At 56.2% G+C, this 56880-nt stretch carries 52 protein-coding genes and 1 pseudogene; 17 read left to right on the forward strand and 36 right to left on the reverse strand.

What is annotated here, in order from left to right:
- The coding region (locus tag ACSIPU_RS16235; RefSeq protein WP_289191558.1) for a hypothetical protein at nucleotides 1-323 on the reverse strand (323 nt) is incomplete at its 3' end.
- Between the two features lie 299 nt (nucleotides 324-622).
- On the opposite strand from ACSIPU_RS16235, the gene ACSIPU_RS16240 reads away from it, so the two are divergent.
- Nucleotides 623-1033, forward strand: a complete 411-nt coding sequence (locus tag ACSIPU_RS16240; protein ID WP_024274753.1) for a Spy/CpxP family protein refolding chaperone — start codon at nucleotides 623-625, stop codon at nucleotides 1031-1033.
- Nucleotides 1034-1068: 35 nt separating this feature from the next.
- Here the strand turns inward: ACSIPU_RS16240 and ACSIPU_RS16245 are convergent, their stop codons facing one another.
- Both ACSIPU_RS16245 and ACSIPU_RS16250 read right to left on the reverse strand, forming a co-directional pair.
- The gene (locus ACSIPU_RS16245) at nucleotides 1069-1236 is read right to left on the reverse strand and encodes a hypothetical protein (RefSeq protein ID WP_016808040.1); all 168 of its coding nucleotides are present in this window, start codon (nucleotides 1234-1236) and stop codon (nucleotides 1069-1071) included.
- Nucleotides 1237-1254: 18 nt separating this feature from the next.
- A complete protein-coding gene (locus ACSIPU_RS16250) occupies nucleotides 1255-1956 on the reverse strand; it encodes a pirin family protein (protein ID WP_004115739.1) in 702 nt (233 codons plus the stop codon).
- A 104-nt stretch (nucleotides 1957-2060) separates the two neighbouring features.
- Here ACSIPU_RS16250 and ACSIPU_RS16255 point away from each other — a divergent pair, with 104 nt between their 5' ends.
- On the forward strand, nucleotides 2061-2957 hold the full coding sequence (locus tag ACSIPU_RS16255; protein WP_004105985.1) for a LysR family transcriptional regulator: 897 nt from the start codon (nucleotides 2061-2063) through the stop codon (nucleotides 2955-2957).
- Between the two features lie 37 nt (nucleotides 2958-2994).
- Here ACSIPU_RS16255 and ACSIPU_RS16260 read toward each other — a convergent pair whose 3' ends face one another.
- From ACSIPU_RS16260 to ACSIPU_RS16270, 3 genes are all read right to left on the reverse strand, one after another.
- Nucleotides 2995-3363, reverse strand: coding sequence for a DUF805 domain-containing protein (locus tag ACSIPU_RS16260; protein ID WP_004105984.1), 369 nt, complete (start codon nucleotides 3361-3363; stop codon nucleotides 2995-2997).
- A gap of 126 nt (nucleotides 3364-3489) precedes the next feature.
- Complete coding sequence (locus ACSIPU_RS16265; RefSeq protein WP_053064447.1) at nucleotides 3490-4476, reverse strand: glutathione S-transferase family protein; 987 nt, start codon at nucleotides 4474-4476, stop codon at nucleotides 3490-3492.
- A 191-nt stretch (nucleotides 4477-4667) separates the two neighbouring features.
- Entirely contained in the window at nucleotides 4668-5060 is a 393-nt protein-coding gene (locus tag ACSIPU_RS16270) for a DoxX family protein (protein ID WP_004105982.1), read from the reverse strand.
- 170 nt (nucleotides 5061-5230) lie between these two features.
- Here ACSIPU_RS16270 and ACSIPU_RS16275 point away from each other — a divergent pair, with 170 nt between their 5' ends.
- Nucleotides 5231-5389 carry a hypothetical protein gene (locus ACSIPU_RS16275; protein WP_187417753.1) on the forward strand — a complete coding sequence of 53 codons (159 nt, stop codon included), beginning with the start codon at nucleotides 5231-5233 and terminating at the stop codon, nucleotides 5387-5389.
- Between the two features lie 2 nt (nucleotides 5390-5391).
- On the opposite strand, the gene ACSIPU_RS16280 is transcribed toward ACSIPU_RS16275, so the two are convergent.
- The 8 genes from ACSIPU_RS16280 to ACSIPU_RS16315 all read right to left on the reverse strand — a co-directional run bounded on the left by ACSIPU_RS16280 (nucleotide 5392) and on the right by ACSIPU_RS16315 (nucleotide 10540).
- Nucleotides 5392-5691, reverse strand: coding sequence for a YqjK-like family protein (locus ACSIPU_RS16280; RefSeq protein ID WP_004105981.1), 300 nt, complete (start codon nucleotides 5689-5691; stop codon nucleotides 5392-5394).
- A complete protein-coding gene (locus ACSIPU_RS16285; protein ID WP_004105980.1) occupies nucleotides 5688-6086 on the reverse strand; it encodes a phage holin family protein in 399 nt (132 codons plus the stop codon). The genes ACSIPU_RS16280 and ACSIPU_RS16285 overlap by 4 nt, the downstream gene beginning before the upstream one ends.
- A gap of 2 nt (nucleotides 6087-6088) precedes the next feature.
- On the reverse strand, nucleotides 6089-6394 hold the full coding sequence (locus ACSIPU_RS16290; RefSeq protein WP_004105979.1) for a DUF883 family protein: 306 nt from the start codon (nucleotides 6392-6394) through the stop codon (nucleotides 6089-6091).
- 45 nt (nucleotides 6395-6439) lie between these two features.
- Entirely contained in the window at nucleotides 6440-6808 is a 369-nt protein-coding gene (locus ACSIPU_RS16295; protein ID WP_004105978.1) for a DUF1090 domain-containing protein, read from the reverse strand.
- 139 nt (nucleotides 6809-6947) lie between these two features.
- Nucleotides 6948-7325, reverse strand: a complete 378-nt coding sequence (gene mzrA / locus ACSIPU_RS16300; protein WP_160886235.1) for an EnvZ/OmpR regulon moderator MzrA — start codon at nucleotides 7323-7325, stop codon at nucleotides 6948-6950.
- 8 nt (nucleotides 7326-7333) lie between these two features.
- Nucleotides 7334-7996: a DedA family general envelope maintenance protein YqjA gene (gene yqjA / locus ACSIPU_RS16305; RefSeq protein WP_004105976.1), complete on the reverse strand. Its 663-nt coding sequence runs from the start codon at nucleotides 7994-7996 to the stop codon at nucleotides 7334-7336.
- Nucleotides 7997-8334: 338 nt separating this feature from the next.
- Nucleotides 8335-9111 (reverse strand): transcriptional regulator ExuR, encoded by a 777-nt coding sequence (gene exuR, locus ACSIPU_RS16310; RefSeq protein ID WP_004105974.1) that lies wholly within the window; start codon nucleotides 9109-9111, stop codon nucleotides 8335-8337.
- 127 nt (nucleotides 9112-9238) lie between these two features.
- Nucleotides 9239-10540 (reverse strand): MFS transporter, encoded by a 1302-nt coding sequence (locus tag ACSIPU_RS16315; RefSeq protein WP_004115725.1) that lies wholly within the window; start codon nucleotides 10538-10540, stop codon nucleotides 9239-9241.
- 480 nt (nucleotides 10541-11020) lie between these two features.
- Here ACSIPU_RS16315 and uxaC point away from each other — a divergent pair, with 480 nt between their 5' ends.
- The 3 genes from uxaC to ACSIPU_RS16330 all read left to right on the forward strand — a co-directional run bounded on the left by uxaC (nucleotide 11021) and on the right by ACSIPU_RS16330 (nucleotide 14738).
- Nucleotides 11021-12433, forward strand: a complete 1413-nt coding sequence (uxaC, locus tag ACSIPU_RS16320) for a glucuronate isomerase (protein ID WP_004105970.1) — start codon at nucleotides 11021-11023, stop codon at nucleotides 12431-12433.
- Nucleotides 12434-12451: 18 nt separating this feature from the next.
- The gene (locus tag ACSIPU_RS16325) at nucleotides 12452-13939 is read left to right on the forward strand and encodes a UxaA family hydrolase (RefSeq protein WP_004105968.1); all 1488 of its coding nucleotides are present in this window, start codon (nucleotides 12452-12454) and stop codon (nucleotides 13937-13939) included.
- Nucleotides 13940-14183: 244 nt separating this feature from the next.
- Nucleotides 14184-14738 (forward strand): YgjV family protein, encoded by a 555-nt coding sequence (locus ACSIPU_RS16330; protein WP_004105965.1) that lies wholly within the window; start codon nucleotides 14184-14186, stop codon nucleotides 14736-14738.
- A 16-nt stretch (nucleotides 14739-14754) separates the two neighbouring features.
- Here ACSIPU_RS16330 and sstT read toward each other — a convergent pair whose 3' ends face one another.
- The 6 genes from sstT to ACSIPU_RS16360 all read right to left on the reverse strand — a co-directional run bounded on the left by sstT (nucleotide 14755) and on the right by ACSIPU_RS16360 (nucleotide 21755).
- Complete coding sequence (gene sstT / locus ACSIPU_RS16335; protein ID WP_196558156.1) at nucleotides 14755-16002, reverse strand: serine/threonine transporter SstT; 1248 nt, start codon at nucleotides 16000-16002, stop codon at nucleotides 14755-14757.
- Between the two features lie 254 nt (nucleotides 16003-16256).
- Complete coding sequence (locus tag ACSIPU_RS16340; protein ID WP_004105962.1) at nucleotides 16257-17225, reverse strand: TerC family protein; 969 nt, start codon at nucleotides 17223-17225, stop codon at nucleotides 16257-16259.
- Between the two features lie 250 nt (nucleotides 17226-17475).
- Nucleotides 17476-18465, reverse strand: a complete 990-nt coding sequence (locus ACSIPU_RS16345; RefSeq protein ID WP_196558157.1) for a Gfo/Idh/MocA family protein — start codon at nucleotides 18463-18465, stop codon at nucleotides 17476-17478.
- A gap of 69 nt (nucleotides 18466-18534) precedes the next feature.
- Nucleotides 18535-19038, reverse strand: coding sequence for a M48 metallopeptidase family protein (locus tag ACSIPU_RS16350; RefSeq protein WP_014839612.1), 504 nt, complete (start codon nucleotides 19036-19038; stop codon nucleotides 18535-18537).
- Nucleotides 19039-19116: 78 nt separating this feature from the next.
- The gene (locus ACSIPU_RS16355) at nucleotides 19117-20760 is read right to left on the reverse strand and encodes a glycoside hydrolase family 43 protein (RefSeq protein ID WP_196558158.1); all 1644 of its coding nucleotides are present in this window, start codon (nucleotides 20758-20760) and stop codon (nucleotides 19117-19119) included.
- A gap of 128 nt (nucleotides 20761-20888) precedes the next feature.
- Nucleotides 20889-21755, reverse strand: coding sequence for a helix-turn-helix domain-containing protein (locus ACSIPU_RS16360; RefSeq protein WP_004105950.1), 867 nt, complete (start codon nucleotides 21753-21755; stop codon nucleotides 20889-20891).
- A 107-nt stretch (nucleotides 21756-21862) separates the two neighbouring features.
- Here ACSIPU_RS16360 and ACSIPU_RS16365 point away from each other — a divergent pair, with 107 nt between their 5' ends.
- The 3 genes from ACSIPU_RS16365 to ACSIPU_RS16375 all read left to right on the forward strand — a co-directional run bounded on the left by ACSIPU_RS16365 (nucleotide 21863) and on the right by ACSIPU_RS16375 (nucleotide 25346).
- Nucleotides 21863-23206 (forward strand): glycoside-pentoside-hexuronide (GPH):cation symporter, encoded by a 1344-nt coding sequence (locus ACSIPU_RS16365; protein ID WP_123830009.1) that lies wholly within the window; start codon nucleotides 21863-21865, stop codon nucleotides 23204-23206.
- Between the two features lie 104 nt (nucleotides 23207-23310).
- Nucleotides 23311-24441, forward strand: coding sequence for a 23S rRNA (guanine(1835)-N(2))-methyltransferase RlmG (gene rlmG, locus ACSIPU_RS16370; RefSeq protein WP_004115706.1), 1131 nt, complete (start codon nucleotides 23311-23313; stop codon nucleotides 24439-24441).
- Nucleotides 24442-24518: 77 nt separating this feature from the next.
- Nucleotides 24519-25346: a hypothetical protein gene (locus ACSIPU_RS16375; protein ID WP_227628706.1), complete on the forward strand. Its 828-nt coding sequence runs from the start codon at nucleotides 24519-24521 to the stop codon at nucleotides 25344-25346.
- Nucleotides 25347-25499: 153 nt separating this feature from the next.
- On the opposite strand, the gene ACSIPU_RS16380 is transcribed toward ACSIPU_RS16375, so the two are convergent.
- The 3 genes from ACSIPU_RS16380 to lsrR form a co-directional block, all read right to left on the reverse strand.
- A complete protein-coding gene (locus ACSIPU_RS16380; protein ID WP_196558159.1) occupies nucleotides 25500-27521 on the reverse strand; it encodes an NADPH-dependent 2,4-dienoyl-CoA reductase in 2022 nt (673 codons plus the stop codon).
- Nucleotides 27522-27734: 213 nt separating this feature from the next.
- Nucleotides 27735-29327, reverse strand: a complete 1593-nt coding sequence (gene lsrK / locus ACSIPU_RS16385) for an autoinducer-2 kinase (protein WP_023321660.1) — start codon at nucleotides 29325-29327, stop codon at nucleotides 27735-27737.
- Nucleotides 29328-29365: 38 nt separating this feature from the next.
- On the reverse strand, nucleotides 29366-30337 hold the full coding sequence (gene lsrR / locus ACSIPU_RS16390; protein WP_004105944.1) for a transcriptional regulator LsrR: 972 nt from the start codon (nucleotides 30335-30337) through the stop codon (nucleotides 29366-29368).
- Between the two features lie 219 nt (nucleotides 30338-30556).
- On the opposite strand from lsrR, the gene lsrA reads away from it, so the two are divergent.
- From lsrA to lsrG, 6 genes and pseudogenes are all read left to right on the forward strand, one after another.
- Nucleotides 30557-32044: an autoinducer 2 ABC transporter ATP-binding protein LsrA gene (gene lsrA / locus ACSIPU_RS16395; RefSeq protein ID WP_024274748.1), complete on the forward strand. Its 1488-nt coding sequence runs from the start codon at nucleotides 30557-30559 to the stop codon at nucleotides 32042-32044.
- Complete coding sequence (lsrC, locus tag ACSIPU_RS16400; RefSeq protein ID WP_017145390.1) at nucleotides 32041-33075, forward strand: autoinducer 2 ABC transporter permease LsrC; 1035 nt, start codon at nucleotides 32041-32043, stop codon at nucleotides 33073-33075. Before lsrA ends, lsrC begins: the two co-directional genes overlap by 4 nt.
- Nucleotides 33076-34069: pseudogene (gene lsrD, locus ACSIPU_RS16405) on the forward strand (autoinducer 2 ABC transporter permease LsrD). It abuts the gene before it with no gap.
- Nucleotides 34070-34076: 7 nt separating this feature from the next.
- Nucleotides 34077-35090 (forward strand): autoinducer 2 ABC transporter substrate-binding protein LsrB, encoded by a 1014-nt coding sequence (gene lsrB / locus ACSIPU_RS16410; RefSeq protein ID WP_004105940.1) that lies wholly within the window; start codon nucleotides 34077-34079, stop codon nucleotides 35088-35090.
- An 11-nt stretch (nucleotides 35091-35101) separates the two neighbouring features.
- On the forward strand, nucleotides 35102-35989 hold the full coding sequence (gene lsrF / locus ACSIPU_RS16415) for a 3-hydroxy-5-phosphonooxypentane-2,4-dione thiolase (protein ID WP_004105939.1): 888 nt from the start codon (nucleotides 35102-35104) through the stop codon (nucleotides 35987-35989).
- Entirely contained in the window at nucleotides 35986-36282 is a 297-nt protein-coding gene (gene lsrG, locus ACSIPU_RS16420; RefSeq protein ID WP_004105938.1) for a (4S)-4-hydroxy-5-phosphonooxypentane-2,3-dione isomerase, read from the forward strand. The genes lsrF and lsrG overlap by 4 nt, the downstream gene beginning before the upstream one ends.
- Before the next feature lie 108 nt (nucleotides 36283-36390).
- On the opposite strand, the gene ygjK is transcribed toward lsrG, so the two are convergent.
- The 7 genes from ygjK to ebgR all read right to left on the reverse strand — a co-directional run bounded on the left by ygjK (nucleotide 36391) and on the right by ebgR (nucleotide 47870).
- Entirely contained in the window at nucleotides 36391-38742 is a 2352-nt protein-coding gene (gene ygjK, locus ACSIPU_RS16425; RefSeq protein WP_196558161.1) for an alpha-glucosidase, read from the reverse strand.
- A gap of 16 nt (nucleotides 38743-38758) precedes the next feature.
- Nucleotides 38759-39817 carry a protein YgjJ gene (gene ygjJ, locus ACSIPU_RS16430; RefSeq protein ID WP_032704767.1) on the reverse strand — a complete coding sequence of 353 codons (1059 nt, stop codon included), beginning with the start codon at nucleotides 39815-39817 and terminating at the stop codon, nucleotides 38759-38761.
- A gap of 45 nt (nucleotides 39818-39862) precedes the next feature.
- Complete coding sequence (locus ACSIPU_RS16435) at nucleotides 39863-41296, reverse strand: amino acid permease (RefSeq protein ID WP_004105935.1); 1434 nt, start codon at nucleotides 41294-41296, stop codon at nucleotides 39863-39865.
- 228 nt (nucleotides 41297-41524) lie between these two features.
- Nucleotides 41525-42958, reverse strand: a complete 1434-nt coding sequence (locus ACSIPU_RS16440) for an amino acid permease (RefSeq protein ID WP_004105934.1) — start codon at nucleotides 42956-42958, stop codon at nucleotides 41525-41527.
- 93 nt (nucleotides 42959-43051) lie between these two features.
- The gene (locus tag ACSIPU_RS16445; RefSeq protein ID WP_004105933.1) at nucleotides 43052-43501 is read right to left on the reverse strand and encodes a beta-galactosidase subunit beta; all 450 of its coding nucleotides are present in this window, start codon (nucleotides 43499-43501) and stop codon (nucleotides 43052-43054) included.
- Nucleotides 43498-46590, reverse strand: coding sequence for a beta-galactosidase subunit alpha (gene ebgA, locus ACSIPU_RS16450; protein WP_023321658.1), 3093 nt, complete (start codon nucleotides 46588-46590; stop codon nucleotides 43498-43500). The genes ACSIPU_RS16445 and ebgA overlap by 4 nt, the downstream gene beginning before the upstream one ends.
- 296 nt (nucleotides 46591-46886) lie before the next feature.
- Complete coding sequence (gene ebgR / locus ACSIPU_RS16455) at nucleotides 46887-47870, reverse strand: transcriptional regulator EbgR (RefSeq protein WP_004105931.1); 984 nt, start codon at nucleotides 47868-47870, stop codon at nucleotides 46887-46889.
- Between the two features lie 219 nt (nucleotides 47871-48089).
- Between ebgR and ACSIPU_RS16460 the strand changes: the two genes are divergently transcribed.
- The gene (locus ACSIPU_RS16460) at nucleotides 48090-48422 is read left to right on the forward strand and encodes a tRNA-binding protein (protein ID WP_004105930.1); all 333 of its coding nucleotides are present in this window, start codon (nucleotides 48090-48092) and stop codon (nucleotides 48420-48422) included.
- Nucleotides 48423-48458: 36 nt separating this feature from the next.
- On the opposite strand, the gene ygjG is transcribed toward ACSIPU_RS16460, so the two are convergent.
- Together ygjG and ACSIPU_RS16470 are read right to left on the reverse strand one after the other, a co-directional pair.
- Nucleotides 48459-49838: a putrescine aminotransferase gene (ygjG, locus tag ACSIPU_RS16465; protein WP_004105929.1), complete on the reverse strand. Its 1380-nt coding sequence runs from the start codon at nucleotides 49836-49838 to the stop codon at nucleotides 48459-48461.
- A 224-nt stretch (nucleotides 49839-50062) separates the two neighbouring features.
- Nucleotides 50063-50608, reverse strand: coding sequence for a PadR family transcriptional regulator (locus ACSIPU_RS16470; protein WP_004105928.1), 546 nt, complete (start codon nucleotides 50606-50608; stop codon nucleotides 50063-50065).
- 239 nt (nucleotides 50609-50847) lie between these two features.
- Here ACSIPU_RS16470 and ACSIPU_RS16475 point away from each other — a divergent pair, with 239 nt between their 5' ends.
- Nucleotides 50848-51621: a siderophore-interacting protein gene (locus ACSIPU_RS16475; protein ID WP_017145394.1), complete on the forward strand. Its 774-nt coding sequence runs from the start codon at nucleotides 50848-50850 to the stop codon at nucleotides 51619-51621.
- 163 nt (nucleotides 51622-51784) lie between these two features.
- Here ACSIPU_RS16475 and ACSIPU_RS16480 read toward each other — a convergent pair whose 3' ends face one another.
- The 4 genes from ACSIPU_RS16480 to dhaK all read right to left on the reverse strand — a co-directional run bounded on the left by ACSIPU_RS16480 (nucleotide 51785) and on the right by dhaK (nucleotide 56647).
- On the reverse strand, nucleotides 51785-53434 hold the full coding sequence (locus ACSIPU_RS16480) for a glycerone kinase (protein ID WP_123830004.1): 1650 nt from the start codon (nucleotides 53432-53434) through the stop codon (nucleotides 51785-51787).
- Between the two features lie 67 nt (nucleotides 53435-53501).
- On the reverse strand, nucleotides 53502-54923 hold the full coding sequence (gene dhaM / locus ACSIPU_RS16485; RefSeq protein WP_142477706.1) for a dihydroxyacetone kinase phosphoryl donor subunit DhaM: 1422 nt from the start codon (nucleotides 54921-54923) through the stop codon (nucleotides 53502-53504).
- 10 nt (nucleotides 54924-54933) lie between these two features.
- Nucleotides 54934-55566: a dihydroxyacetone kinase subunit DhaL gene (gene dhaL / locus ACSIPU_RS16490; RefSeq protein ID WP_016808018.1), complete on the reverse strand. Its 633-nt coding sequence runs from the start codon at nucleotides 55564-55566 to the stop codon at nucleotides 54934-54936.
- 10 nt (nucleotides 55567-55576) lie between these two features.
- Nucleotides 55577-56647, reverse strand: a complete 1071-nt coding sequence (gene dhaK, locus ACSIPU_RS16495; protein ID WP_016808017.1) for a dihydroxyacetone kinase subunit DhaK — start codon at nucleotides 56645-56647, stop codon at nucleotides 55577-55579.
- Nucleotides 56648-56880 lie beyond the last annotated feature (233 nt).

Genomic DNA, 56880 nt, shown 5'->3' on the forward strand with positions numbered 1-56880 from the left:
GCAGATGAATGACTGTCCACGACGCTATACCCGAAAGAAAGCGGCTTAACGGTCAGCTTCAACTTTTCAGCAAAACCCCTGCCAGCAATGGCGGGGGTTTTTGCTTCTGGCTTCGGGTTGAAACACGGGGCAGATGAATGACTGTCCACGACGCTATACCCGAAAGAAAGCGGCTTAACGGTCAGCTTCAACTTTTCAGCAAAACCCCTGCCAGCAATGGCGGGGGTTTTTGCTTCTGGCTTCGGGTTGAAACATGGGGCAGATGAATGACTGTCCACGACGCTATACCCGAAAGAAAGCGGCTTAACGGTCAGCTTCCACATTCAAAGAAAACCCTCGTCAGAAATGGCGGGGGTTTTTGCTTCTGGCTTCGGGTTTGAACAAAGAACGCGGGCAGTATGTGGGAAACCGGGCTGCCATCAACCGCATCATGACTCATACGGCCATGCATTCTCCTCGCCTGGTTTTATATATTTTAAATAAATGAATTGAATTATAGCATTCGTATTTAGTATATATTACTGATTTAACTACATTTATACGTACTATTTCTTACATTTCGTCATTAGCTTCTGAAAAATAATAGACCGCCACATCGACGATAATTAATCAGGATACAACAATGAAATTAATGACCCGCATTGCATTAACAGCCGCTCTCGCCACTGGGTTCTCCATGGCGGCTCAGGCTGCGGATGTTAAGGTTGCACCCGCTCCGGCGCAGGACCCGATTGTCCAGCACTTAAAACTGACTAACGATCAGATAACGAAAATTAAAAGCCTGCATCAGCAGCTGGAAAAAAACGTTCAGCAGATTTCCCAGAAAGATATTAAAGACGGCGTGTTGTTTGAGGTTATTGATTCTGGAAAATGGAACGAAAAGGCGGTCAAAGAGCAGCTGGCGGCATTTAGCCAGGTAGAGCAGCAGGCTCGCTATTATCGCGTGAAGTACTATTTTGATGTGAACCAGGTGCTGACGCCAGAACAGCGTAAGCAGGTACAAAAAGACTTAGCTCAGGAGCTGAGTGAGTAAATCCATCGGCCCCGCGCCCGGGGCCGATATTTGCATCAGGCGACGCTCTCTTCTTCCTGGAGCCGAATCTCCGCTTCCGCGACGATCGCTTCCAGCTCGCTTAACATCTCTTCATAGCCAAAACTCATCGTAGTGACGGTTTCCGATTGCGGCTGTTGCGCCGATAGCGCCACTTTTTTTGTTTTCTTCTTGCCCACTGACATACTCCCTTACTGCCGTTGTTACACTGGTAAATCTATCAGCAAAGCGCGCAGCGGCGTATCAGCAACGAGGGTAATGTTAGCTTCGTCACGAATAAAAGCGCCATCGCCGCAGGTCAGAGCCTGCTTCTCTTCTTCCTGCACCCGCGCATGCACCGTACCGTGAATCGACTGCAGGTAGGCGCGGGGGCCGTGAAGCTGCACGTTAAGCTGCTCGCCTTTCGCCAGGTCGATATGGTGGATCCATACCTGCTGGCGCAGCTGGAGGCTATGCTGGCTGCCGTCCGGCGAAGCCAGCAGCTGCTGCGATCCAGCGGCGATAGCGATTTTTTGCACCAGCGGGTTTTCGTGCTGTGGACAGGCATCCAGCCACAGCTGCATTCGCGTCAGCGAGCGATCTTTACTCAGGTTATGCTCGCTGTAGCTTACGCCAGGCTGAGTTGATATCAGCAGCGCTTCGCCGGCTTTTGCCTGAATATGGTTGCCATCGCTGTCGCGGTATTCCGCTTCACCTTCCAGAATCAGGTTCAGAATGTCGACTTTCGGGTAGGTCCGCGGCTGAAACGACGCGCCGGGCGCCAGAACTTCCTGATTGAGCACGCGCAACGATGCGTAGCCCAGCAATTTGGGGTCGAAGTAGTGGCCAAAGGAAAAGGTGTAGCGGGCCTGCAGCCAGCCGAAGTCTGCTTGACCGCACTGTTTGGCTGTTCGGGTTGTAATCATCTTCTTGACCTCTCTTTACACTAAATCAATGGTAAAGGTATGGACGCTGTATTGTTAGCCAGATATTCTGCCCGGTATATTCAAATTTCCTGAATGAGACTGCGATGGCTAAAGAGAGAGCATTAACGCTGGAAGCATTGCGCGTTATGGATGCAATTGACCGACGCGGAAGCTTTGCGGCGGCGGCCGATGAGCTGGGTCGGGTGCCTTCAGCGCTGAGCTATACCATGCAAAAGCTGGAAGAGGAGCTGGACGTCGTGCTGTTTGACCGTTCAGGTCATCGAACAAAATTCACTAACGTGGGCCGAATGTTGCTGGAGCGCGGGCGCGTACTGCTGGAGGCGGCCGATAAGCTGACGACGGATGCCGAAGCGCTATCGCGCGGTTGGGAAACGCACCTCACTATCGTCACCGAGGCGCTGGTGCCCACCACCGACCTTTTTCCTTTAATTGAAAAGCTGGCGACCAAATCGAATACTCAACTGTCGATTATTACCGAAGTACTGGCCGGGGCATGGGAACGCCTTGAGCAGGGGCGGGCGGATATTGTCGTTGCGCCGGATATGCATTTTCGCTCCTCTTCGGAAATCAACTCCCGCAAGCTCTATTCGGTGATGAGCGTCTATGTAGCCGCGCCGGATCATCCTATTCACCAGGAGCCGGAGCCGCTTTCTGAAGTTACGCGCGTTAAGTACCGCGGCGTGGCGGTCGCGGATACCGCCCGCGAGCGCCCGGTGTTGACCGTGCAGCTGCTCGATAAACAACCGCGCTTAACCGTGAGCACCATCGAAGATAAGCGTCAGGCGCTGCTGGCAGGATTGGGCGTTGCGACGATGCCGTATCCGCTCGTAGAGCAGGATATTGCCGAAGGGCGTCTGCGGGTGGTCAGTCCGGAATACAGCAACGAGATCGACATTATTATGGCCTGGCGTCGCGACAGCATGGGTGAGGCGAAGTCATGGTGTCTGCGGGAAATCCCGAAGCTGTTTATGGGAAGATAAAACAAAATGCGCCCCTTTTTTGTCGAGGGGCGCATCGTTAGTAAGAAGTCGGTTTAGGATCCGGCCCGAAGCGATTATTGCCTGGGGTGCCGTTCTGGCAATTGAATACCAGGATCACCAGCCAGCCGATAACGGGAATCAGCAGCAATAACAGCCACCATGCCGAGCGGTCGGTATCGTGCAATCGACGGAACTGCACGGCCCACCACGGTAAGAATATCAGCACGCCATAGATAGTGGTCAGAATCCCTTCTCCTCCGGCGCGCTGCCATCCCAGCATCTTATCAATGATGCTGAGTACGCCGGTGAGGATGATGTTGACCAGAATAAACATCCAGTACTCTTTGCGCCGGGCGCGGCCGCCAAATCCAATGTAGTTTTTTAATACTTTAAGATACCAGTCCATTTCTACGCCTCTGTTAACCGTCAATCACTTGTTTTTAAAGCGATCGAAATAAGAATAGACGTGAATGAAATGATGGTAAATATTTGTTTTGTGAATTATTGGGCGCAGCAAATCGCGCCCAATTGCCTAGCGGAAACGAAGATCGCGGCCGTGAGGTTCGTTAAGATCCTGCTGCGGACCAACGGAGATAATCCCGGTCGGGTTGATGGTTTTATGGCTACGGTAGTAATGGTTGCGGATATGGGCGAAGTCCACCGTTTCCGCAATGCCCGGCATCTGGTAGATATCGCGCAGGAAGCCATACAGGTTGAGGTAATCGCTGATGCGGCGTTTGTCGCATTTAAAGTGGGTCACGTACACCGGATCGAAACGAACCAGGGTGGTCCACAGGCGAATATCAGCTTCCGTCAGTTGGTTACCCGTCAGGAAACGATGCTGGCCAAGGATTTGCTCCAGACGCTCCAGAGCGGTAAACACTGCATCGACCGCTTCATCATAGGCCTGCTGGCTGGTGGCGAACCCGGCTTTATAGACGCCGTTATTCACATTGTCGTAGATCCAGCCGTTCAGCTCATCAATCTGATCGCGCAGCTCAGGCGGGTAGTAATCTCCTGCGCGGGCGCCCAGCCCGTCGAAGGCGGTATTAAACATGCGGATGATTTCCGCCGACTCATTGCTGACGATGGTGTGCTGCTTTTTGTCCCACAGCACCGGCACCGTAACGCGCCCGCTGTAGTGGGAATCGGCATGCAGATAAAGCTGATAAAGATATTCGTGCTGGTAGAGCGTATCGCCGGTGGCTGCCGGGAAGCTATCGTCGAAAGTCCAGCCGTTCTCGAACATCAAGGGATTAACCACAGAGACGGAGATAAACGGCTCCAGTCCTTTCAGGCTACGCAGAATTAAGGTGCGATGCGCCCATGGGCAGGCAAGAGAAACGTACAGATGATAGCGATCTTTCTCCGCAGCGAATCCGGCTTCGCCGCTTGGGCCCGGCGCGCCGTCGGCGGTTAACCAGTTGCGAAAGGCGGAAACAGAACGCTTAAATCGCCCTCCGGTGGATTTGGTGTCATACCAGGTATCGTGCCAGACGCCGTCAACTAATTGTCCCATTATTTCCTCCTTTATACCCGTCATACTTCACGTTGCTTGTGCGTTGGCTTTCCTCGCTCACCCTTTCAGGGCCAGCGCAAGCGCTGTTCAAAACGGTTAACCGTTTTGTCCTGCAACTCGAATTATTTAGGGCATAGATAATAAAAGCGAGGAGATGTCTCCTCGCTTTATATTTATTCAGTATAGTGCGCTTACCACTTTTTATTCAGTACGCGGTCGATACTAAAGGCGCCTGGACCGGTGATAGCCAGCAGCAGGAAGCCGCCCGCGATGGTCAGGTTTTTCATGAACATCAGCGAGTTCACGCCTTCAGCAAAGTTGCTGTGGAACAGGAACGCGGTCAGCACGGTGAAGCCGGCGGTGAACAGCGCGGTAGTGCGGGTCAGGAAACCGAACAGGATTGCCAGACCGCCGCCGAATTCAAGCAGGATCACCAGCGGCAGCATAAACCCAGGGACGCCCATGGCTTCCATATATTGTTGTGTACCCGCATACCCGGTAATTTTTCCCCAACCTGCGGTAATGAACAGAATGGGCATCAGAATGCGCGCTACCAGTACACCAACATCTTCTAATTTTTTCATTTCCTACTCCAGAAAACCCAAAGGGCGGCGATTTTGTTTTTCAAAGTAATCCAGCGTGTTACGCGGGGTTGCTGTCGATGGAGTGAATATTAGCGGGGCCGTGACGGAATTGTTAGCAAGGAAAACTGTAGATCTTCTTCAAAGATTCTGAGTGATTATTGATAAACCAAATGAATAGAAGAACCGCTATAGCGGCGCTGGAGATGAGAAAAGAAGAAATGAGAAGCGATGCGGCTGTCATGAAATTCAAGGGGGAAGCAGATCTGCTCATGATGCCGGGAGGCGGCTGGCGCCTGACCCGGCTTATATCATTCCGCTATGAACATTAGCCTCAGCGTGATGACGACTGGCGCAGCAGATTGCGGGCCATCCGCCAGGTGCTCCAGATACCGAGGCTGCGTTTTGCCCAGCGCATCAAAAAGCGCGGATGACGAACTGACCATATTGCCACGAGGCCGCTGCCGACCATTGCCCATGAACGCAGATTCAGCAGGGTATTCCAGCCCCGATCAATGGGCGCAGTTGCCTCAAGCCAATGGCGGTGGCTGGCGCTAAGGTCCAGCCGCTGCTGTTGGATCAGGCGCAGCAAAAGCGCTTTTTGTCGTTCGCGTTCCTGCTGTTCGCGGCTCATGGCTTATCGTCCTCCAGCAATGCGCGGTCGTTTGCCAGCTCCTGACGCGTGAAGCGCAGGAACGTTGAACGTCGGGCTTTGCGTAAGGTCCAGATACCGCCAATGAGCGCTGCCAGCAGCAGAACCGCCGTGGTGCCGATCATCACGTTTAATCGATATTGCGCATCGACCGCCCAGATGATCAGAACCAGCATGCTCATCAAACCAAACGCGGCGAACAGCAGCGTCAATCCGAGCATCAGGAATAGCTGGATGAGGTTGGCTTTCTCCTCTTCCAGCTCCACGACGACCAGGCGCAGGCGCGTTTCCACCATCTCAACCAGCAAAGTGACGATGCGCTGACCGATGCCGAAAACGCTTTGTCCGGGGCCTTGCGTGCTTTTAGAATTCGCCATAATTAACGACGCGTCAGCAGGACACCCAGCACCAGCCCGACGGCAGCACCAATCCCCACGCCGGTCCACGGGTTTTCACGGACGTATTCATCTGCACGCGCAGCGGTTTCTCGCGTCTGCTTCATGAGAGCGTCGCTGGTTTCACCCAGGCGTACACGGCTTTCCTTCAGCGCGCTTTCAGCTTTACTACGTAGCTTACCGATCTCTTCTTTCGACTTATCCGTGGAGGAGTTCAGCACTTCTTCCAGGGTATCAGCCAGCGTCTTCAGTTCCGCACGCAGGTCTTCTGCAACGTTATCTTTAGCCATGTTTATCTCCTGTTAAAGTGGTCCATATTGGTCTTGCTTAAGCGATTAGTACTCGCGAGATTGCAGCTCTTTCAGTTCTTGCTGCGCTTCTTCAAGTTTACGCTGGCGCTTGCTGATTTTATCAGCATCGCCTTTCTGTTCGGCTTCGCGCAGGTCGTTGCGGCGTTCGGCAATTTCTTCCTGCTGTTTGGCGATTTTTTTCTGGTGATCGGCTTTGAGCTGGCTGTCGCTGCAGTGAGCCTTCACTTCGCTCAGCGCCTTTTTCAGACCGTCAATACGATGCTGGTTATTATGCTTTTCTGCATAGCTGATCTCCCGCTGGATATCCTGCTCTTTTTCCTGGCAAGGGGAGATGGCAAAGGCGCTGGCGCTAAGTGATGACAGAACCAGGAGCAAAGCGATGCGGTGTTTCATGGATACTACCTTCCATTGTGCGGGGGAATAACCCCGATCCAGTTGATAAACGTGAGTCTGGTGACTTCCGCAAACTTAATGATAGTAAGTAAACCGGGAAATCACCAAACCGGGTGAAAATATTCGGAATTTTCGTTGATTACCCGAATCTGTGTGGCGTATCGCGCAGGCGGGAAATCCAGGCCGTCGGCGAATCATCGTCTTCCACTAAAGCGATAATATAACCATGCGGCAGAGCGCGACCCAAAACTTCTTTGGCGGCGGCTCCCTGAGCGCTGGAGTCAAACTTGATGAGCAGACCGTCATTCTGTGGCGTAATGCTCTTAAAACGGATGCCGTTGGCATCGAGATGGTGCCAGACGGAAAAACCGTCCGGCATGCTAATACCCTGGCTAACGGGACGAATAGCCAGGGTTGATTCCTGCTGCTGCACGGTGAGCCAGAGCCAGAACAGGCCGCACAGGAGTAACGAACCGCCCAGCATCCAGCTTATCTGACGTAGAGAGGCGCGCTTTATCGCCATTGTCAGCCCCGGCTCCTGTATTTTTTCTTCCACAGGACGATCAGCGAGCCAATCAGGCCGAATACCAGCAGCGCGACGGGCAGCAGCATCAGGCAGGACATCAGCTGATCTTCATATTTCAGGAATACCGGCGTTTTCCCCAACAGATATCCCAGCGAAGTCAGAATCAGCACCCACAGCAGCCCGCTCATCCAGTTAAAAAACTGGAAACGCGCGCTGCTCAGGCCCGACAGGCCGGCAATGGTCGGCAGCAGCGTGCGCACGAAAGCGATAAAACGGCCAATCAGCAGGGCGGAAAGCCCGTGCTTATGGAACAGATGATGCGCGCGCTGGTGGTAGTGCGAAGGGAGATGCGACAGCCAGTTTTGTACGATACGCGTATTGCCCAGCCAGCGGCCCTGAATATAACTTAGCCAGCAGCCCAGGCTTGCCGCCGCGGTAAGTAGCAGCAGCGTTTGTGGAAAACCCATCGCGCCTTTGGCAATCAGTACGCCCACCAGAACAAGCAGGCTATCGCCTGGTAAGAAGGCGGCGGGCAGCAGACCGTTCTCAAGGAATAAAATCATAAATAAGACAAAGTACAGCATGCCAATCATGGAGGGATTAGCGAGAGTTTCGTAATCCTGAGCCCACAAGGCATTCAATAATTGGGTTAATAGTTCCATTCACGATTCCTGGTACATCGGTTAACGGCACGTCTGAACGCGGCATATGCATGGCGACATAGCTTCTTATTGGATTATGGTCGCTACTGCGCTCTGAACGGTTCCCTGTTTAAAAGTGAAGTAAGCAAAAGCTTACTCTCAGAACGACAAAATGCATCTAATTGTAACAAACCCGCTGACTTTACGTCAGAGAAATTGCAGTTTGTTGCATTCTGATTTTGCTGATTGCGGCGGAGGGTGGCGAGTGTATTTACACAGGCTGACACTATATATGCTTTGCTTACCCTGAGGGCTTTTCGGGCAGCGCAGGAGTTGCTGCCCGGCAGGGAGATAAAGGGCTATTTTGCGCCGTTGGCGGCCGTATCGAGATGAACTACCGGATTATCGGCAAACAGGTAGCGATCGGCATTGAATTCAAAGTCATCGCTGGTTTCATTGAATAACATCAGCTTGGTATTTTCCAGATGCTGCCACATGGCCAGCTTAGCCGCATGAGGATCTTTGCGAATCAGCGCTTTCAGAATTTGATCGTGATCGTCGCACCAGTTATCGACGGTACGCGAGTCGATATGGTCATGCAGCTTTTTCCAGTACGGGTTATGTACGCGCTGGGTCCACATCTTTTCCACGATAGCGGCGAGGGCGGTGTTTTGCGTTGCCAGCGCCACCTGCACATGAAACTGAAGATCCCATTCGGAATCGCGAAAACACTTCTCTTTACGCGCTTTTTCCTGGATTTCCATCAACTTCATGATGTCCTGCTTGGTCACCTGAGTGGCGGCGAATTCGGCAATGTTGCTTTCGATCAGCTGGCGGGCCTGCAACAGCTCAAAAGGACCATAATTGGCGAATTCCAGCGATTCATCGGCAATTTGCTGATGTTTCGGATGATTGGAGATAACGTGGATACCGGAACCTTTGCGGACTTCAACGTAGCCTTCCACTTCCAGCATAATGATGGCTTCGCGAACGACGGTACGACTTACGCTTTTTTCGTCAGCGATAAACCGCTCTGCGGGTAGCTTATCGCCTACAAGGTAGACACCTTGTTCAATACGCGTCTTAAGCTCAGCGGCAAGCTGCTGATACAAACGACGCGATTCAGTGATTTCCATATTCGCTCCCGGGAGATGGCGACAATATTGGATTTGTTATACCACTTTTACGCGCTTCTCACCACAAGAAGAAATGAAAAAGCCGCCTTCATCAAGGCGGCTTCGGGAGGGGGGAGCCCGCGTTTAACTAGCTTTGCGTGGCAGGCTTACTGGTTTCCAGCGGAGTGCTGTCGTCATCCGCAGATTTATTTTTCAGTACGGTCCAGATGACCACCGCGCCCAGCACATCGAAGATGGCCAGTACGGCGAACAGCGGGCTAAAGCCGATAGTATCCGCCAGTGCGCCAACCACCAGGGCAAACATGGTGCTGGCCAGCCATGCGGCCATGCCGGTCATACCGTTCGCGGTTGCCACTTCGTTACGACCAAATACGTCGGAAGAGAGCGTGATCAGCGCACCGGACAGCGCCTGGTGAGCAAAACCGCCGACGCACAGCAGGGCGATAGCGACGAACGGGCTGGTGAACAGACCGATCATCCCTGGGCCAATCATCAGCAGCGCGCCCATCGTCACGACCATTTTACGGGAAACAATCAGGTTCACGCCAAACCAGCGCTGGAACAGCGGCGGCAGGTATCCACCGATAATACAGCCGAGGTCGGCAAACAGCATCGGCATCCAGGCGAACATGGCGATTTCTTTCAGGTTAAAGCCGTAGACTTTAAACATGAACAGAGGGATCCAGGCGTTAAAGGTCCCCCATGCCGGTTCGGCAAGGAAACGCGGCAGGGCGATACCCCAGAACTGACGGTTACGCAGAATCTGCCACGGAGACATTTTCTTGCCGTTGTTAGTCTGGTGATGAGACTCCTGGCCACCGATGATGTAGTCGCGTTCTTCGTCAGTTAATTTTTTCTGATCGCGCGGGTGTTTATAGAACACCAGCCACGCCATTGCCCAGGCAAAGCTCAGTACGCCGGAGATGATAAAGGCCATCTGCCAACTGTGCATAACGATAGCCCAAACCACCAGCGGCGGAGCAATCATAGCGCCGATAGAGGAGCCGACGTTGAAGTAGCCGACGGCGATAGAACGCTCTTTCGCCGGGAACCATTCGGAACTGGCTTTCAGACCCGCCGGGATCATTGCCGCTTCGGCGGCACCCACCGCGCCGCGCGCCAGCGCCAGACCGCCCCAGCTTCCCGCCAGCGCGGTAGAGCCGCAGAACACGGCCCAGGCGATAGCAAAGAAGGCATAGCCGATTTTGGTACCTAAAATATCCAGCACGTAGCCGGCGACAGGCTGCATGACGGTATAGGCAGCGGAATAGGCCGCGATGATATAGGAATACTGTTGGGTGGAGATGTGTAACTCTTCCATCAGAGTCGGCGCAGCTGCCGCCACAGTGTTACGCGTCAGGTACCCCAGCACGGTGCCTAAGGTCACCAGTGCGATCATGTACCAACGTAACCCTTTAATTTTACGCATGTAAACCTCATCGTTTGTTATATATCCGCAGCGGGTGCGGCTATCTTCTTGCCTGTAACGGCGGCGAAGAAGGTGAAACGGAGGGTTCAGGAGAGGAAACCTCGTATGGCCCGAACCTTGCCATTAACTGTTGTGTCTAATTCGGTGTCCATACCGGTAAATCCGACGTGATAGTTCGTCGGTAATGCATTCCGTCGGTTTATATGTTTCGACGGCAGCAAGATAACTTGTCATACAACTTCAAAAGTTGAGTGACGTCACAAAAGTGGGAAAGTTTGTGTGGGCATTCGTTCATGCGAGAAAGGCCAGAGCTGGCGCGCTCTGGCGGGCCGTTTACTCCTTTCATGGTACTTTTTTTGTCATCGTTTATTGATCTAACTCACGAAAAATACTTCGGTCTGTAGAAATTGGTGTGATAACTTTGTCAGCATTATAGTCAATCATCTGATGGGCTCCCCCGGGGGCGAAGAGGACACGAAAATGACACCGTTTATGACCGAAGATTTCCTGCTTGATACCGAGTTTGCCCGCCGTCTGTACCACGATTACGCGAAAGACCAGCCGATTTTCGACTACCATTGCCACCTGCCGCCGCAGCAGATTGCGGAAAATTACCGCTTTAAAAATCTGTATGACATCTGGCTAAAAGGCGATCACTATAAATGGCGTGCGATGCGTACCAACGGCGTAGCCGAGCGTCTGTGCACCGGTGATGCTTCCGATCGCGAGAAATTTGACGCCTGGGCGGCCACCGTACCGCATACCATCGGTAACCCGTTATACCACTGGACGCATCTTGAGCTGCGTCGTCCTTTTGGTATTACAGGTAAAGTCCTCTCTCCGGCTACGGCGGACGAAATCTGGAATCAGTGCAACGATCTGCTGGCGCAGGAGAGCTTCTCCGCTCGCGGCATCATGCAGCAGATGAATGTGAAAATGGTCGGCACCACCGACGATCCGGTCGATTCTCTCGAGCATCACGCTTCCGTCGCTAAAGACAGCTCCTTCACCGTGAAAGTGCTGCCAAGCTGGCGTCCGGACAAAGCCTTCAATATCGAACAGGCGACCTTCAACGACTACATGGCGAAGCTGGGCGAAGTGTCTGACACCGATATCCGCCGCTTTGCCGATCTCCAGTCCGCGCTGACTAAACGTCTGGATCACTTCGCCGCTCACGGTTGTAAAGTTTCTGACCATGCGCTGGACGTGGTGCTGTTTGCCGAAGCCAACGAAAGCGAACTGGATAGCATCCTGGCGCGTCGTCTGGCGGGCGAGGCCCTTAGCGAGCATGAGGTTGCGCAGTTCAAGACGGCGGTTCTGGTTTTCCTCGGCGCGGAATACGCCCGTCGCGGCTGGGTACAGCAGTATCACATCGGCGCGCTGCGCAACAACAACCTGCGCCAGTTCAAACTGTTAGGGCCGGATGTGGGTTTTGACTCCATCAACGACCGTCCGATGGCGGAAGAGCTGTCCAAACTGCTCAGCAAACAGAACGAAGAAAACCTGCTGCCGAAAACTATCCTCTACTGCCTGAACCCGCGCGACAACGAAGTGTTGGGCACTATGATCGGCAACTTCCAGGGGGAAGGTATGCCGGGCAAAATGCAGTTCGGTTCCGGCTGGTGGTTTAACGATCAGAAAGACGGTATGGAACGTCAGATGACCCAGCTGGCGCAGCTTGGCCTGCTGAGCCGCTTTGTCGGGATGCTGACCGATAGCCGCAGCTTCCTCTCCTACACCCGTCATGAATATTTCCGTCGCATCCTGTGCCAGATGATTGGTCGCTGGGTTGAAGCGGGAGAAGCCCCGGCGGACATTCAGCTGCTGGGCGAGATGGTGAAAAATATTTGCTTTAACAATGCGCGTGACTACTTCGCCATTGAACTGAACTAAGACCAGAGGTCGGTTGATATGCAATACATTAAAATCCATTCGCAAGATAACGTCGCGGTAGCGTTGGCGGATATGGCGGCAGGCACGGTAGTCACCATTGACGGCGATACGGTCACGTTGGCTCAGGATATTGCGCGCGGGCATAAGTTTACGCTGCGCGGCATTGCGAAGGGAGACAACGTCATTAAGTACGGTCTGCCGATAGGGCATGCGCTGGCGGATATCGCGCCGGGGGAACATATCCACTCCCATAATACGCGTACTAACTTAAGCGATCTCGACGCGTACAGCTATCAACCGGATCTTATCGAACCCGCCGCGCAGCCGGCGGATCGCGATATCCAGATTTATCGTCGCGCCAACGGCGAAGTCGGCGTGCGCAACGAGTTGTGGATCCTGCCGACCGTCGGCTGCGTCAACGCCATGGCGCGTCAAATGCAGAATCGATTCCTGAAAGAGACGAATGACGCGGAAGATATTGACGGCGTACATCTTTTCAGTCACACCTACGGCTGCTCACAGCTCGGTGACGATCACATCAACACCCGTACCATGCTGCAAAACATGGTGCGCCATCCGAACGCGGGGGCGGTGCTGGTGGTCGGCCTGGGCTGCGAAAACAATCAGGTTGATGCATTTCGCGAAACGCTGGGCGAGTTCGACCCTGACCGCGTCCACTTTATGATCTGCCAGCATCAGGATGATGAAGTGGAAGCCGGGCTGGAGCATCTGCGTCAGCTATATGACGTGATGCGCCACGATAAGCGCGAGCCGGGTAAGCTGAGCGAACTGAAGTTTGGTCTCGAGTGCGGCGGTTCAGACGGTCTGTCCGGCATCACCGCTAACCCGATGCTGGGCCGTTTCTCGGACTACCTGATTGCTAACGGCGGTACCACCGTGCTGACCGAAGTACCGGAAATGTTCGGCGCCGAACAGCTGCTGATGAGCCACTGTCGCGATGAAGAGACGTTTGGCAAGCTGGTGACGATGGTTAATGATTTCAAACAGTACTTTATCGCTCATGACCAGCCGATTTATGAGAACCCATCGCCGGGCAACAAAGCGGGCGGCATCACTACGCTTGAGGATAAGTCGCTGGGCTGTACGCAGAAAGCGGGCTCCAGCCAGGTGGTTGACGTTCTGCGCTACGGCGAGCGGCTGAAAGTGCACGGCCTTAACCTGCTGAGCGCGCCGGGCAACGATGCGGTAGCGACCAGCGCCCTGGCCGGCGCGGGCTGCCATATGGTGCTCTTCAGCACCGGACGCGGCACGCCATACGGCGGTTTCGTTCCGACGGTGAAAATTGCCACCAACAGCGAACTGGCGGCGAAGAAAAAACACTGGATCGACTTCGATGCCGGTCAGCTGATTCACGGTAAAGCGATGCCGCAGCTGCTGGAAGAGTTTGTCGATACCATTGTGGCCTTTGCCAACGGTAAGCAAACCTGCAACGAGCGTAATGATTTCCGCGAACTGGCGATATTCAAAAGCGGCGTCACCCTTTAAGTACTCGTATCTTTCACGCCACAGCTGCGGCGTGAAACCTTATTGAGTAATAAAGAGAGGCGTTTCAAAAGCGGCGTTTCTGAGTATGATGCGCCGTTTTGTCTTATACCCTAAATAATTCGAGTCGCAGGACAAAGCACTTGTGCTTTGAACAGCGCTGGCCCCGAAGGGGCGAGACCGCAGGCCGAGTAACGCGGCTAACGCACATGCAACTTGAAGTATGACGGGTATATAAGGATTTCCCATGACCGCATACTGGCTTGCCCAGAGCGTTGGCGTTATCGCCTTTCTGATCGGTATTACGACATTTTTCAATCGCGATGAGCGCCGCTTTAAGCTCCAGCTAGCCGTTTATAGCGCCACCATTGGCGTGCATTTCTTTTTGATGGGCGCCTGGCCGGCGGGTATGAGCGCCGAGCTGAATACCGTTCGTACCCTCGTCTCCATGCGCACCCGCAGGCTGTGGGTGATGACCCTGTTTATTGTGCTCACGCTGGTACTGGGGCTGGCGAAGCTGCAGCACGCTATGGAGCTGCTGCCGATTATTGGCACCCTGGCCAGTACCTGGGCGCTCTTTCGCTGCTCCGGGCTCACCGTCCGCTGCGTGATGTGGTGTGCAACCGCCTGCTGGGTGATCCACAACTTCTGGCTGGGTTCGATCGGCGGCACTCTGATTGAAGGCAGCTTCCTGCTGATGAACGGCCTGAATATCATTCGTTTCCGGCGGATGCAGAAGCGCGGTATCGATCCGTTTAAAGTGGAAAAGGCGGTACAGAAGGAAACCCCCTCCGCGCGTTAGCGGAGGGGGGGGGAGATTAACTGCGCAGGGCGTTCTTCGCCAGCTGTTCGTCTTCAGCGATACAGGCGGCAGCGGTGAACAGCGCATCGGTTGAGGAGTTCAGCGCGGTTTCGCAGGAGTCCTGCAGGACGCCGATAATAAAGCCGACGGCGACCACCTGCATGGCGATATCGTTCGGGATACCAAACATATTACAGGCCAGCGGGATCAGCAGCAGCGACCCGCCCGCCACGCCGGAAGCGCCGCAGGCGCACAGCGAAGCAACGACGCTGAGCAGCAGCGCGGTCGGCAGATCGACCGGAACGTTCAGCGTGTGCACTGCCGCCAGGGTCAGTACCGTAATGGTAATCGCCGCGCCGGCCATGTTGATGGTCGCGCCCAGCGGAATAGAGACCGAATAGGTATCGCGATCCAGATTAAGCTTTTCGCACAGCGCCATATTCACCGGAATGTTGGCGGCGGAGCTGCGGGTAAAGAAGGCGTATACGCCGCTTTCGCGCAGGCAGGTCATCACCAGCGGATAGGGATTGCGGCGGATTTTCCAGAACACCAGCAGCGGGTTAATCACCAGCGCCACCAGCAGCATACAGCCAACCAGCACCAGCAGCAGCTGGGCGTAGCCCCACAGGGTTTCAAACCCGGTCGTCGCCAGCGTTGACGCGACCAGCCCAAAGATACCCAGCGGCGCAAAGCGAATCACCACCTTAACGATAAAGGTCACCGCGTGGGACATATCGTTGATCAGATTTTTGGTGGTTTCATTGCCGTGGCGCAGCGCGAACCCTAAACCGACGGCCCAGACCAGAATCCCGATGTAGTTAGCGTTCAACAGGGCGTCAATCGGGTTAGAAACCATGCTCATCAGCAGCCCGCGCAGGACTTCAACGATGCCCGACGGCGGAGTAATGCTCTCTGCCGCTGCGTTCAGGTGCAGCGTTGACGGAAAGAGGAAGCTAAACAGCACCGCGGTTAACGCGGCGGCAAAAGTCCCCAGCAGATAGAGGAACAGAATCGGGCGGATGCTGGTTTTTTGCCCCTGCTGATGATTGGCGATGGAGGCCATAACCAGCATCAATACCAGCACCGGCGCTACCGCTTTCAGCGCGCCGACGAAAAGCGTACCCAGTAGCCCAACCGCGACGGCGGCCGATTTTGAGACCGTCGCCAGCAGTACGCCGAGTACCAGACCGATTAAAATTTGTTTGACCAGACTGCCCTGAGCCAGCCGCCGTAGCAGGGTCGATCGGGGTGATGGGGTTGCCATAATTCATTCCTTCCAGTGATGTCGCTGTCCGTCCCGGCTACGTATTATTTGTAACGTTTATGTCCGGATGTAAATAGATGTTTGCCTGGTTGAGTATACGGAAAGAACGCTATTGGGGAAGGGTAAAATGCTGTTTATCGCGCTGAGATCTTATTTTTTAACTATGCATTAACTATTTTGTGACATGAGTAAGAATAATGCGCGGCGAACGTTGCCGACCGGGTGAAACGGGTCTTCACCCGGTCGTTTACCTTTTATTGCAGCTGTTTTTTCTTATCGTTCTGCTTGTTGACCCAGGCGTTGATAAGCAGGGTCAGCACCAGAATACCGCCGACCACGCCCAGAGAAATGCTGATAGGAATATGGAAGAAATCGACAATCAGCATCTTGATGCCGATAAACACCAGAATCACCGACAGGCCATATTTCAGCATCGAGAAGCGCTCCGCGACGCCCGCCAGCAGGAAATACATCGCGCGCAGGCCAAGTATCGCGAACAGGTTGGAGGTCAGCACGATAAACGGATCGGTGGTCACGGCGAAGATGGCCGGAATACTGTCAACGGCAAAGATAACGTCGCTCAGCTCGACCAGGATCAGCACCAGCAACAGCGGCGTGGCGTAGATAACGCCGTTTTTGCGGGTAAAGAAGCGCTCACCCTCGATTTTATCCGTCATGCGCAGATGATTGCGGATCCAGCGCACCAGCGGTTTATCGCCGATCCCGGAATCATCCTCTTTCGCCAGCGCCATCTTCACGCCGGTAAACAGCAGGAAGGCGCCGAAGACGTAGAGCAGCCACTCAAACTGAGAGATCAGCCAGCTACCGGCGAAGATCATGATCGTACGCAGCACGATCGCGCCCAGTACGCCGTAAACCAGCACTCTGCGCTGTAGCGCAGGCGGAACGGCAAAGTAGCTGAACAGCATCAGCCAGACGAAGACGTTATCCACGGCCAGCGCTTTTTCAATCAGATAGCCGGTGAGGAACGCCAGCGCTTGCGGGTCGGCCACGGCGCGACCTTCGGTCTGCACCAGATACCACCAGAAAGCGGCGTTAAACAGCAGCGAGAGGGTAACCCAGAGAATTGACCAGCCAGCGGCCTGCTTCATGGTCATGCTATGTGCACCACGCCGTCCCTGCAGCAGCAGATCGATAGCCAGCATAATGACCACGACCACTGCGAATCCGCCCCATAACAACGGTGTGCCGACAGTATTCATTACTATTTTCCTTACATAAAAACAAAACGGCTGACGTCGGAAGACGGCAGCCGCTGCGCTTTTATGCATAGACCTCGCCTTCCGGCAAGGTCTCACTTACAACAAGAATCTGTTGCCCGGCGACCGGATGCGGTTTTTCACGCATCGTAATGACGATCGGCCGGCAAGGAAGTTACTCCCCTTTGCGCGTAACAAAGTATTACAGGTTATAAATGGCGTCAATGGAGGCCGACGGACCATTTACACAGCTTTACGCCACCGGTTGACTATCCGCCGGGAACACGACCCCGGTCTGGCGACGAATTTCGCTCAGCAGCTTCGCCGTGATGTGGCTCACTTCCAGACCCGGATGAACCACCTCGTTGGCTTCGACCAGACGCGCGAACTCCTCCGCTTCATACAGCATCGTATTGATATGCTGCGGCTGGGTGAGATCCTGAGACTTGCCGCCGCGCGGCACGAAACACACTTTCTGGCATTCGGAGATTTTTTCGATCACCAGCGCGCCGGCTTCGCCCTGAATTTCGCTGGGGATCGCCGAGTCGCTGACCTTTGAGTGGTGCAAAGTGACATCAAAATCCCCGTAGCTGAGAACGACCGTGCCCTGGCCATCGACGCCGCTCTCCAGCAGGCTGGCGGTTGCGTGCACCGCGCGAGGCTCGCCCCACAGCGCGACCGCCGAGGCCAGGCAGTAAAAGCCAATGTCCATAATCGAGCCGTTAGAGAAGGCCGGATTGAAGGTGTTGGGATTTTCACCGTCGAGATAGCGCTGATAGCGGGAAGAGTACTGGCAGTAGTTAATAAAGGCTTTGCTCAGCTTGCCGATCTTGTCGAATGATTGTTTAAGCAGCAGGAAGTTTGGCAGGCTGGCGGTTTTGAACGCTTCGAAGAGCACCACGTTATTTTCCCGCGCCGTCTTAATGGCGGCTTCCACTTCCTGCAGATTCGAGGCCAGCGGTTTTTCGCAAATGACGTGCTTTTTATGGCGCAGAAACAGGCGGGTTTGCGGAAAGTGCAGCGAGTTTGGGCTGGCGATATAGACCGCGTCAACGTCAGGACTTTGCGCTAAATCTTCCAGCGAAGTGAAGAGATGTTCGACGGGATAATCGCTGGCGAAAGCCTGGGCTTGCTCAAGGCTGCGGGAGTAGATGGCGGTGAGTTTATATTTGCCGGTTTCATGGGCGGCATCGACAAACTGCTTGGTTATCCAGTTTGTGCCAACAACTGCGAAACGTATCATAAACGTTGACGAACTCCGTAAAAGGGACCTTTCGTCACTGTAGCACGGCATCATGACAAAACCAGTGCGCTATGGCGCAGAACGCTCTAACGAAAGCTGGGTCAGCCACAGGCGGGTATCAAACTCCAGCTGATGGTACTGCGGCTCCATATGGCAGCACAGCTGATAGAACGCTTTGTTGTGCTCTTTTTCCTTCAGGTGCGCCAGCTCGTGCACCACGATCATCCGCAGAAAATCCTCCGGCGCATCGCGAAAGACGGTGGCGACGCGAATTTCGGCTTTGGCCTTCAGCTTGCCGCCCTGAACGCGGGAGATGGCGGTATGCAGGCCGAGCGCGTTGTTAAGCACGTGGATCTTGTTGTCGTACATTACTTTGTTAATAGGCGCCGCGCCGCGCAGATAGCGGGACTTCAGATCCTGGGTGTACTGATACAGCGCTTTATCGTTGTTGATATCGTGGCCCTGCGGATAGCGCTTTTTCAGCACCTCGCCGAGACGGTTCTGTTCGATTAACGCGGTGACCTGCGCCAGCAGGGATTCAGGGTAGCCCTGGAGATAGGTTAAAGTGCTCATGTGGCCTGTTTGCGTAATTCAGCGACAACAGCCGCGGATTCTAGCACCCCGCGCGGGCAGGATGCCAGAAAGGCAGCGTTACTCGATTATCGCGTCTTCGACCGCCCGGTAGCTAAAGAAGTCAAACAGCGCCTCTTTACGATGCAGCATGCTATCCACGCAGGCCATGCCGACAAACGCGCCGGTAAACTCGCCATAGCGGCTGTATTCATCGGAAAAACGCGAGGTGTCGTAGACCGCGCCGATGTTGAGGTATTTTTCGCCATCCACGGACCACGAGCACTGTATCTCCCGGCCATTAATCGCCATCGCCAGATAGATTTCCCCCTCCGTAAGGTAGATTTTCTGCGGGTCGTCGTGACGCTCACCGTTGTCCATATAAATGATGGCCAGCTGCGCTGCGCCGGAGGCTTCATCCCAGGTTTTATGCAAAAACAGATAGTTCATATTGTCGTAGTAAAGCGCCAGGCCCGCGCTATGCTGATAAATCTCCGGGCTGAAATCCATTTTTGTGGTGATGGTGGCGTATACCGAGGTGAGCTTTTTCGCCAGCAGGCTGACTTTATTCAGCGAGCTCAGCGACTCCTGACCGCGTAAGGCAAGGTAACCCGCTTTACGCTCAAGGCTGGTAAAGCGCTGAAAGCGGATCCGCGGCGCATAGAAGGCGTTATCCAGCGTCTGCCCATCAAAATCATCCCTGTCTGGTTTAGCCGGAAACGGCTGAGAAGGCAGATTAGACTCTTCCACCTGGTGCTGAGCGAGGTTCCCCCCGGCCGCCATGCGCAGCCAGCCATCGTCGCTCCATACCATCTTTTGTATCGCCGTCTCGCGGCCTAGCGGGCAGCGCAACTCCTGGCGGAAGGGTCTGCTGCAAAGGTGGGTTAACCAGACTTCCCCCGTCGGGGACTCGACGTAGCTGCCGTGCCCGGCCTTTTGCAGATAGGTTTGCGGATTGAAGTAGTGTGGTTTGAGATGACCTGCATCGTGGCGCTCGTTAAAATTCTCCGGCCAGGCGGTGACGATAGGATTTTGCGGATCGCCTTCATAGGGGCCAGCGACCTGCGTTGCGCGCGCCATAGTGACCGCATGGCCGTAACCGGTGCCGCCTTCAGCGACCATCAGATAGTAATAGTCGCCGCGGCGCGTCAAATGCGGTGCTTCTATACAACCGCGATCGGTCCCGCCGCGCCAGATCCGCTGCGGATAGCCGACAACGCTTTGCCTTTGCGGTGAATACTCCACCAGGCAAATGGCGCCCGGTTTTTCGTAACCTTCGCGGGTTTCCCACTCCAGTGAAACGATCCATTTTTTACCGTCGCTGTCGTGCAGGATAGAAGCATCGAAGCCGGCCGAGTGAAGATAAACCGGCTCACTCCACGGGCCGCTGATTTCACTGGCGGTAATAAGATAGTTATCTACATCAAAATAACGCGAATTCATGGAATTCATTACGCCATAAATAACGTAGAACAGCTTTTCCTCTTCACACCAGGTAAGGCTTGGCGCCCAAATACCTTTGGCGGAGGGCAGCTTTTTTAAATCCGGATTCGTATCATCGGTGAGAACGTGGGTGAGTAATTGCCAATGTTTGAGATCTCTCGAATGGTAAATCGGCAAGCCGGGAAACCATTCAAAGGAAGAGACAGCTACATAATAATCATCGCCGCGCCGACAGATACAGGGGTCCGGATTAAAACCTTTAAAAACAGGATTCTGAATCATCGTATTTACCCTTAATGCGCAAAATATAGCGATGATTGTAAACAGGCGATAGCAAAGGGGATATATAGACTCTGGCTATTTATATAATAAACGTCTACTTATCCGGTGACGGCGCTCACAAAACCGCGTTATTTCTCCGCCCGGCTGCCTACGGCATCGGTGCTTCTGACTTTATGACGGAAGGCCAGCGGGGTGTCGTTCATCATCTCCTTAAACTTGAGGCAGAAGTAGGCGCTGTCGGTGAAGCCGGCGCTTTGCGAGATATCGCTGATCTTCAGGTCGGTATTGGTCAGCAGGTTGATAGCGATATTGAGTTTGCGCAGCAGCATAAATTTTTTGAAGCTGATACCGAAGGCGGATTTAAAGGTGCGGGAAAACCAGGATTTCGACCACCGGCAGCGGCGGGCGGCTTCTTCGGTCGTCATCTCAAAATTTTCATTTTCATCAATGGATTGCAGAAGTTCAATCAGCTCGCTGAGGTAGCGGTGGTTGGTCCGTTCGGTAATGGGGACGGAATCTTTCAGGCTGTTAAAGGCATGCAGCAGCACGCTCTGCATCAGGGAACGGAACAGCGAATCGGCAAAGTCGCTGAACTCGCCGCACCAGCTCAGGAGCAGCTCCAGACGCTCGGCTTCCTCGCCGGAAAGGTAAGCGACTGCGCCGCAGTGCGCGGCGGGTAGCGACAGGTCATATCCCTCAAGCCACTCTTTTTCGAATTGCATAAGATAACGCTTGTGGCTGGCAGCGGCCGGCAGCGTCATTTCATGGATCAATAAGGCAGGGACGAAAACCAAGGTATTGTTTTTTATCGTAAATTTTTCATCACCAATCGAATAGCTGCCTGCCGACTCTCTGAACCACATCAGTTCGTCCATCATATGAAAATGGGGGACTACGTTTATGCCATTGAAATCATTTATGTTATCTACCCGTAAGGTAAATAGCTCGCCGGCGCCCACCGGGATCTTTTCGAAAACGGGAGATTCGTCACTCATCGGGTACACTCTTCTTATATTTAACAGGATGATTTATACATAATCGGTAGGCCCTTCGCAATAACGTACAGAGGACAAATATTAATGATGTTTCTGGCGGAGGCGCGATGAACACTGTCCGTATCAGTATTAAAGAAAAATTTAGCTATGGGTTAGGGGATACCGGCTGTAATTTAGTCTGGCAAACAGTGATGCTGTTTATGGCCTGGTTTTATACCGACGTATTTGGTTTAAGTCCGGCGCATATGGGAACCATGTTTCTCGCGGTAAGGGTATTAGACGCGGTGACCGATGTATTAATGGGGGCGGTGGCGGATCGTACCCGAACTAAATATGGGCAATTCCGTCCTTATATTTTATGGTTCGCCATTCCTTTTGGCGTTCTTTGCTGCTTAACTTTTTATACGCCAGATTTCGGCTATACCGGCAAGCTCATTTATGCCTATGTTTCTTATACCTTATTATCGCTGGTCTATACAGCGATTAACGTTCCGTATTGCGCGATGATCAATAATATTTCTAACGACTCCCGCGAGCGCGTATCGCTCCAGTCCTGGCGCTTTGCGCTCAGTACGCTTGGCGGCCTGATTGTTTCGCTGACCGCGCTACCGCTGGTGGCGTGGTTGGGCCAGGGGAACGTACAAAACGGTTATTTTTACACCATGATCGTAATGGGGGGCCTGAGCATCATCCTGTTCTTTATCTGTTTTGGCCTGACGAAAGAGCGTTACACCACGGATATCGCGGTCAACAACCAAAGCAGCATTCTTGACGATCTAAAAACTCTGCTCGCCAACAAGGACTGGCGCATTTTGTTCGCGCTCAACGTCGTTAACCTGATTGCGGTGCTGTTTAAAGGCGGGACCACGCTCTATTACGTCAACAACATTATGGGGCGGGCGGATCTGGGTAGCCTGCTGCTGACCACTACCCTGGCCTCGGGCGTGCTGGGGGCGATGCTCTCACCGTTTATCTTTAAAAATATTGATAAAGTGAAAGGGTTTAAAATCTCGATGGCCATCGAGGCGGTGCTGCTGACGGGCATGTACTTTGTCCCGGCGGGGAACGTGGCCGCTATCTTTGCGCTGGTGATTATCATCAATATTATCCAGCTGGCCGCCACGCCGCTGCAGTGGAGCATGCTGTCCGATATCATCGATGCGGAAGAAAAACGCAGCGGTAAAAAGCTCAGCGGGATCGTTTTTTCAACGAACCTGTTTGCCATCAAGCTGGGGATCGCCATCGGCGGCGCGCTGGTGGGCTATATGCTGGCCTGGGGCGACTACGTCGGCGGCGCAGCCCAGCAAACCGAGTCCGCACTGCAGATGATTAAGCTGTTGTTTACCGTCTTCCCCGGCGTGCTGGTGGCGCTGCTGATTGTTATCATGAGCAAATATAGTCTGGACGATAAGCGCCTGTCGCGCATGGCGCAGGACGACCTCCCGGCGTAACGGGCTATCGCCCGGAAGAAGGAGATAATCGGCGCATCTCTATTCTACTGGGCGGAGTTTGCGTATAAACTCGCGGGTTTTAGAGTTCCGGAGGCACAAAGGCGATGAGCCAGGTAGAGTTAAACGGTGAGTTATTCACATTAGAGCGGTTCCCGCCGAATGCTGAAGAGGAAGCGCTTCAGGCGTGGGAAGCGGCGGATGAATATCTGCTGCAACAGGTGAATGATGTCGACGGCCTGACGCTCATTTTCAATGACAGCTTCGGCGCGCTGGGCTGCGCGCTGGCGGAACGCAATCCGGTCAGCATCAACGATTCCTACGTCTCTGAGCTGGCGACCCGCTACAACCTGCGGATGAACGGCATTGATGAAGAGAGCGTACGTTTTCAGGATCCCCTGAGCGAACTGCCCGCAGCTCCGGCACTGGTGCTCATTAAAGTACCAAAACAGCTGGCGCTGCTGGAGCAGCAGCTGCGCGCTCTGCGCGCGGTTGTCACGCCAGAAACCCGCATCATCGCCGCTGCGAAAGCTCGCGACGTCCACAATTCCACCCTGGCGCTGTTTGAGAAAATCCTTGGCACCACCACCACATCGCTGGCCTGGAAAAAGGCGCGGCTGATTTTCTGTACCTTTACCGCGCCTGAGGTAGCCGATGCGCCGCAAACTTACAGCTGGCAGCTGGACGGTACACCGTGGACGATTCACAACCACGCCAACGTGTTTGCCCGCAGCGGCCTGGATATTGGCGCGCGCTTCTTCCTGGAACACTTGCCAGTAAATATTGAAGGCGAGATCGCCGATCTCGGCTGCGGCAATGGCGTGATTGGCCTGAAAGCGCTGGCTTTAAACCCCGACGCCCGGGTGATGTTTACCGATGAGTCCTATATGGCGGTCGCTTCCAGCCGACTGAATGTCGAAACCAATCTGCCGGATGACCTCGAGCGCTGCGAGTTTATGGTGAATAACGCGCTGTCCGATATTGAACCGGACCGCTTCGCCGCCATCCTCTGCAACCCGCCGTTCCATCAGCAGCATGCGATCACCGATCATATTGCCTGGCAGATGTTTAACGATGCCCGTCGTAGCCTGAAGTACGGCGGCGAGCTGTATGTCGTCGGTAACCGCCACCTCGATTATTTCCGCAAGCTGAAGCGCGCGTTCGGTAACTGCACGACGATCGCCACTAATAATAAATTTGTGGTTTTAAAAGCGGTGAAATTGCGTAAGGCGCGTTAAAAGATAATAATCTCGTTCCTGGATAAGCAGGCCGCTATGGCCTGCTTATTTATATTAATCGGACAGGGATTATTAATATGAATCATCAGGAAGATGAATACAGTAATGGAGCCGCCACTCCGCGCAAAATTGTCTTAGGCAGGCATCCTGCCGTATTTGTTTGCGTTATACAATGCATAGTTTATATATACATCACTGGCTCTGGCTGGCTCGGGTTTAGTGATAATACCGGTGGAGGGTATTATCTGCTATTCGCTGTCCTGTGGGCAGCAATGGCCTTCGGAATCTATAAATATAGCCGCGCCTGCGCTGTCATGGCGCTGGTTCTTTATTTTATCGATCAACTGGCGGTGGAGTTATTTCCGCCCGGACGCAGCTTTAATGTGGCCTGGCTGGCTGGGACCACGATCTGGTTACTCTGTTTTTGCCACGGAATTATTGCCTGCTGGATGCGGCGTAAACATAAAGTCATCGGGATTGATGACAGTACATATATTAATAAGCGAACGCGAACGCTGTATCTCGTTGTGCTCGTGCTTTTCCATTCATCCTGTCTGGGCCTGAAACAGGCGCAGAAGCACACCCGCAATATCCTCTGGCAGGCGTTTTATCAATCGGTCATGGAAGATAAGAGTAAGATCCCGCTGCCGATAAAAATCGATAATAATACTTCCCTTACCGACATCTATTTTGATCAGCACACCTTGATTGTTGAACACCATGTTCGCCAGACAAAGCTGGCCGAATTACCGATGGCGCTCTACTACGCGCACGCTAAAAAACTTTACTCGCGTTATTGCGCCAACGATGTGGCGAGCTCGCTTGATTTAAAAATGATAGTCCGCTTTGCGCAGGGGTATGAGACGCGTGACCTGTCGTTTACGCCAAAAGACTGTCAATTTTAAGATGGGGAAAATTGCTGATTGAAGCTATCGCAGCCAGCAATATCAAGATTGCCGTTTGTATCAGGCTGGGGCGATAGTGATGTACCGCCTCACGCAGGGAAATGACAATCGCGAGTTTAGCTATGGCGCTCGCGATTGTCTGAGCATGAACTTTTAAATCGACAGCGCCAGCCGGGTGCCCTGAGCGATAGCCCGCCGGGCGTCCAGCTCCATCGCCACGTCGCAGCCGCCGATCAAATGTACCGTTTTACCCGCCGCCCGCAGCGGATCGGCCAGCTCGCGGCGGGGATCCTGACCGGCGCAGATAATCACATGATCAACGTTAAGCACCTGAGATTCGCCGCCGATCGTCACATGTAAGCCGGCATCATCGATCCGTTGATAGCTGACGCCGGGGATCATTTTGACGCCGCGGGCCAGCAGGGTAGCGCGATGGATCCAGCCGGTAGTTTTCCCCAGCCCGTCGCCGGGCTTGCTGGTTTTGCGCTGCAGCATCACGATCTGGCGCGGGCTTTTAGCCAGCTGCATCCCCTCCGGGCGCAGTCCGCCGGCGTTCTGCAGGCTGGTATCAATCCCCCATTCTGCACAGAACTCGCCGATATTCTGGCTGGTGGCAATGCCGGACTGGCTGAGGTACATGGCCGTATCAAAGCCGATCCCGCCGCAGCCGATAATCGCCACCTTCTCGCCTACCGGCGCTTTATCGCGCAGGACATCGAGGTAGCTCAGCACTTTGGGATGCTCGATCCCGGCGATATCCGGCATCCGCGGGGCGATCCCGGTGGCGAGGACGATTTCATCAAATGCCCGCAGATCCCCGGCCGTGACGTGGGTATTCAATCGCAGATCGACAGCGTGAAGATCGAGCATCTGGCGATAGTAGCGCAGGGTTTCGTAGAACTCCTCTTTGCCGGGGATCTGCTTGGCGATATTAAACTGGCCGCCAATCTCGCAATGACCATCAAAAAGGGTAACCTGATGTCCGCGCGAGGCGGCGTTAACCGCAAAGGCCAGCCCGGCAGGACCAGCGCCGACCACCGCCAGCCGCTTCGGCGTGGTCGCGGGCGCTATCGGCATCAGGGTTTCATGGCAGGCGCGCGGGTTGACCAGGCACGAGGTGACCTTGCCGGCGAAGATCCGATCGAGGCAGGCCTGGTTGCAGCCGATGCAGGTATTGATCTCTTCCGCCCGTCCGCTTTGTGCTTTGGAGAGAAATTCGCTGTCGGCGAGGAAAGGGCGGGCCATTGATACCATATCGGCGTCTCCGCGAGCCAGGATCGCTTCCGCCACATCGGGATCGTTAATCCGGTTGGTGGTGACCAGCGGGATCGACACCGCGCCTTTCAGCTTACGGGTGACCCAGCTAAAGGCGCCGCGCGGTACCGGTGTGGCGATGGTGGGAATACGCGCCTCGTGCCAGCCGATACCGGTATTGATAATCGTTGCCCCTGCGGCCTCAATGGCTTTTGCCAGCTCGGTGACTTCCGCCAGGGTGCTGCCGCCGCTGACAAGGTCAAGCATTGACAGACGATAGATAATAATAAAGTCGTTGCCTGCGCGCTCCCGTACGGCTCTGACCACCTCTATGGCAAAACGCATGCGTCGGGCGTAGTCGCCGCCCCACTGGTCGTCGCGCAGGTTGGTTCGTGCGGCAAGAAATTCGTTAATCAGATAGCCTTCCGAGCCCATCACTTCGACGCCGTCGTACCCGGCTTCTCGCGCCAGCTGGGCGCAGCGAGCAAAATCATCGATCAGCTGTAAGATCTCTTCATGGCTCAGTTCGTGAGGCGTAAAGGGGTTGATCGGCGCCTGCAGAGCGGAAGGGGCCACCAGCTTCGGTTGGTAGCTGTAGCGCCCGGTATGCAGGATCTGCAGGGCGATTTTGCCGCCCTCCTCGTGTACCGCGTCGGTAATATAGCGATGATGGGAGAGGTGGCTGGCGTCGTTAAGCACCGCCCCGCCCGCCATGGTGACGCCGGAAGGGGCGGGGGCAATTCCGCCGGTGACGATCAGCGCTACCCCGTGGCGGGCGCGCTCGGCGTAAAAAGCCGCCAGCCGCTGCGCGCCATCCGGGAGCTCCTCCAGGCCAGTATGCATTGAGCCCATCAACACGCGGTTTTTGAGCGTAGTGAACCCCAGCTCAAGCGGGGCGAAAAGCGACGGGTAGCGGCTCATAATCTCTTCCAGTGTAAAATTATTGTTATGTGGTCGGATGAGTTACTAATTTAGCCGCCGCGGGCAAAAAGGGAAAAGGGGAGTGCGGCGATTGTGATGGGATTCAAAGAACGGCGGAAGGTTCTCCCTTCTCCCACCGGGAAAGGGAGAAGGGCGGAATAGCGCAGGGGGCCAGTGAAGCCCGGACTGTTCTCTCTCCTGTCGGGGAGAGGCTTAGGGTGAGGGGGCAACTCGCTCGCGGCGCGCCAGACCCGGCGCCTGCCACATGGAGGTCGTCAATCCGCTGTCCACCAGACCGAGCTGCTCGGCGTACACCGACTGCCATTTGGTCATCATCTCCTGATACAGCTCCCGATGCGCGGGATTAGGCGTAAATTCCCGGTACCAGCTCACCTGTCTCTCACCCGTTGTCGCCATATCGGCGTATAGCCCGGCGCCGGTGCCGGCGGCGATCGCGCAGCCCAGCGCCGTCGCTTCGCGGACTTCCGGCACCCGCACCGGCAGACCGGTGACATCGCTGAGGATCTGGCTCCACAGCGCCCCTTTTGCACCGCCGCCGGCAAAGACCAGGCTATCAAACTGCACGCCGGAAAACTGCGAAATCTGCGCCAGGTTGCAGGCGGAGACAATCGCCGCGTTCTCTTCCAGCGCACGGAAAAGCGTGGCCTTATTGCATTTTTCCGGGTCGATGGAGAGGTTAATAAACGATGGCGCAGCGTGGTACCACTGCTTAAAGTGCATGGCGTCAGAGAAAATCGGCATCACCCCGTGGGAACCCGCCGGTACGCGGCTGGCCATCTCTTCGAGCAGGCTGTAGGCGTCAACGCCGAGGCGCTCGGCAATGAGCTTCTCTTCTGCGCAAAAAGCATCACGGAACCAGCGCATGGTCAGGCCGGTAAAAAAGCTGATGGACTCCGCCTGCGCCATGCCGGGTATGACGTGCGGGTTAACGCGAATATTCATCTCCGGGTCAGTACGGACTTCCGGCAGGTTAACCACCTGCTGCCAGAAAGTGCCGCCGAGCACCGCCGTCTGCCCGGCGCGCACCACGCCGAGACCCAGGCAGCCGAGCTGGACGTCGCCGCCGCCCATCACCACCGGCGTGCCTGCGCGCAGCCCGCTTTGCGCCGCCGCTGCGTCGGTCACCGCCCCCAGTACGCTGCCGGTCTCCTTGACCGGCGAGAGAATATCGGCCCGCAGTCCGGCCATATCCAGCAGCGCCGGGCGCCAGTCGCGGCTGAACAGGTCGAGCATGCCGGTGGTTCCGGCGTTAGAAGGGTCGACCGCCAGCTCGCCGGAGAGCTTCGCCGCCAGCCAGTCGCTGATCATGGTGATGGTCGCCGCTTTGCGGTAGATATCCGGGCGATGGTGGGCCAGCCAAAGCAGGCGCGGCATGGCGCTCAGCGCCAGGGTCTGCCCCGACACGCTGTACACTTCGGATTCAAAACGGTCGTCGTGGATCTCTTTGAGCTCCGCCACCTCGCGGCTGGCGCGAGCGTCAACGTTGGCGCAGGCCCAGATGGCCTCGCCGTTGCGGTCGTAAAGCACGATGCCTTCACGCATCGAGCAGCAGGCCACGGACTGAATATCCGCCGCAGAGAGATGGGCGGCGGCCAGCGCCTGGCGGATACACTGACAGGCCAGCTGCCAGTTGACGCTGAGATCGAACTCCATCGAGCCGGGGACATTGTCCACGCTCAGGTGCTTCCATTCGGCCTGACCGACCGCAATCTGACGGCCCTGGAGATCGAATACGACCGCCCGAACGCTGCCGGTCCCGGCATCTAACGCTAACAGGTAACTCATGACATGCGCCTCGCTCATGTTGCGCGGCGCAGGGCCATTTATGAGGCCAGCGTCAGCACCGCGCGTGCTGTTGTCTCTTCCGTTACCAGGCCATTAATCCGCTTGCCGATAAGGGCCGCGTAAATCGCCTGCGCTTTTTCTGTGCCCCCGGCGACGCCCACGATGGTCGGCAGCTGGGCCAGTTCATCAAGGGTGACGCCGAGCAGTTCCCGATGGATCTCCAGCCCTTCAACCGGTTTACCGTCGGCCTGCAGGAAATAACCTAAAATGTCGCCGACCGCGCCTTTGCGGGCGTACATCAGCTGCTCGCCTTCGCTGATGTAGCCGGAGCGCAGGATGGTGGCGTCCCGGCGCTGGTCAATGGCGCCGATACCTACCACTGCCGCATCCGCCGCCGTGGCGGCCAGGATCACATCGCGTACGCTCGATTCCCGGCGCAGGATCTCCGCTACATCCGCCGATGACACCCTCAGCGGCGCGGGGATCATGCTGACGCTACAGGCGGCATCCAGCTGGCCAATGCCGGTCATATACGGACCTACGCCGCCGGAAAGCGTCACCAGCCGAACCTGTTGGGAACCGATAAACCCGCTCAGATGCTGCAGGCAGCTCATGGTGGCTTCGCCAAAGCCCACCGCCAGCAGTTGTCCTGGCTCCAGCACGCCCATTAACGATTGCGCCGCGCCAATCCCCAGGCGGGTGTTCATCGGCGGGGTATTGAGCGCCGGCAGCACGCGGGCGATTTTCAGGCCAAAGCGCTGCTGGAGTTCGGTTTCCAGCGCCAGACAGCCCTCATAGCGCGAATTAATCTGTACGCGGATCACTCCCGACTGGCGACCTTTTTCCAGCAGGCGGGAGATTTTTAACCGCGGCAGCCCTAAACGCTCGCCGATGTCGTTCTGCGTCAGGCCGTCGTGGTAGTAACACCACGCCACCCGCGCCACCAGCTCTTCCTCGGCTAACGCCAGCCCGGCGTAGCGGCTCTCTTCCGTAATGCGTTTTTCGCTCATAAAGTGAACTCTTATAAAAATTTAGATCATATGTTCGTTATTGCGTGGTCGGAAAATGTGAGCCGACTGGCAAAACCGATCTTTCGTTGTTCGCTGGTTTTATTCAAACGATCGAAAGCATAAAACTGTGATCGTTGCACGGTTGTAAATATAGTTCACCGTCTACGCTTTTGAACATTATTAATTCAAAAAATCTTTTGTTCAAAACGAGGCGCGATGATGAAGCCACTGCTTGAAGCTCGCCAAATCTGCAAACAGTTCTCCGGCGTGACCGTGCTGAAGCATATTGATTTCACGCTGCTTTCCGGCCAGGTGCACGCGCTGATGGGCGGCAACGGCGCCGGAAAATCGACGCTGATGAAGATTATTGCCGGGGTAGAGACCCCTGACAGCGGTGAGCTCATCCTCGGCGAACGTACATTTGCGCGCCTTACTCCCGCCCAGGCCCATCAGCAGGGCGTGTATCTGGTGCCGCAGGAACCGATGTTATTCCCCAATCTGACGGTGCGGGAAAATATTCTTTTTCGTCTGCCGAAGCGGGCGGATAACGAGAACCATCTGCAGGAAAAGCTTCAGCAGCTTAATTGCCAGCTTAACCTTGAGGCGGCGGCCAGCACGCTGGAAGTGGCCGATCAGCAAATGGTGGAGATCCTGCGCGGGCTGATGCGCGACGCGCAGATCCTGATCCTCGATGAGCCCACCGCCTCATTGACGCCGGGAGAAACCGATCGCCTGTTTCGCCAGATCCGCTCTTTGCAGGCGCTCGGTGTCGGGATCGTGTTTATCTCGCACAAGCTGCCGGAGATCCGCCAGGTCGCCAGCCACGTTTCGGTGATGCGCGATGGCGCGGTGGTGCTGAGCGGGGAAACCGCGCACTACGGCGACAACCAGCTGATTGGCGCAATGACGCCGGTCAGTCGCGATCGAGCCCTGAGCGACACGCAAAAGTTGTGGCTGGCGCTGCCGGGCAATCGTCGCACTCAGGCGCAGGATTTTCCGGTGCTGCGGGTCGAAGATCTGACCGGAGAGGGCTTTATCGATCTCAATCTGGAGATCCGCGCCGGGGAGATCGTCGGCCTCGCCGGGCTGGTCGGATCCGGGCGTACCGAATTTGCTGAAACGCTCTATGGTCTGCGGCCGGCTCGCGCAGGGCGGGTGTGGCTGGAAAACCGCGATATCAGCCGCGACAGCACGCGCGCCAGGCTGGCCAGCGGGCTGGTCTATCTGCCGGAGGACAGACAGGTTTCCGGTCTGTTTCTCGATGCGCCGGTGCGCTGGAACACGGTGATGTTTAACCAGCCGTCGCTGTGGCAGCAGAACCGGCGCGAAGCGGCGGTGGTGGAGCGCTATCACCGGGCGCTGGGGATCAAAATGGCCGATGGCGATCGCCCGGTGCGCACGCTCTCCGGCGGTAACCAGCAGAAGGTACTGTTGGCGCGCTGCCTGGAGGCTAACCCGCTGCTGCTGATCGTCGATGAACCGACCCGCGGCGTGGACGTTTCCGCCCGAGCCGACATCTATCAGCTGCTGAAAAGCGTCGCCGCGCAGAACGTGGCGGTATTGATGATCTCCAGCGATCTCGACGAGTTCGTTGGCCTGGCCGATCGGGTGGTTGTAATGCATCAGGGCAGGCAGAGCGGCGAGCTGGCGCAGCAGGCGGTCAGCGTTGACCGGATGATGACCCTGGCCTTCGGAGGGCAGGCATGAAAACGTTATTAAAGAATCGCGAACTGAGCGCCTTCCTCGCCATCGTGGTGCTGTTTGCCGGGCTGGTGGCGCTCAACCCGGCTTATTTCAGCTTACAAACCCTGGGCATGATTTTCGCCAGCTCGCAAATCCTTTGCCTGCTGGCGCTGGGGGCGACGCTGGTGATGCTCACCCGCAATATTGACGTTTCGGTGGGCTCCACCGTTGGCCTGAGCGCTATCGCGACAGGCGTGGCGCTAAATAGCGGGTATGGGCTGATGACCGCCATCGCCTTTGCGCTGGCGATCGGCGCGCTGGCTGGCGCCTTTAACGGCCTGCTGGTGGTGGGGCTGCGCATCCCGGCGATTGTCGCCACTCTCGGCACCCTCGGCCTTTATCGCGGGGTGATGCTGCTGTGGACCGGCGGTAAGTGGATTGAAGGTTTGCCGAACAGCCTGAAAGCGCTGTCGGAACCGGCATTCATCGGCATTTCTCCGCTGGGCTGGCTGGTGCTGGCGCTACTGCTGGCGGGCGGCGGGATACTATCGCGTACTGCCTTTGGCCGTGATTTTTACGCCGTCGGCGATAACCTTGCCGCTGCCCGCCAGCTTGGGGTGGCGGTGAACCGCACGCGGATGCTGGCATTCACCCTTAACGGCATGCTGGCGGCCTGCGCCGGGATTGTGTTCGCCGCGCAGATTGGATTTGTGCCCAATCAGACCGGCAGCGGCCTGGAGATGAAAGCCATCGCCGCCTGCGTGCTCGGCGGGATCTCGCTGCTGGGCGGTACCGGCACGCTGCTCGGCGCTTTTCTCGGCGCCTTCTTCCTCACCCAAATCGATACCGTGCTGGTGCTGTTTCGTCTCCCGGCGTGGTGGAACGACTTCATTGCCGGCCTGGTGCTGCTCGGCGTACTGGTGCTCGACGGGCGGCTGCGTCAGGCGCTGACCCGCCATCAGCGGGCGCTGAAATACAGTCGCTTTCAGCCCGGCAATAAAGGGGGCAAGCGCGTGGCCCCGTTTCCTGAACGCAAAAATAAAGAGGTGGCGTAAATGAAGCTCAACTGGGAAAGCGCGCTGCTGGGATTACTGGTGGTGGAGATCCTGCTGTTTGGCACCCTCAATCCGCGCATGCTCGATCTCAATATGCTGCTGTTCAGCACCAGCGACTTTATCTGCATCGGCATCGTGGCGCTGCCGCTGACGCTGGTGATCATCAGCGGCGGGATTGATATTTCGCTCGGTTCCACTATCGGCCTGTGCGCCATCGCGCTGGGGGTGATGATGCAGGCGGGCTGGCCAATGAGCCTCGCGATCCCCCTGACGCTGCTGCTCGGCCTGCTGTGCGGGCTGCTGAACGCGGCGCTGATTCACTACACCGGTATTAGCCCGCTGGTGATTACCCTTGGCACCCTGTACCTCTACGGCGGCGGCGCGCTGCTGCTTTCGGGCATGGCCGGGGCGACCGGCTACGAAGGCATCGGCGGATTCCCGGATAGCTTTACCGCCTTCGCCAATCTGACCCTGTTCGGCCTGCCGATACCGCTGGTGCTGTTCGCCGTTATCACCTTTTTCTTCTGGCTGCTGGCCCACCGCGGGCGCTTTGGGCGGCACCTTTTTCTGCTTGGCCAGAACCCGCGCGCCGCGCGCTACGCCGCGCTTTCCGTTAACGGGATGCCCTACGCGCTGTATGGCCTGGTGGGCGTGGCGTCGGCGGTGGCGGCGCTGGTGATGGTCTCCTATTTCGGCTCGGCGCGCTCGGACTTAGGCCGCGACCTGCTGATGCCGGCGCTGACCGCCGCGGTGCTCGGCGGGGCCAATATCTACGGCGGTTCCGGCTCGATCGTCGGCACGGCGCTTGCCGCGCTGCTGGTGGGCTATTTACAACAAGGTTTGCAAATGGTCGGCATCCCCAACCAGGTGTCGAGCGCGCTGTCAGGGGCGCTGTTGGTTGTGGTGGTGATGGGGCGTTCGCTGAGTCTGCACCGTGAGTGGGTGCGGATGACCTGGCGGCGTCTTTCTCGCGCATAAGACAATCGGAGCATAAACATACGATGAAAACCAAACGAATCCTGCAAACGAGCGCCCTGGCGCTGGCGTTAAGCGTGGCAACCGCTCAGGCGGCGGACCGCATCGCCTTTATTCCTAAGCTGGTCGGCGTCGGCTTCTTTACCAGCGGCGGTAACGGCGCGAAAGAGGCGGGCAAAGCGCTCGGCGTGGACGTCACCTATGACGGCCCGACCGAACCGAGCGTCTCCGGCCAGGTGCAGCTGATCAACAACTTCGTCAACCAGGGCTACAACGCGATTATCGTCTCCGCCGTATCGCCGGACGGCCTGTGCCCGGCGCTGAAGCGGGCGATGCAGCGCGGGGTCAAGGTTCTGACCTGGGACTCCGATACCAAACCAGAGTGCCGCAGCATCTATATCAACCAGGGGACGCCGCAGCAGCTTGGCGGCCTGCTGGTGGAGATGGCGGAAAAACAGGTGACGAAACCCACCGCCAAGGTGGCGTTTTTCTACTCCAGCCCAACGGTGACCGATCAGAACCAGTGGGTAAAAGAGGCGAAAGCCAAAATTGAAAAAGCGCATCCGCAGTGGGAAGTGGTGACCACGCAGTTTGGCTATAACGACGCCACCAAATCGCTGCAAACTGCCGAGGGGATCTTAAAAGCGTACCCGGATCTCGACGCCATTATCGCCCCGGACGCCAACGCGCTTCCGGCCGCCGCCCAGGCGGCAGAGAACCTTAAGCGCCAGGGCGTGGCGATTGTCGGCTTCAGTACCCCGAACGTGATGCGCCCCTATGTAGAGCGCGGCACGGTAAAAGCCTTCGGCCTGTGGGACGTGGTACAGCAAGGCAAGATCGCGGTTAACGTCGCCGATCGTCTGCTGAAAAAGGGCGATCTTAACGTCGGCGACAGCGTTGATGTGAAAGATCTCGGCACCCTGAAAGTCGAGCCCAACAGCGTGCAGGGTTATCAGTATGAAGCGAAAGGCAACGGCATCGTGCTGCTGCCGGAGCGGGTGGTGTTCACCAAAGAGAATATCAATAACTACGATTTCTGATGGAGGATGAGATGGCTGATTTAGACGATATCAAAGAGGGAAAAAACTTCGGCTTAGACCGTCCGCAGCAGAACACGCTCTATACGCTGAAGGGCTGTGGGTCGCTGGAGTGGGGGATGCAGTCGCGGCTGGCGCGTATCTTTAATCCGCAGAGCAATCGCACGGTGATGCTGGCTTTCGATCACGGCTATTTTCAGGGGCCGACTACCGGTCTGGAGCGTATCGATCTCTCTATCGCGCCGCTGTTCGAGGAGACCGACGTGCTGATGTGCACCCGCGGCGTACTGCGCAGTCAGGTGCCGGCCGCGACCAACAAACCGGTGGTGCTGCGCGCTTCCGGCGGCAACTCGATCCTCAGCGAACTTTCCAACGAGTGCGTGGCGGTGGCGATGGAAGATGCGCTGCGCCTGAACGTCTGCGCGGTGGCGGCGCAGGTCTATATCGGCAGCGAACATGAGCATCAGTCCATCAACAACATCATCAAGCTGGTGGACGCCGGCAACCGCTACGGTATGCCGGTGCTGGCGGTAACCGGGGTGGGTAAAGAGATGGCCCGCGACGCCCGCTACTTCTCGCTGGCCAGCCGCATTGCCGCTGAAATGGGGGCGCAGTTTGTAAAAACCTACTTTGTTGAGGAAGGCTTTGAGAAAGTGACCGCCAGCTGCCCGGTGCCGATCGTCATCGCCGGGGGCAAAAAGCTGCCGGAGCAGGAGGCGCTCGAGATGTGCTGGCGGGCGATTGACCAGGGCGCATCCGGCGTCGATATGGGACGGAATATCTTCCAGTCCAGCGCGCCGCGCGCGATGCTGAAGGCGGTGAAAAAAGTGGTGCATGAGAACCTGAGCGCCCGCGAGGCGTATCAGTTCTGGCAGGAGGAAAAACAGGGAGAGCTGCAATGAACGTAACGCTGGTAGAAATCAATATCAAACCGGAACGGGTCGACGAGTTTCTTGAGGTATTCCGCGCCAACCACGAGGGGGCGCTGCAGGAGCCGGGCAATCTTCGCTTTGATGTCTTGCAGGACCCGGAGGTGAAGACGCGCTTTTTTATTTATGAAGCCTATAAAGATGATGAAGCGGTGTTGGCGCACAAGAAAACCCCGCACTATCTGGCCTGCGTAGAGAAGCTGGAGGCGCTGATGTCGCAGCCGCGGCAGAAACGCAGCTTTATCGGCCTGCTGCCGGAGGTGTAAGACGAGTCCTCTCCCACGGAAAGAGGGGGAAAAGAGGAGCCGTCTGTTAAATCGGGAGCCGGACCGTTCCCTCTCCCTGTGGGAGAGGGTTAGGGTAAGGGCACTAGCCTATGGTTTACGGAAAAACTCGTTATACAGCATGTACAGATGCGCCGCGCTCCAGGAGAAGTTCGGCGCGCCCTGCTGAGCGCCGGTGAGCGGATTGTAGTTCTCCTGGATCGGGCCATCGGAGGTGAGCCCCCGGGCGTGCCTGAAGAAGGCGTCCGCCAGCTGCAGCGCCTCTTCGCGGTGGCCGTAGCGCTCCATCCCCTTCAGGCCGAACCAGAACTGGTCCACCCACACGCGGCCGCGCCAGTAAATATCCGCGCCAAACGCCGGATTCGTTAATGCGGCGGTACCCAGCGGTACGAAAGTGTTGAACTCTTTGGCGTCCAGCATCACCGAAATGACGTCATCGGCATGCGCCTGAGTGGCCGCGCCGTTGAAAAGCGGCGACCAGCCCTCCGGGCCTTTGCCGCGCTCGACGATCGGCCTACCGGCGCAGCCGTTTGCCAGCGGCTGCGCTTCAATGCGAATGTCGTAATAGAATTTGCTCTGCGGGTCGAACATGCAGGTGTTGATATAGTCGGCGAGCTTTTTCGCCAGCGCCCGGTAGCGTTTTGCCTCCTCCGGCTTGCCGAGAAGGGCCGCCATCTCCGCCAGATAGTGGTTGTCGCTGTACATGTAGCTGGCCTGATCGACCGACTCCTGCAGCAGCGAATAGCCGAGCAGATTGCCGCTTTTATCCCGGTTTTCAGCAAATTTCACCGTCCAGTCGCTACGCTTGCCGCCGCCAGCGATGTATTTATCCAACTGATCTTTATCGATAAAGCCGAAAACCGCCGCGTCGTCGCGCCCCGACTCCCAGGAGGCGGCCACCTGCGCCGGGATCTCCAGGCTGTCGTAATCGCCTTTCGCCGTCACCTGCTCGTAGGTTTTCAGGCCGGAAAGCGTCCGTTCTTTATCGCCCTTTTTCACGGTAAACAGCATCGCGCCATCGGCGGTGTTGTGCGCTTTATCGCGGGTCGCGCCGTACTCCGGCACGCCGTTGCCGTTGTGGTCGCGGTTGCGCAGCCACCAGTCATGGTAGGCCACTAGCTTCGGATACATCTCCGCCAGCCAGGCTTTATCTTTCGTAACGTTATAGACTTCCATCACCGACCAGGCCGCCAGGCTCGGTTTGGTATTTCGCTCGTTCCAGTTGCTGCCGTCGCCGCCGCGTTCCGGGCTCAGGTTCCAGGCGATCAGATCCGGAATGAACCCGGCATCCTGCGGCCGCACTTTATCGTCGGCGGCAATCTGCCAGGAGAAGACGGCACGGATGTTCTCTTTCGCGATCTCCGGGTTGAAGTGGGCCATGGCGTAGGCCTGCTTCCAGGTATCCCACGGCCAGGTCTGGTTGCCTGAGAACCAGCGCCCGGTTACCGACGGCGTGACGGTGTTGTGCTTAACGGCGCCGCCCGGCGCGCGCCAGTTACCGTTAAGGGTTTCGATCGCTTTTACCGCCACCCGGGTTTGCTGCGCCGTAGCATCAGGATTGGTCAGCCCCTTTTGCAGATAGCCGTTCCAGCGCGCCTCGGAAGCGCGCAGATAGTGTACCGGTCGCGCAAGAATATCGCGGATTTGCGCTTTCTCGAGCCGAACCTGCTCGGCGTTCAGCAGGTGCGAGTAGGTGGTATAGAGCGTGGTCGAGCCGTTGATTTGCGCGCTGCTGGTGAATCGATGGCCGTCGATTTGGGTGACCGTCGGCAGGGAGCGATGGATCTGATACTGCGATTCGCCGGAGGTCATTAAATCCGATGCGGAGCGGACTTTGCCGAAGCTGACGGTCAGGCCGTCGTGGGTCGCGCTCAGGCGGCGCTGATAGTCCGGGAAAGCCTGGTCGATGGTTTGCGTTGACTGCGGTTTCTCCTCTTTGGCGGAGAGTTTCTCCAGCAACTCGCCGTCCCAGACCAGCTTAAGCGGGCTGCTACTGGTGATTTTAGTCTCCAGTAAAGAGGTGTGCGCGCTAGCAAAGCGCAGGGTCATCTCGACCTGTACGCCGGCCGCGGAGAGCTTTTGCACCAGCGCGCCGGGCAGGCTCCAGGCCTGCAGGGTGAAGGCGACTTTTTTGCCGTTCTGGTATACCGTCAGGCGATCGAAATTGGTCGCCATAAAGTTGATGTACTCCTCAGTGAGCAGCGCGGGTCCGGGAAATCCGCCCATGGTGGCCGGACCATCAGGCAGCAGATGCCCATGCCATGCGCCCAAATCGAAAAACGGGTTGAAGCGCTGGTGGTCATCGTTATCAAAATCCTGCATCGCCTGCGGCGCGCCGCTGCGGTTGATAACATTTTTAAAGTCATCCGCGGTCAGCGCGTGGGCGGAAAAGCTTAGCAGTAGGGCGCAGGCCAGCGGCGTAAGAGTAGTGGTAATCTTCACGGTATCTGTATTCCTTTTACCAATAGAAATATTGCATCAGGAAAACCTGATCGCTCGGGTTGCCGGAGGCATTTTTCATGTAGAAGCGGCTGTCCGCAGCGGTGGCAAAACGTCCGCCGCCGTATTCGTACCAGATGCCGAACTGCATAAACGAGGTGGTTTCCTCGGCGGCGCGATCCGGGCGGTGTTTGGCGTAGCTATAGGCGGTAGAGAGATACACGCCCTTGAGCGCTTCATACATAGCGCTGGCCATAAAGCCGGTCTCCGTTCCCGGCACGTCTTTTCCCCTGGCGCGCCCGGTATGATGCCAGGCGCGGGCGGCAAGGTTGGGGGTGAGAATACCGGTCAAAAATAGCTGGCCGGTCCCATCCGTCACCTCAAGCCCATTCATCCAGGTCACCTCGTTCGCGAGATCGTACTGGATGTAGCCGTTGACCATCGCCGGGTAGGTATATTTATCGTCGTAGCGGTCGTATTTGCCGAAATGGAGCCACGCTTTGCTTTCATCGTGGTGCCCGGCGGGCGTGGCGGTCACGCTGTAGCGAAAATCTCCCGCCAGGTTCTGCACCTTGAGCGCGTACATAATATCGCGCGTATTGGGGATCACGTAGCCGAGGTCGGGCGTGAAATCGCCCCACCACTGCAGATCGTCGAGCGATGAATCCTGGCGCAGGCTGAGCATAATCTCGGTGCTGCTCTCGGTTTTATATCCGCCGTAGAAGCGGTTTATTCCACCTTCAAATCCGCCCCAGCCATGGTCCGCTACCCAGGCATTTCCCTGACGATCGGCCTGAACCGTCCAGCCTTCGCCATAAATTAAACCAAACCAGCTGCCGTGCTTTATTTCCAGTCCGCCTTCAATATAGGTGCCATCACTATATTTATGCTTGTCCTCGCCTTCTAGATCCATATATCCGCCAACCCCCAATTCACCGTAAAAACGGTATGAGGTGGCATTAAGTTCTGGCGTTTTCATGTCATCATGTTCCGCCGGATGCGCCACATCGACGGCAATAGCCGGTGTGCAAAAAGCCAGGGCGGCAAGCGCCCAGTAAATAGGCCTGTTATTTTTCATCATTTTATTTAGAGGTATTGTGGTTTTTTATTTAAGAAAAATAGATTAAGACGCGTCAGAGGCTGGCGCTGCTTCAATTCTTTTTTCTTCCCGAGTTAAACCTTTCACGTATTTGCTGTATTTCCACCATGCAAATCCGAGGAAGATAACGATTCCGCCGACGTTATAGAAAATAATCGTCAGAATATTGCCGCCGGTGGGAAAGGTTGAGGCGACGAAGCCGATAGCGAAAATAACAATCAGCATGGAGACCACCGTAATACCGGTGGTGCGTGAACCCATTTTAAAATCGCGCGGCAGATGATCGAGCTTGCGGCGCAGATTAAGGTACGCCAGCATGATAAACAGCGGCGGCAGCATCGAGGCGGCGGCGGTCATATTGATGATGGTATTCATTAAATCCTGCACGGTACTTGAGCCCATCATCGGAATTATCATTAGCGGAATCACAATCAGGAACTGGATCCACGCCGCGCGCGCCGGTACGCCGTTTTGATTGAGCTCAACGGTTTTTTTACCAAATATTCCGGGCGGGATTTCGGAGAAAAAGATTTTGACCGGCGTCGCGGTCCACATTAATAACGAACCAAACATGGCGGTAAAGGAGACCAGGCCGACAAAACGGTTGACCACGATTTCGGGCAGGCCAAACCATACCGCCATGCCGTGGAAGACCTGTACCGATCCGCCGGTAAATTTCAGCTCTTTACTGCTGATAAACACGTTTATCAGTACCGAGGAAATGGAGTACAGCACGCCAATCACGATCCCGGCGAGGATAATGACCTTAACAAATGATTTCGATCCGCCTTTCACGTCATTGACGTACACCGCGACGGACTCCGCCCCGCCGGCCGCCATAAAGATCCAGGTGGTGACACCGAGGAACGCCCAGTTAAAGTTCGGGATCATTGCATCCACGGTAATCGGATCCGCTGGTTGAATACCGCCCACCAGCGCGCCGCCGGAAAGCAGAATGTAGGAGAGCGTCAGCAGCAGCATTAACGATGAAGTGACCGAGGTGATTGGACCCAGCATTTTTGCGCCGTTGGTGGAAACCCAGGTCGACAGGGCGAACAGCGCCATGCTCAACATCGTGGTGGCGACCGGAGTCAGAATGTACTCGTAGCCGAGGAAAGCGTAGGAGGCATAAGCGATTACCCTCGGCAGCAGCGAGGTGAAAAAGAAAAGATTCACGAACCAGTAGGTGTAGGCGGTAATAAAGGCCCAGCGCCCGCCGAGGGAGCTTTTTACCCACGCATAAACCCCCGCTTCGGAGTTTTTATTCAGCGAAACGAATTCCGCGATGATCAGGCAGAAAGGAACGAAGTAGAGCAGGGTCGCGAGGAAGAACATCGGCGCCGACGCCAGCCCCAGCTCAATATTGTTATTGATCACGTTGTTAAAACTGAAGACGGCGGCGAAGGTCAGCGACAGCAGGCCGAACTTGCCGATGGTATTACGTTTGATATCAGACATAACACATCTCCACACATTGTCCTTCAGAGAATGGCCGAAGGGGATTGTGTTGTTTGTAGGGTAGAGGTAGTTAAGTATTGTGGTTAATTTTAGTAAAAATTTTAGTAAATAAAAGCGGTAAAAATGAATTGCTTTAACTCGATCACGAAAATGGTTGGGCGACAGATCATGGCTTGCGGGTAAAAAAATCCCGCCAGGGGATATACCGCTGGCGGGAGCAACGGTGGCTTATTTCACCGTATTTGCCGCTGATTTCAGGCCTGGTTGTTGGTTCTTGCGCTGTTTTTTCTCAAAGCGGGTTATCCACCACCATGCGAGTCCGGAGAAGACTGCGGTCATAAAGACGTTAATGAAGAAGGCGTTCACCAGGTCGACTCCTGGCGGGAAAGCGGAGGCGGTCATGCTGACCAGGAAAATAACGATAAGCATCGACACCACGGCCATCCCAACTTTTCTTGAACCCATGCGGAAGTCGCGCGGCGTGTCGTCATGTTTCCAGCGGAAAACAAAGTAGGCGGCCATGATAAACAGCGGCGGTAGCATTGCGGTCCCGGCGGTCAGGTTGATGGCGGTGTTCATCATTTGCTGAACGCTGGCGGAGCCGAAACCATTCACGATGAGCATCAGAAAGACGAAGACAAATTGCCACCAGGCGGCGCGCACCGGCACGCCGTGGACGTTCAGCTCGGTGGTTTTTTTGCCATAGATGCCGGCAGGAATTTCCGAGAAGTGAATTTTTACCGGTGCGGCGGTCCACATCATCATGCTGCCGAAAATGGCGATAAACAGAATGATGCCGACGAAGCGGCCCATCAGCGCTTCGGAAATATGGAAATAAGCGCCGAGACCGGTGAAAATTTCCACCATACCGGCTGCATAGGTCAGGTCTTCCCGTGCCACAAAGACGTTGACCAGCAGAGAACCCAGCGCATACATGCCGCCAATCAGGATCCCGGCGGTGATGATGACTTTAATAAACGATTTCTGCCCGCCTTTAGTATCGTTCAGATATGCGGCAACGGTTTCAGCCCCGCCAGCCGCCTGGAAGATCCAGCACATAATCCCCAGCGTCGCCCAGTTGATGGTAGGCGCCATGGCGTGCAGCGTAATCGGCTGCGCGGGGACATGGCCCGCGCCCAGCGCGGTAATAGCACCGACCACGTAAATCGCAAAGAGCGCGAAGACGCCATAAGCCACGCATTCGGAGATTTTCCCCAGCCAGGTCGCGCCTTTGGTGGAAATGTGGGTGGCCATGGCGAACAGAACGATAGAGATCAGCGAAGTGACCATCGGCGAGAAGGGAATGGCGTAACCCATAATGGCGTACGAGGCGTAGGCCACCACGTTCGGCAGCAGCGACAGGAAAAAGAACAGGTTCACAAACCAGTACAGGAACGAGCCGAGATAGGCCGCGCGGGTACCTAAAGGCTGCTTCAGCCAGGCGTACATACCTGATTCGGAATTTTTATTCGCTGACACGAATTCGGCGATGATAAAGACAAACGGAATAAAATAGACCACCGTGGCAAACAGAAAGATAGGGGCGGAACTGAGCCCTAACTCGATGTTATTATTAACGATATTTCGTACGTTAAATACGGCGGCAAACGCCATCGACAGTAGGGCGAACTTCCCTATTTTGGCACGAACTGATTCGGACATAAGTCCTCCGGAAAATGATCTGGCCCGCATTGAGGGCTGGGACCGGGAAGGCCAACGAGTCGATCCGCTGGCCTCATCTTGCGTAACGCGGGCTTACTTATTCAGGAAGTAGCCGTCTTCGATAGTCACTCTGAGCACCACCTTTTTGACCGGCGAGTCGCAGATAAAGCGATAAGCTTCGTGGGTATCGCAAATCACCATTTGTCCTTCATGGACCTGCACGGTTTCACCAATGCCTTTCAAATATTCACGGTCAGTTTCATCGCGATAGCAGGCGACGGTCTGCAGCTGCTCTTTAGCGGCAAACTCAATTTTTTGCTGACCCTGGAGGTAGTAATGCACCTCGAAATAGCGGCGGTTGCCAACGAACAGCGCATCCGTGGTGCTGTCGCTTGCCACGCGATAGGAGAGCGAATCGCCTATCGAATGGGCAACTCCAGGCCGGATATTATCGACATTATTGATAGCTTCTACGCAGCGCTGCCATTTACGTCCACTGTGATAAATTTGCTTAAATTGTTCTAAATTATCGAGAATTCTCATTTTTCAGCCTCGCTGTATGAATCGGAGGAAAAGAAACCGGCGCCAAAGCTATGATTCGCCAGCGTCTGCGAGGAAGCGCTCCCGCCTTCCAGCGGCAGCAGCGTAAAGCCATAGTTGAACGGTTTGAGCCACACCCGCCAGCTATCCAGCACCTCGCTCCCCCAGGAGTTAGAGCCCAGGCCGAGCAGTTGGGCGTCGATATTCAGGGTGATGTCATCGCTGCGACGCAGTTCGTTACAGTGCTGCGCGGCGTGCAGATTCTCCGCCGTATAGTGCCAGGCGCTGATGTTGAGCGGATCGCGCGGGACCACCATCAGGCCGCTGCCGTGACGGTCGGTAAACGCGGCCCAGCGGACGTGCTGGCGGTTGCCGTTGTTCTGCGGGAACGGGTAGTTCACGAACATGTCGTCCACGGTGGTGCGCCAGACATCAATGATGTTGCTCTGCTGGCTGTCGGCGTAGTTTTCACCGGGACCGCGACCGTAGTAATTCACCTGTTCAAACTGACCGTTAATGCCCAGCATAAAACCGATGCACGGCACGATATGCGGATAGTCGCCATAACGTTCCCCCGCAAGCTCAACGTTAATATGGCCCTGCGGGGTAATCTGCCAGCGATAGGTACAACGCATGCCAAAATCGAAAACCGGCGGAGCGATAATGCTGCGGGTGGTGATAATCACCGAGTCTCCACGCTGTTCGGCGCTGAATTCACGCAGATGCTCCTGCATAATTTGCAGGTGACTGGGCTGCCACAGCCCCTCATATTCCTGCTTGTGGTTATCAATCATCGGCTTGAAGAAGTTAATCTTCGGCTCACGGGTCACCTGGTCTACGCCGTTCACCTGCCATTCGCTCAGTTTGCCGTTGACTTTAGAGAAGACCACGCGGAAGTTATGCCCGGTGATGCTGTAGCTCAGTCGTTCATCAACTATCTGTAGCGGGGTTGCGCTGGCATTCATCAGCGGCGATTTCGTTGCCGTCTGTTCTTTTAGCTGGAACTGGTAAACGACGATCGGATGGTTGGCCTCGCTATACGGCGTGCGCGAGTCTTTGGTCACCAGGATGTTGAGGAAGGTTTCGCGATCGTCCAGTTCTGGCAGGTCAATGGTGATATCGCGGCCGCTGTTTGGCGCAAGATCGCGCACCTTAAGCTGCTGGCTGGCAAGCGTAGCCCCTTCGGCGCGAACTTCCACGCGCAGGGTATAGTCATCAAGCGTCGAGAACCAGAGCTTATTATCGATGCGCAGTTCGCCGCGGGTGATGTCGGTTGCCTGAACTTTTACCGGGGCGATAACCTGTTTGTACTCTCTGAGGCCGGGCCCAGGCGTCTGGTCGGAGAAAATCAGACCGTCAAGACAGAAGTTGTAGTTATTAGGATAGTCCCCGTAATCGCCGCCGAATTTGTACCAAACCGCGCCGCTGTCATCGGTGGCCTGAATCCCGTGATCGCACCACTCCCAGACGTAGTGGCCCTGAATACTGTCGTGTTGATAGAACACGTTCTGGTATTCGCTCAGCCCGCCGGGACCGTTGCCCATCGCATGGGCGTATTCGCAGATAATTCGCGGTTTGGCATGCGGATATTCCCCGAATTCGTTCATCAGCGGCACGCGGGTATACATGGTAGAGATGATATCCACCACCTCCGCGTCGCGATCCTCTTCGTAATGCACCAGACGGGTATCGTCGATCGCTTTAGCGGCATGATACATCGCCCGAATGTTGCAGCCGTAGCCGGACTCGTTACCCAGCGACCAGATAATGATCGACGGATGGTTTTTCTGCGCGTGAATGTGGCGCACGATTCGTTCGACGTATATATGCTCCCATGCCGGATCATCGGTGATGGCGCTCAGATTGCCGACGTTGGCGAAGCCGTGGGATTCGACATCGGTTTCCGCCATCACGAACAGACCGTAAATGTCGCACATCTCATAGAAACGCGGGTCATTGGGGTAGTGGGCGGTGCGTACCGAGTTGATATTGTGCTGCTTCATCAGCAGCAGATCTTTCTCAACGCGGTCCATCCCTACGGCACGCCCCTTCAGATGGTCGTTGTCGTGGCGGTTAACGCCGTGCAGCATCACGTAGCGGTTATTGATGTAGAACAGGCCGTTGCGCACTTTGATATCGCGAAAACCGACGCGCTGCGGGATAACTTCGATAATCTCTCCGGCGGCGTTTTTCAGCGTCATCACCAGGTGATAGAGATAAGGATTTTCCGCCGACCACTGCTGCGGCGCCTTCACGTCGATCGCAAAGTTGACGTTCAGCTGCTGGCTGATGCTCAGGCGCGGCGTTACGCCTTCATACAGCGCCTTTTCGCCGTCGAACAGCGCGTATTCCAGTGTGGCTGCGCCCGGCTGCGCGGCGAGATTTTCCAGCACCAGCTGGCAGGAGAGGGTGGCGTCGACGTAGTCATCGTTAAAATCGGTGCGCAGAGTGAAGTCCTGGACGTGAAGCGGGTTTTTGCCCACCAGATACACGTCACGGAAGATACCCGCCGACCACCACATATCCTGATCTTCTATATAGGTGGAGTCCGCCCACTGCATGACGCGCACGCAAAGCAGGTTGTCGCCGGTTTTTACCGCGTGACTAATATCAAACTCCGCCGTCAGGCGGCTGCCTTTGCTGAAACCGATGTACTGACCGTTAACGTAAATTTCAAAATAGGTCTCAACGCCATCAAATTTAATCAGAGTCTGCTGGTCCTGCCAGCCCTCGCTGAGGGTAAAGATGCGCTGATAGGCGCCGGTAGGGTTGTCGGTCGGCACGTAGGGAACGTCAATCGGGAAGGGAAAGCCTTCGTCGGTATACTGTAGCTGGCCGTGTCCTTCCATCTGCCACATTCCCGGTACGGTAATCGGCCCCCAGTCGCTCATGTATTGCGAGGTGAACGCTTCCGGCACCCGCAGCGGGTTGTTAAAGAAGCAGAATTTCCACTGTCCGCTAAGGGACAAAAAGCGGCTGCTGGTTTCACGGGCGAAGGTTCGCGCCTGGGCCTGCGAATCGTAAGAGAAGAAATAGGCGCGCGGAGGCAGCCGGTTTTCATGAGTGAGTTGAAGATTTTCCCAGCGATTCATATCGCCTCCCTGAACGGACTAAACGGATAGAAAGTATTTTAGTAAAAGTTTTACTAAATTAAACCACCAGGAGTGATTTACTTTAACTCGATCACAAAATGAGCGGGTTGGCCGCCAGCGGTCAGGATGGGGAAAAGGTGCAGAGGATGGGGGATGGAGGAAAATCCCGGAGGCGGCGCGCTGCGCCTGTCCGGGCTACCGTTTGGCAGACGGCGGTGAACCCGTAGCCCGGGCAAGGCGCGATAAGCGCCGCCCCCGGGAGCCAGGCGCAGAGGATTTAGCGTCAGAACGGGGGATTAGCGGGTGGTGCCGCGCAGCTTCAGCACGCTGGGGACAAAGACGTTTAGCGGCAGCGCACGGCCATCGCGGGCTTTTTCAACCAGCAGATTAACGCCCTGGCTGCCCATCATTTCTGAATGAATGCGCACCGTGGAGAGCGGCGGAAAAGTAAAACGCGCGGTGGGGATATCGTTAACGCTAATGAGCGAGATATCTTCCGGGATCGCGAGGCCGCGTTCATGAATAGCCCGCAGCACGCCGATGGCGATAGAGTCTGACGCGACGAACAGCGCGGTGGGGAAATCCGCCCTGGCCAGCATCGTTTTTGCCAGCTCATAGCCGGAGGAGCTGGAAAACCCGCCGCGCCAGATATCTTCTTCCGAAACCACCCCCTTCAGGCGGCCATATTCGACGAAGGCCACTTCGCGAATGTCGGCTTTACCCGGCTCATCCTGGCCACCAATAAAGCCGATGCGCCGCGCGCCCTGGGCGATAAAAAAGTCGATAACTTCTTTGGCGATACGCACCAGATCGATATCGACGGCGTCGTAGCTGCTGCCTGGCTCATGGAAATCAATAAAGCAGACGTTGTCGGTTAACGCCGTGGCTGCGTCGCGAATCGCCCGCGAAGGCTGGCCGACAATCAGAACGCCGGTCACTTTTTTCAGCTCGGGTAGCGCGTTGTTAAAGTAGCAGTTGGTCAGCTCAATACCGAGCTTTTCACACTGCGTTTCGATACCGTGGCGGATCGCCAGATAGTAAGGATCGTTGATTTCCAGATCCTGCTGGTAGCTGTAGATAGCCAGAATATGATGGTGGCCGACGGTATGAACCTGAGTCTTACGCGAGCTGGTGCTTTTATATTCCAGCTTTTCCGCCACCTCAAGAATGCGGTGCTTTGTCTCTTCTTTCACGTTCAGAGTGGGGTCGTCGTTTAATACCCGGGAAACCGTCGCCAGTGAAACGCCTGCTTCGGTCGCGATATCTTTTAGTGTGGCCATTGTTTTCCTTATCTGACGTTGCACCATCGACGCAAACCATTGTAAAGCAAGCGCGGGCCGCTGCATCTCTTTTCAGTAAATTTCCCTCGTATTATTCATCCGCATCGGGAAGTTTATAGCGAACTAAAAAGTGATGGATCTAACATTCCTTACACTATTATGCGGAAACCTCGCCGACTTTTGTTATCTTTTACTAAATTTTTACCTGAGGGGTGCAAGATGGAAACGGTGCTTTATGATGATTTTGCCAGACTGGAAATGCGTACGGGAAAAATTGTAGCTGTAAAACGACATGAGAATGCCGATAAGCTCTATATCGCGCGGATTGACGTTGGCGAGCGCACCTTGCAGACGGTGACCAGCCTGGTGCCCTATTACCGAGAAGAAGAGTTGCTGGGAAAAACGGTCGTGGTCCTGTGCAATCTGGCGAAAGCCAAAATGCGCGGTGAAACGTCGGAGTGCATGCTGTTATGCGCCGAAACCGACGATGGCGGCGAAAGCGTACTGCTTACGCCGGAAAGAGCGATGCCTGCGGGTGTGCGCGTCGTATAGCAAACGCCCTCTCCCGGAGCGGGAGAGGGCAAGCCATTACGCCTCTTCCACCGAAACCCGCAGCGCCGCCAGCGCCAGGCGGGCCGCTTTTAGCACCTGTTCACACTGCTCAGGGGTCAGCGTCAGCGGCGGCTCAACGCGAATCGTTCTTGCGTTGTTGAGCGTTCCGGCCACCAGCACGCGCTGGCGAAACATTTCGCTGGCAAAGTCATAGCCGATTTCGTTATCAATAAACTCAATCGCCATCAGCATACCTTTGCCGCGCACGTCATTCACCAGATCCGGATATTCGCGGGCCAGCTGACGGAAGCCGTCCAGCAGCATATCGCCTTTCTGCTCCGCCTGCGCGGGCAGGTTTTGCGTCAGCAGTACGTTAATGGTCGCCAGCGCCGCCGCGCAGGCCAGCGGGTTGCCGCCAAACGTGGTGGTATGCAGGAACGGGTTATCGAACAGTACCGAGAACACCTCTTCGGTGGCGACCGTGGCGCCAATTGGCATGACGCCGCCACCCAGCGCTTTGGCAAGGCACAGAATATCCGGCTGAACGTTTTCGTGCTCGCAGGCGAACATCTTGCCGGTGCGCCCCATGCCGGTTTGGACTTCATCGAGGATCAGCAGCGCGCCAAACTCGTCGCACAGCTTGCGTACCGCGGGCAGATAGCCCGGCGGCGGCAGAATCACCCCGCCTTCGCCCTGAATAGGCTCAAGGATCACCGCCGCGACGTCATCGCCGGTCTTTTGGCACTCGCTCAGCAGCGTGCGCATCGCATTGATATCGCCAAAAGGTACATGACGGAATCCCGGCAGCAGGGGCATAAAGGGCTTACGGAAAGTGGATTTCGCAGTGGCTGAAAGCGCGCCCAGCGACTTACCGTGAAACGCGCCGCTGGTGGCGACGAAGGTAAACTTGCCGCGCGGAGACTGGTAGGCCTTCGCCAGCTTTAACGCCGCTTCGACCGACTCGGTACCGCTGTTGCTAAAGAAGCTGTATTTCAGTTTGCCCGGCGTTAAGGCCGCCAGGGTTTTAGCCAGCATGGCCCGCAGCGGGTCCAGCAGTTCCTGACTATGAAGGGGTTGTTTAGCGAGCTGATTTTCGACGGCGGAAACGACAACTGGATTACGGTGCCCTACATTAAAAATCCCAAACCCACCCAGGCAGTCAATAAACTCCTGTCCCTGAGTGTCGACAAGCGTATTTAATCCTCCCGCTTGCCACTCTACGGCTCCGTAATCCCCGCCAGCAGTGACCGATTTTCGATACGCTAAAAACCCCGGATTCACATGCTCTTTAAAGTATTCCCTGACCTCCTGGTTAAGTGATTTCATCTCTTCATGATCGAGCGTTCGCTTCTCAATAAGATTCAGTGCGTGTGCGCTGCAGGCCAGAGCCGATGCGCTTGAAGGTAACCTGTTCAAAATATGCTCCTGGGCGGGGCGTATCACATGATACTGAATTAAGTATTGCAGGGATTACGCCACTTCGGCGCGGGCCAGGAAAAACGGGATAAACGCAACGTGAAATCGCAATTGAGCAAAATTTTATTGGCATGTTTTACTCCTGAAGGCGTAAAACGATGCGCTGAAGGGCTACCGCCGCGTGCTTCGCGGCGGTGCAGGCTGCCCGATAATGAGGCAAAGGATTAGTCGAGCTGGGAGATCTCCATCGCCGCGCGGTCAATCACGCCGACAATCTGCTTTAGCTGCGCTTCGGTTATTTCCTGCTGGTTAACTTTTAAATCCAGTACCGCCTTAAAATTCTCCAGCGCGCGCTTCATCTGCGGGTTTTTACGTAGCTCACAACCCACCATTCGCGCCTGCAGTCTGGCCTGAATCTGCTCCAGCGGCTGCTGGTTTTCCGCGTGCAGCTGGCTGCCTTCGGCGGTGATGGCGATTTTTTTGCGACCGTTTTCGTCAGCCACGCTGATTAATCCCTGATCCTGGAGTAAATCGAGCGTCGGGTAGATGACGCCGGGGCTGGGACTGTAGTTGCCCTGGGTCATGGTTTCGATCTCTTTAATCAGTTCGTAACCGTGGCTGGCATTACGGGTGAGGATGTCCAGAATGACCAGGCGCAGCTCGCCATGGCCAAAGAAGCGCTGCCGGCGTCCGCCGCCTCTGCGACCGTGTTCGCCATGTTCGCCGTGGCGTCCGCGTGGCCCACGGCCTTCTTCGTGATGATCTCTCATGATTTTTTCCTTTGAGTTTTTTGATATATCTAATTTATATCTAAAAATACTCAAGTCGCAACCTTGTGGCAGATTTATTTTTTATATAGTTGATAATTAGAGATTTAATTCTATTTTTTGACTTTTGTGGCGTTTTACTATGGCTATATCAAAAAGTGCTTGCATTCTTTTTTAATGGCAATCATTATCATTTGCAATATTTTTAGATATATCTATTCCGTTCACCAAGGCGATGAAAGATGACAACGAGCAGGAATCCTAAATACCCGCAGCGCGTGCGTAATGAGCTGCGTTTCCGTGAGTTAACCGTATTGCGCGTCGAGCGTATCGGCAGCGCATTCCAGCGTATCGTGCTGGGCGGAGAGGCGCTGGAAGGCTTTGTCTCCCAGGGTTTCGACGACCATACCAAGCTTTTTTTCCCCACTGCGGGTGCTGCGTTTACGCCGCCGGAGGTGACGGATGAAGGCATTAACTGGGGCGAAGGCGTACGTCCGGCGACCCGCGATTATACGCCGCTTTACGACGCCGACCGTCATGAGCTGGCGTACGACTTTTTTATTCACGATGGCGGTATAGCCAGCAGCTGGGCGCTGGCGGCGAAACCGGGTGATAAGCTGGTCATCGGCGGCCCGCGCGGTTCGCTGGTGGTGCCGGAAGATTACGTCTGGCAACTGTATGTGACCGATGAGTCAGGCATGCCCGCGCTGCGCCGCCGTCTGCTGGGATTGCGGCAGCTTCCGACGCGCCCGCAGGTCACGGCGATCGTCACCATTGGCGATGAGTCTTATCAAGATTACCTGGCCGATCTCGATGGCTTCAATATTGAGTGGGTGGTGGGACATCACTCCTCTGCCGTGGCCGAGCGTCTGGCGCAGGTTGTGGTTCCAACCGAAGATTATTTTATCTGGGTGACCGGGGAAGGCGCGGTGGTGAAATCACTGCTGGCGCGTTTTGAAGGTCCGGAGATTGACCCGCAGCTGGTGCGTTCGCAGGCCTACTGGCACAGCAAGTAAGCGCGGGAGAAAACCCGGGTTGCGGCTGGCGCCTGACCCGGGCTACCAGACCTGCAGACGGCGGTGAACCATGGGGCGACCGGCCCGCAGACGGCGGTGAACCTGTAGCCCGGGCAAGGCGCGTTAAGCGCCGCCCCCGGGAGCAGGGGCGGTGCCAGAGAGACTATTTCTGCGCCAGCGCTTTAAACACCATGGCCACCGCGTGGGCTCCGGGGTCCATATTGCCGCGCAGACTATCGCTGTTCAGGTACGATGCGCGTCCTGCACCTGCTTTGCTGGCGTGAAGCGTACGATCCGCGCCCGCCTGCGCCGCCGCGAAAGCGGCCTGCAGATTTTCCGGTTCGGCCAGCAGCGCCGCCAGCGCCGGTTGCAGGGCGTCAATCATGGTTCGGTCGCCTTCGTCGGCACCGCCGTAAAACTTCATCTGTGCCAGACCGGCGTTTAGCGCTTCGGCGACGCTTGCCCCCTGTTCCAGCTTCTGCCCGGCGGCGGTAAAGAAAATCGACATCAGCACGCCGCTGGAACCGCCCATCACAACCGTCAGACGCTCGCCAATCAGGGCGAACAGCGTGGCGAGGTTAGCCAGCGGCAGCTGACGGCGCTGAAGTAAGTCGGCGATATCGCGTGCGCCAGCGGCAAAGGTGGAGCCAGTATCGCCGTCGCCAACCTTCGCATCCAGCGCATTGAGGTCCGCTTCCAGATCGGATAGCGTACCGGTCACCCGCTCTACGTAGCCTGCAACCTCGCTATTCTCCGAGGGCGTAAACTCCACCCGCGTACTGCGCAGCGACGAGGGCATCACGCTGATTGCGCGCGGCTGCACTGGCGTCTGCCAGCCGGCGGTTTCGACCGCGGAGAGCAGCGCTTTCTCAATGCTCTCTTCCAGCACGATGGCGGTGAGGGAAAAGCCTTTCATATCCAGCGCGGTGACCAGCGACGCCGGGCCTATCAGCCAGTCAATTCGCTGATGCAGCGGGGTATTGGCCAGCTCGCGGGTCAAAATTGCCATTTCGGCAATCGATACGCCGCCGAGATTATTGATCATCACCGCCAGGCGGCCGGTTTCCGGCAGGGCGGCGCTGAGCTTCTCTACCATCAGCGTAACGATTTCCGCACTGTTCTGCGTGGCGATAACCGAAGCGCCCGGTTCGCCGTGGATCCCCATCCCCAGTTCGGCCTGATCCGGATGATGGCGCGGAGTCGTTTCCGCATCCTGCGGCAGGTGACAGCTGGAAAGGGCCAGACCGAGGCTGAAGGTGTGTCTGGCGGCATACTGCGCCTCGCGCAGCACGGTCGCCAGATTGTGGCCGCGTTCGGCGAAGTAGCCGGCCACTTTATGCACCAGAATCGTCCCGGCAATACCGCGCGGGTGTTTGTTATCCGGCAGCGAAATATCATCGCCAACGATCAGCATTTCGACGTTATAGCCCATGCGGCGCGCTTTCTCCGCGGCGAGGCCGAAGTTCAGACGATCGCCGGTGTAGTTCTTGACGATCAGCAGGCAACCGGCATCGCCGGTCACGGCCTGGATGGCGGTCAGCACCGCATCGACGCTCGGCGAGGCAAAAAGATCGCCGCAGACGGCGGCGGTCAGCATGCCTTTACCGACAAAGCCCGCGTGGGCCGGTTCGTGACCGGAACCGCCGCCGGAGATCACCGCCACGTTGTTTTTGTCGAGATCGCGACGCACCACCACGCGAATGGCGGGATCGCTTTCCAGCTGCGCCAAGTTATTCCACGGGCTGGCGATAATGGTTCCTTCAATCACTTCATTGACGAGGTTGGCGCGCTGATTAAAAAAGAATTGAGACATAACGGATCCTGAAAGTTAAGCGAGTTCCCGGAGGGGACAGCCTCCGGGGCGAGAAGGTTAGAGCAGGCTAGGCGCGAATCACGCGCTTGCCGGGAATATCAAGGATGACGGTCTCCCCCTTTTGTAGCGTGGTCAGGACATCGCTCTGCTGGCAAAGCATCGCGATACCCGCCTGACGGGCGATAATGGCGCCGTGAGAGAGTTCACTGCCGGCCTGCAGACAGATCCCCTTCACCCGATCCGCATCGAGCTGCAGGACGGTAGAAGGAAAAATATCGTCGGCCACGAGGATCGAGGGGCCGTCAAACTGCGGTAGTACTTCGTTGCTCCCGTTAAGGTGACGCAGCGTGCGGTGCAAAATATCTTCAATATCAATATAGCGCGCCTGTAGGTAAGGATCGTCGAGATGACGATATTGTTGGCTTAAATCGTTCAGCACCTGATGCCACGCCCACTCCGCGCTGCATTGCTCGTCGCGCACCCTATCGCAGGCGGCGGCGTATAAATCAGGGTCATCGAGCAGGGTATGATGCCCGGAGAAGATGGCCGCGATGTCGGCGGAAAACTTCGCCTCCGCCAGGGTCGTCAGCGCGCTAAGCTCTTCCAGCGTCCGATCGATGGCCCGTTTTAGCCGCAGCTGCTGCTGACCGATGGCGACGCCTTTTTCCCGTGAGACCTTCTCCTGCGGCTGGGAATAGAGTACGACCTTACCCTGTACGCGATCGGCGCAGGCGGGCTGAGTCGCAGGCGCCGCCTCCGTTTGCTCGCCGAAATTCTCCGCCGCCAGCGCCTGGAACGCTGCCAGCGCGGCATCGGCATCCGGCCCGCGGGCAAGCAGCCTTAAGGTATCGTTACGGCGTACCTGAAGCAGGGCGATTTGGTTGAGGCTGTCGGGCGTGACGCACTTACCTCCTTTCTCCAGCACCAGGTCGGCGTTGAATCCCGCCAGCGCGGCGACCAGCTTTGACGCCGGGCGAACATGCAGGCCGTTGTGGTTTTGAATCACCACGGAAACCGAGCGCGCATCGCGGTCGTCGATCGGCGCGGCGGTCAACGCCGCGTGTTGCGGTTGCGATGGCAATCCCAGCTGTACGCGTTTTGCCTCCAGCGCGTTCATGGCATCTTCGATGACCTTGTCGATGCCGGCCCCGGCGGCGGCGCTCACCGTCGCCGCCAGCGTTCCTTCCACCAGCGGCGCCGCGCACAGGCGAACCTTCGCCGCAATGGCCGGATCGAGGAGATCCAGCGCGGTTTCGGCGCTCAGCAGGGCGCTGCCAATATCCATCATCACCAGGATATGATCGGCGTCGGCTACGGACTCGATGGCTTCCATAACCTTAATGGGATCGGTGCCGATCGGGCTGGTGGGATCGTCAATTCCGGCGGCGATCGCCAGCTTACAGCCATCGTTCATTAACATCTGCCGGGCCAGTTCTCCGACACCTTCGCCCAGACGAGCGCTATGCGAAACAATCACCAGGTTTACCATCGCGTTTTCCTTACTCTTTGGCCGCTGCGGCCAGCATCTGAACCATCAACATTACCGAGGTCGCGCCCGGATCCTGGTGCCCGATGCTGCGTTCGCCGAGGTAGCTGGCCCGTCCTTTGCGTGCCTGCATGGCGATGGTGGCCTGGACGGCGGCTTGCGCCTGTTCGCTGGCAGCATCAAGGGCGCTTTGGATTGACAGGTGCTGTTCGCTGGACTGACGCAGCGATTCCACTACCGGCAGCCAGACGTCGCACATGGTTTTATCGCCCGGCTCGGCTTTGCCGCGATTCACCACGCCTTCCGCGCCTTCGCGGATGGCTTGATAAAGCTCGTCCAGGGTCAGACTCTGATGGGCCTGGGTCACCTGAGCGGCGCGGATAAAGAAGGTGCCGAACAGCGGGCCGCTGGCCCCACCGACGTTGGACAGCAGCGTCATGCCGGTATTTTTAAGAATGAAACCAATGTCTTTATCGGCAATCGAAGGCAGCTTTTCCACCACCTTGCTAAAACCACGATGCATATTCAGGCCGTGGTCGGCATCGCCGATCTCCCGGTCCAGACCGGTCAAAAAATCGCTCTCTTTGGTAAAGATATCGCCGCAGCGATAGAGCCAGTCTACGATTTGCGTTCTGCTTAATGACATGTCGTGCTCCTTATTTTCCCCAGTTCAGCGCCGGGGTGTGAACCGGGGCGTCCCATAATGCCAGCGTCTCGTCATCGGCTTTTAACAGGGTGATGGAAAAACCGACCATATCCAGAGAGGTACAGTAGCTGCCGATAAGATTGCGCTCGATCGCGATGCCGGTTTCCTCGCAGCGCTGCGTCAGACGGTTATAGACGCCGTAGAGCTCGGACAGCGGCGTGGCGCCGAGGTTGTTGACCAGCGCGATAACCCGATCGCCTTTTTGCAGCGCCTGCTTGGTCTGCGTTACCTCCTGCCACGCGCCTTTCATGTTGTCCCAGTGGCGCAGCGTGCGGCTATAGGCGCCGTTTTCCAGCAGAGTATCGAACATTTCGTCAACGGTGCGATCGAGGGAGGTGAAGCGGCGGCGGTCGATGCCCGGTTCGCCGTGAATGCCGACGCCGAACTCCATCTCATCGTCCTGCAGTTCGAATGAGGGCTGGCCGGCGGCCGGAACGGTGCAGGCGCCCAGGGCGATGCCGATAGAGTGGCCGAGGTTGTTAAGCTTGCGCCCCAGTTCAGCGCATGCTGCCAGCGAGTCGCCGCGTTCGGCGGCCGCGCCCACCAGTTTTTCAATCAGCACGGTATTGGCCACGCCGCGCCGTCCGGCGGTATAGAGGCTGTCTTTTACCGCCACATCGTCATCGACTACCACGGTGGTGACCTTGATGCCGCTTTCGTGCAGCAGCTCGGTGGCGGTTTCAAAGTTAAGAATATCGCCAGTGTAGTTTTTAATAATCAGCAGCACGCCTTCGCCGCCGTCGATGTTCATGGCGCACTCAAACATTTTATCCGGCGTCGGGGAGGTGAAAATTTCCCCCGGACAGGCCCCGGAAAGCATGCCCTGGCCAATATATCCGCAGTGCATCGGCTCATGACCGCTGCCGCCGCCGGAAAGCAGCGCTACTTTCCCGGCCACCGGTGCATCGGCGCGGGTGACGTAGACCGGATCATGATGCAGCGTCAGTTCAGGGTGCGCTTTTGCCAGGCCCGCCAGTTGTTCACTCAGGACATCTTCGACACGGTTAATCAGTTTTTTCATTGTTTATTCTCCATCGGAGTTTCGATGCGGCCTCTCTGCTGACGGAAGCGGTCATCGTGTAGGGGCATCGCCTGTCGATATGCGATATCGGGCGATGTATTGATTCTGGCTGAGTTAACGGGAAAAAAAATCGCCATAAAATGAGTTTCATTACGAAACGCGCACGGTAAATTTTGTTCCGTTATGAAACGCTTTTGCCGGAAGAAATCGAAAAATGCGAGCCAGGGCGACTA

The organism is Klebsiella sp. HN106 (genome assembly GCF_051209435.1).
Taxonomy (GTDB): domain Bacteria; phylum Pseudomonadota; class Gammaproteobacteria; order Enterobacterales; family Enterobacteriaceae; genus Klebsiella; species Klebsiella oxytoca.

Bases quoted from the DNA above. Each gene is read 5' to 3' on its own strand.
- ACSIPU_RS16265 (WP_053064447.1), bottom strand. From the start codon at position 4,476: ATGGGACAATTAGTTGACGGCGTCTGGCACGATACCTGGTATGACACC.
- ACSIPU_RS16325 (WP_004105968.1), top strand. From the start codon at position 12,452: ATGCAATACATTAAAATCCATTCGCAAGATAACGTCGCGGTAGCGTTG.
- ACSIPU_RS16295 (WP_004105978.1), bottom strand. From the start codon at position 6,808: ATGAAACACCGCATCGCTTTGCTCCTGGTTCTGTCATCACTTAGCGCC.
- ACSIPU_RS16440 (WP_004105934.1), bottom strand. From the start codon at position 42,958: ATGTCCGAATCAGTTCGTGCCAAAATAGGGAAGTTCGCCCTACTGTCG.
- ACSIPU_RS16470 (WP_004105928.1), bottom strand. From the start codon at position 50,608: ATGAGAGATCATCACGAAGAAGGCCGTGGGCCACGCGGACGCCACGGC.
- lsrB (WP_004105940.1), top strand. From the start codon at position 34,077: ATGAAAACCAAACGAATCCTGCAAACGAGCGCCCTGGCGCTGGCGTTA.
- ACSIPU_RS16475 (WP_017145394.1), top strand. From the start codon at position 50,848: ATGACAACGAGCAGGAATCCTAAATACCCGCAGCGCGTGCGTAATGAG.
- ACSIPU_RS16330 (WP_004105965.1), top strand. From the start codon at position 14,184: ATGACCGCATACTGGCTTGCCCAGAGCGTTGGCGTTATCGCCTTTCTG.
- ACSIPU_RS16360 (WP_004105950.1), bottom strand. From the start codon at position 21,755: ATGAGTGACGAATCTCCCGTTTTCGAAAAGATCCCGGTGGGCGCCGGC.
- ebgA (WP_023321658.1), bottom strand. From the start codon at position 46,590: ATGAATCGCTGGGAAAATCTTCAACTCACTCATGAAAACCGGCTGCCT.
- ACSIPU_RS16350 (WP_014839612.1), bottom strand. From the start codon at position 19,038: ATGAGCACTTTAACCTATCTCCAGGGCTACCCTGAATCCCTGCTGGCG.
- ACSIPU_RS16375 (WP_227628706.1), top strand. From the start codon at position 24,519: ATGAATCATCAGGAAGATGAATACAGTAATGGAGCCGCCACTCCGCGC.
- ACSIPU_RS16270 (WP_004105982.1), bottom strand. From the start codon at position 5,060: ATGAAAAAATTAGAAGATGTTGGTGTACTGGTAGCGCGCATTCTGATG.
- ACSIPU_RS16380 (WP_196558159.1), bottom strand. From the start codon at position 27,521: ATGAGCCGCTACCCGTCGCTTTTCGCCCCGCTTGAGCTGGGGTTCACT.
- uxaC (WP_004105970.1), top strand. From the start codon at position 11,021: ATGACACCGTTTATGACCGAAGATTTCCTGCTTGATACCGAGTTTGCC.
- ACSIPU_RS16355 (WP_196558158.1), bottom strand. From the start codon at position 20,760: ATGATTCAGAATCCTGTTTTTAAAGGTTTTAATCCGGACCCCTGTATC.
- ygjJ (WP_032704767.1), bottom strand. From the start codon at position 39,817: ATGAAAAATAACAGGCCTATTTACTGGGCGCTTGCCGCCCTGGCTTTT.
- lsrC (WP_017145390.1), top strand. From the start codon at position 32,041: ATGAAAACGTTATTAAAGAATCGCGAACTGAGCGCCTTCCTCGCCATC.
- rlmG (WP_004115706.1), top strand. From the start codon at position 23,311: ATGAGCCAGGTAGAGTTAAACGGTGAGTTATTCACATTAGAGCGGTTC.
- ACSIPU_RS16365 (WP_123830009.1), top strand. From the start codon at position 21,863: ATGAACACTGTCCGTATCAGTATTAAAGAAAAATTTAGCTATGGGTTA.
- ACSIPU_RS16280 (WP_004105981.1), bottom strand. From the start codon at position 5,691: ATGAGCCGCGAACAGCAGGAACGCGAACGACAAAAAGCGCTTTTGCTG.
- ACSIPU_RS16285 (WP_004105980.1), bottom strand. From the start codon at position 6,086: ATGGCGAATTCTAAAAGCACGCAAGGCCCCGGACAAAGCGTTTTCGGC.
- ACSIPU_RS16460 (WP_004105930.1), top strand. From the start codon at position 48,090: ATGGAAACGGTGCTTTATGATGATTTTGCCAGACTGGAAATGCGTACG.
- ACSIPU_RS16275 (WP_187417753.1), top strand. From the start codon at position 5,231: ATGAATAGAAGAACCGCTATAGCGGCGCTGGAGATGAGAAAAGAAGAA.
- ACSIPU_RS16255 (WP_004105985.1), top strand. From the start codon at position 2,061: ATGGCTAAAGAGAGAGCATTAACGCTGGAAGCATTGCGCGTTATGGAT.
- dhaM (WP_142477706.1), bottom strand. From the start codon at position 54,923: ATGGTAAACCTGGTGATTGTTTCGCATAGCGCTCGTCTGGGCGAAGGT.
- lsrK (WP_023321660.1), bottom strand. From the start codon at position 29,327: ATGAGTTACCTGTTAGCGTTAGATGCCGGGACCGGCAGCGTTCGGGCG.
- ACSIPU_RS16315 (WP_004115725.1), bottom strand. From the start codon at position 10,540: ATGCGTAAAATTAAAGGGTTACGTTGGTACATGATCGCACTGGTGACC.
- ACSIPU_RS16290 (WP_004105979.1), bottom strand. From the start codon at position 6,394: ATGGCTAAAGATAACGTTGCAGAAGACCTGCGTGCGGAACTGAAGACG.
- ACSIPU_RS16435 (WP_004105935.1), bottom strand. From the start codon at position 41,296: ATGTCTGATATCAAACGTAATACCATCGGCAAGTTCGGCCTGCTGTCG.
- dhaL (WP_016808018.1), bottom strand. From the start codon at position 55,566: ATGTCATTAAGCAGAACGCAAATCGTAGACTGGCTCTATCGCTGCGGC.
- lsrG (WP_004105938.1), top strand. From the start codon at position 35,986: ATGAACGTAACGCTGGTAGAAATCAATATCAAACCGGAACGGGTCGAC.
- dhaK (WP_016808017.1), bottom strand. From the start codon at position 56,647: ATGAAAAAACTGATTAACCGTGTCGAAGATGTCCTGAGTGAACAACTG.
- ACSIPU_RS16480 (WP_123830004.1), bottom strand. From the start codon at position 53,434: ATGTCTCAATTCTTTTTTAATCAGCGCGCCAACCTCGTCAATGAAGTG.
- yqjA (WP_004105976.1), bottom strand. From the start codon at position 7,996: ATGGAACTATTAACCCAATTATTGAATGCCTTGTGGGCTCAGGATTAC.
- ebgR (WP_004105931.1), bottom strand. From the start codon at position 47,870: ATGGCCACACTAAAAGATATCGCGACCGAAGCAGGCGTTTCACTGGCG.
- lsrR (WP_004105944.1), bottom strand. From the start codon at position 30,337: ATGAGCGAAAAACGCATTACGGAAGAGAGCCGCTACGCCGGGCTGGCG.
- sstT (WP_196558156.1), bottom strand. From the start codon at position 16,002: ATGGCAACCCCATCACCCCGATCGACCCTGCTACGGCGGCTGGCTCAG.
- lsrA (WP_024274748.1), top strand. From the start codon at position 30,557: ATGAAGCCACTGCTTGAAGCTCGCCAAATCTGCAAACAGTTCTCCGGC.
- ACSIPU_RS16250 (WP_004115739.1), bottom strand. From the start codon at position 1,956: ATGATTACAACCCGAACAGCCAAACAGTGCGGTCAAGCAGACTTCGGC.
- lsrF (WP_004105939.1), top strand. From the start codon at position 35,102: ATGGCTGATTTAGACGATATCAAAGAGGGAAAAAACTTCGGCTTAGAC.
- ACSIPU_RS16445 (WP_004105933.1), bottom strand. From the start codon at position 43,501: ATGAGAATTCTCGATAATTTAGAACAATTTAAGCAAATTTATCACAGT.
- ACSIPU_RS16240 (WP_024274753.1), top strand. From the start codon at position 623: ATGAAATTAATGACCCGCATTGCATTAACAGCCGCTCTCGCCACTGGG.
- ACSIPU_RS16245 (WP_016808040.1), bottom strand. From the start codon at position 1,236: ATGTCAGTGGGCAAGAAGAAAACAAAAAAAGTGGCGCTATCGGCGCAA.
- ACSIPU_RS16260 (WP_004105984.1), bottom strand. From the start codon at position 3,363: ATGGACTGGTATCTTAAAGTATTAAAAAACTACATTGGATTTGGCGGC.
- ACSIPU_RS16345 (WP_196558157.1), bottom strand. From the start codon at position 18,465: ATGATACGTTTCGCAGTTGTTGGCACAAACTGGATAACCAAGCAGTTT.
- ACSIPU_RS16340 (WP_004105962.1), bottom strand. From the start codon at position 17,225: ATGAATACTGTCGGCACACCGTTGTTATGGGGCGGATTCGCAGTGGTC.
- exuR (WP_004105974.1), bottom strand. From the start codon at position 9,111: ATGGAAATCACTGAATCGCGTCGTTTGTATCAGCAGCTTGCCGCTGAG.